Here is a 57,671-nt window from a genome sequence, read left to right as displayed (position 1 = left end):
AAGTGCTGAATATGAGTCCTCCAATGAGCTGACCAACCAGCTTTTTGCAAACATTACAAACTCTACAACAAGCAACTATATTTCCATTCCGACAGACTGCCCGCAGCGTGACGAGCGTATGGGATGGACGGGTGATGCACAGATTTATGCACTGTCTGGTTCTTATGTAGCAGACACCTACAACTTTATGCGTCAGTGGATGGATACCGTCCGTGCTGATTGTGGTGAAACAGGAATGTCTTCCCAGTATTGCCCTGCTTTTGTGAATTATGATCTGGAAGCAGATGACAAAATCCCACATAACGGACAGAGCTTCGGTATTACCTGGAACTGTCTGGTTGTAACTATTCCGTACAACTTGTATATGCAGACTGGAAAACTGGACATTGTAAAAGATAATATTGATAATATTTATGCGTATGTAGACCACCTTGCTTCCACACCGATGAGCTACAAGGATGAGAACGGGGACAAGCAGGAGGATGCACGTCTAACTGGTGAAACTGGTACACTTTGCGACCACCTTTCCAGAATCCCGACTGACGGTGTAATGCTTGGAAATGTGCTTTATATTAACTGTCTGGATCAGGCAGCAGTTCTTGCTGATGTTATGGGCGATACAGATAAGGCAGAAAGCTATCGTGAGACAGCTGCAACTGCAAGAGAAGCATGGAATGAGTTTTTCATTGATCCGGATACTGGAAAAACAAAGAATACCAAGGGTGAGATCCAGGATACACAGGCTTCCTATGCAACTCCTCTTCGTTTCCATGTGGTAAGCGAGGAGAATCTGGAAAAAGTTCTGGAGAACTACAATGCAACAATCGCAGAGGCTTCCGGTGAGGATAGCGATGGAATGCCGATCGTTCCTTATACTTTAACAACAGGCTTTAATGCAACTGGAAATCTGCTGAATGCACTTTCCGATTACGGTTTAAACGATACTGCTTACAAGCTGTTCGAATCCACAGACTATGCTTCCTGGCTCCATCCGGTAACTCAGGGGGCAACCAGTATCTGGGAGCGTTGGAACGGTTATACAAATGAGCTTGGATTTAACGGAAACAACAGCATGAACTCCTTTAACCATTATTCACTTGGTGCAGTTTACGAGTGGATGGTAGCTTACCAGCTTGGAATCAAGTCTGACGAGACACAGCCTGGTTATCAGCACTTTATCCTGCAGCCGACTGTAGGAGGTGATTTCACAGAGGCGAAGGGAAGTTATGATTCCGTTTACGGAACAATTAAGAGCGGCTGGACAGCGGCTGACGGTGTGATGACATCCTATGATGTAACAGTTCCGGCGAACACCTCCGCAACCTTGTACCTGCCAGTAACTGGCGAGATAACAGTATGCGATGGTGTAACAGTAACAGGTGCTGTAACACATAATGCAATTGAAACACAGCAGATGGAACTGGTGGCTGGAACTTATCATTTCGAAGTTGTGGATGGTAATGTGACTGTGACAGCTGCATAAAAATTTATGATGGAATGCTTTACTACAGAGTGTTGCATAGATAGCTTATCAAATCCTCCGTTTTATTATGAGTGAGTGATGAAAAGATCAGTACTGGGAGAGAATTTCTGAGAATCAGAAAATTGAAATTTCAGCTACTGGTCTTTTTTGTAAAAAACGTTGTACCAGAGCATGTTTGAAAAGGTTTTTCGCAAAGTGGGAACGTACAGATTGTGAGAATGATTTTCAAGCACACTTTGGTATCTGTCTTAAAACTTTTCCTTGCTAAATCGTAAAAGTCTGTTAGAATATGTATAAAATATAGGCAGATATGTCAGCAGATAGAATTTTTCAGACTGTTTGACTGATATGAGAAAGAACGCCCACAGGCGAGGTGACAGCTATGATTACACTGAACGATTATTTATATTCCGGAGATACGGTTTTAAAGATTTTACAGAAATATACAGAGGATCTGCGTAAGGAAGCGAAGAAGAACCATAATGAGGTTGATTTAGTGCACAGCAATTTTCTGCTCCAGATCACGGAGCTTTTGGAGCACAATGATTTCCTTACAGCCCAGTCCCAGAAAATTCGGGAATTTTATAAATATATGGCCCATGAATATCCATTTCTTGCCTTCACATTTAAAGGAAGGATCAAGTCTCTGATCCGTGCGGAAGAGAAATTTAATGGATATGTGGTGGAATATATTTACGATTATTACAGGGAAAAGGGGATTTATCCGTCAGTTGCAGAGCTGAAAAATAAGCTGAGCTGCTTCCGCGATTTTATTGCTTACAGGATCGTAGTTTGTATGCCAAGATGTCACTTGAAGCCTGGGGAAGACCAGGAGCAGGCGTCTATCCGCTATCTTTATGAGATTGCAAATGTGCTGCCAGGATTTCTGGAAGAGAGAGGTTTTACAGCAGAATCGGCTCAGGGAGTGAAATTGAGTACTTCTGATCAACTGAATGATGATGTGAAGCCTTATTACAGAGATTATATTTGCTGTACCAGTGAATACGGTTATCAGTCCTTACATATTACTTTCTACGATAACAGTTCCAGATCCTACATGGAGGTACAGCTCCGCACTCAGAAAATGGATGATACTGCGGAAATCGGACCTGCCAATCATCTTGGTTACGAGAAACGCCAGCAGGACGAGCGCGCCAGAAGAGATGTGATCCCGGAAGGGGAATGTGTTTACTTCGACGAGGCTTATGAGCGGGGAATGAAGCTGCTTTCCCTGGAATTAGCAGATCTTGATGTGAATATGTTTTCTGCGGTAAATAACAGCCTGATCAACGATGGCTGTGGGTTGTTCAGAGGAAGGCTGATTCTGCCCTATGAGCATTTGTCAAGGTTTCAGAATGATGTGATCGATTGACAATAGAAATGTAAGTGGAGAAATAAAAATGTTAAAGAAAAAAATGTTAATTGCGTTAGGAATGGCAGCAGTATTAAGTGTGGGCTGTGTAAGTGCAACTGTCTGGGCTGAGGAAAATGCAGAAAAGCAGACAGAAGAAGCAGAGAACAGTTCTGATCCCGAAGAAGAGGAAGATGTTGATTCAGAAGAGTTTGACAATCCGGAGATCGAAGAGGGATACACCACAGAATTAGAAGGCTGTACAAAGGTGGTTTCCTGGTGCAAAAATGGAGACAATAATATTTACGGACAGTTCTATTATCCGGAAGATTTTGACGAGACCAAAACTTATCCGGTAATTATTATGAGCCACGGAATTGGTTCCACCTCCCAGATGGTAGAGCGTGCAAAATGGCCGGAAAAAGCAGCTCAGGATGGATATGTGGTTTATACATTTGATTTTTGCGGAGGCTCCTTTAACGGAAATAGTGATGTAGATTTCATGGACATGACAGTGATGACAGAGAAAGAAGATTTAAGTGCTGTTATGGATTTTGTGAAAACAAAGGATTTTGTAGACCAGGATCACATTTTCCTTCTTGGACAGAGCCAGGGCGGTCTTGTAAGTGCCCTGACTGCAGCAGACAGAAAAGATGATGTGGCTGCTATGATCCTGGTTTATCCGGCACTTTGCATTGCGGATAATGCCCGGGAAATGTATGCTTCCGCGGATGATATTCCGGAAGACAGAGCTGAGATGCCGGTAGGAACTGTGGGTTCGGGGTATGTGAAAACAGTTTATGATCTGGATGTATATGATACCATCAGTGCGTATGAGGGGGATGTTATGATTATCCATGGAATCAATGACAGCCTGGTGCCATACAGCTACTCTGAAAAGGCAATTGAGAAAGCATATACAGGGGAAGGTTCCGTTCTGGTTCCAATTTATGGAAAGAAGGCTACCCATGGTTTCGAGATGAATTTTGAAGAGGGAAGAGATTACGCAGAGAGTGTTGGATTGGAATTTTTGGATGCGCATTTGAAAGAGTGACACATTGAAGACACTATAATCATGTACACAGAATTGTGTATTTACCCAAAGAAAAGTATATAAAGAATTAAAAAAAGGCATTGCAAGGAATTATATGGCGCCTGTAAACGATTTGATTTTGGAGTCAAACGTTAGGGAGAGGCTATATCCTGCAATGCCTTTTAAAATCCTTCAAATATTTATATGAAAACTGCTAACAGGTACGCTTATGCTTCTTATTTCTCCGGAAACATTTTCCCGAAGATAAAACGGATCAGCGGTCCACAGTACATCAGCTGCCAGAAGAAGGCAACCGGGAAGTTCATGAAAGTGGTCTGGAGCCATACGGCAACGAACTGGGAACCTGCATTTTTAAATAAGATTGTGGCAATTAAGCTCATGATCGGGCACATAATGCAGATGATCATAACAGAAATTGCAACTGTGATTGCGAAAGGTCTGTCTTTAGGTGTGACAATACGAAAAGCAAGCTTATGGGCAAGGTTATCAACAATAAAGAACTCCAGCACAAATGCAACCGGCCACATGATCTTCATTTCGCCGAAAGCCATGAGAAATACCTGGTTGCTCATTCCACCGATATTCAGGGAAATGTTGTAGCAGATCATGGCGTAGACCATAAGGAAGGCCATCATCAGAGTGAAAATAACATTTTGAAACTTAGTTTTTGGCATAAAATTGTTCTCCTTTTTCTAAAAATGGGTACAAAAAAGACACATGTGTTGTTCGTTATCAAGCGTACACTTGTGTCGTTTCCAATTTTATACCAGAGCTGATTTGTTATTAAATTGTTTACCGAATGATTATTATACCAGATAAATGAGAAAATGCAATAAGAAAAGTAATCCTGTTTTAAATACAGCAGAATCCTGCCTGCAAAATGTGCAACCAATCCTGCCATCACGGAATTACATTTACTGTTGTTGCAGATGGAAAACTGTTAAGCTATCTTCATGTTATGGATCTGTGTACTATTTTGGGAAATGCGCTGGATAATGCAATTGAGTATGAATTGCAGCCGAAAAATCCCGAGACAAGGATGATTCACGTAAAGATTTTCAGAAAGAAAAAGTTTATCTGCATTTTGGTAGAGAATTATTATGAGGGCTCCTGGAACAGAAAAGGAGAAAAAGGGTAAAAGCTTTCAGGCATCTTTTTTTGATTTCGTGCTATTTGCGATGGATTTCTTACACTTTACGTTTTTCGTGCGTATAAAAAATTCTCAATGTTATAATGAATCTACAATATAGAAAATAGGCAAAAACAATAAATGGAGGATGAAGGTATGAAAACAAAGCAGGCTGTAAATCCGTACCTGCCAAGCTGGGAATATGTGCCGGATGCAGAACCGCATATTGTGGACGGGCGTGTATACATATATGGTTCTCATGATCTTTTTAACGGCTTGAATTTCTGTCTGGGCGATTATGTATGCTGGTCAGCACCGGTGGACGATCTGGGCAACTGGCGTTATGAGGGTGTTATTTTCAAAAGAGAGCAGGATCCGGCAGCACCGAAGATCCGTCTTACAAATGGTCTGGCAGCACCGGATATGATCCAGGGACCGGACGGAAGATTTTATCTTTACTATTTCATGGGCGGTACAAAGATGATCTCTGTGGCTGTCTGTGACAAGCCGGCAGGCAAATATGAATTCTATGGTTATGTAAAATATGCAGACGGCACACCGATCGGTAAGAAGAATGAGCCGTTGCAGTTTGACCCGGGTATTTTCATGGACGACGACGGAAGACTGTATCTCTACAGTGGCTTCGCCCTTCAGGGAAATCCACTTCTGCTGGACGGTTCCAAGCCAACAGAGCATGGTTCCATGTGCTTCGAGTTGGATCCTGCAGATATGCTCACTGTAAAAATGGGACCGAAATACATCGGAATTGCCAGTGAGAAAGAAGCGCCGGGAACCTCCTACGAGGGACATCCGTTCCTGGAGGCAAGTTCCATGCGTAAATTCAATGGAACCTATTATTTCATCTACAGTTCCCTGAACAGCCATGAGCTTTGCTATGCAACCAGCGATAATCCTACCGGTGGATTTGAGTTTGGCGGTGTTCTGGTCAGCAACGGAGACATCGGCCTTCCGGGAATTACAGATGTGAAAAACGCAAGAAACTGCACTGGAAATACTCACGGAAGTCTGATCGAGATCAACGGAAACTATTACGTTTTCTATCACAGACACAGCAACCGTAAGCAGTCCTCCCGTCAGGCATGTGCTGAGCGGATCCGTTTCGAGAATGGCAAATTTTATCAGGCAGAGATGACCTCCTGCGGTCTGAACGACGGACCACTTAAGGGAAAAGGAAACTATCCTTCCTACATTGCCTGCAACATATATGGTAAAAAAGGAACCCGTTTCTTAAGCATGATCAAGCATCCAAAGTCTGGTCATCCATATCTGACTCAGGATGGAAAAGACCGTGAGCAGGGACCAGACCAGTATGTGGCAAATATGTGCGACGGAGCTGTTGCGGGCTTCAAGTATTTTGATCTGCGTGAGACTTCAAAGGTTCGCATTAACATTAAGGGAAAAGCAACTGGAGTTGTTTATGTGACTACAGAGGAAGGCGGCAAGCCAGTGGCAAAGATCCAGGTGAAGCCTTGCAAAGAGCAGCATGGCTTTGCAGCTGATTTAAGCGGACTTGGCGAGAAGGAAGCTCTGTATTTCAGCTACAAGGGAACTGGTGCGTTTGACTTTATGTCTTTTGACCTGAAGTAAAAACACCTTAAAAAGCAAGAAATACTTTATCTGCTAATAGCAGACAAAGTTTAAATAAAAGGGAAAAGAGTTTATCTTAAGAGTCAAATAAACCCAGGAGGCGAAACACTTGAACATTACTAATTTTGCAAAAAAAGTTGCAGAAAAGCCGGTTTTCAAAACCCGTATCAAATCCAGTGAGGTAAAGATCCCGGAGATGATCATCGGCTATTTTCTGGCTCCGTTTTGCGCCATGTTTGCCAACTCCATTTTTGGTGCTTATCTGAACCGTTATTATGTGGATGTACTTGGCTGGACAAAATTCGGGGCATTTGCCACACTTCTGCCTATGGTATCCGTGATCTTCGTAGTTCTCGGAAACCTGATGATTGGGCAGTGGATCGACAATACCAGAAGCACCCAGGGAAAAGCAAGGCCATACCTGATTCTTGCTGCTCCTATGCTGATCGTGGCGATCATTCTTATGTTTATGACACCAACCAGAGGCAACAATGCCATTCAGATGATCTGGATTGCAGTGTCCTATAACCTGTATTATGCACTTGCATATCCATGCTTTTACTGTGCACACAGCTCCATGGTTTCTCTTTCCACCAGAAATTCTGAGAGCCGTGGACTTCTTGCAACACTGTCAAACGCAGCCATGGTTGCTTCAGCAGGAGTTGGAGCCAGCATTCTGGTACCAATCCTTCTTCAGAGCTACCTGTTCGTGACAAAGGATGGCGGAATCGATGTGGATGCCAGCTATGCACATTGGAGAGTGATTTCCATCGTGCTTTGCCTGGTAAGTGCGTTTGGATGTCTGCTGGAGTACTATTTCACAAGAGAGCGTATTACAGAAGAGACCATCGACCTGAATGTGAAAGAAGAGAAGCTTCCGCTGAAAAAGCAGCTGGAGGGCTGTATCCACAACAAATACTGGTGGATCATCATTCTCTACTTCCTGATTTTCCAGTTTGGTCAGCTGATCAAAAACAGTTCCATGAGCTTCTATGTAAGATGGATGTTTGACAACGTAATTAATTCTGCCAATCCGGAGCAGACTTCCGGAACGCTGATGTCCACACTTGGTCTGGTTGGCGGAATTCCGACTGCAATCGGTATGGTGGTGGCCTGGCCCATCGCCCGTAAGCTGGGTAAAAAGAGAGCTGTTGTTTCCGGACTCTGCTTCTCCGTTGTAGGAGGTCTGGTATGCTTCGTAAATGTCAACAGCTTTGGACTGGTTGCTACCAGTATGGTTCTGAAGGGAATTGGAAGCATCCCGGCTATGTACGTAACTATGGCACTTCTTTCCGATGTACTGGATCATCTGGAAGCGAAAAATGGTTTTCGAAGTGACGGATTTACCATGTCTGTTTACAGCTCCATTATGGTAGGCCTTAGCGGACTTTGCATCGGTGTGCTGAACAGCCTTCTTACATTTGCAGGCTACAGCAACACAGGTATTGCCTGCAATCCGCAGACTCTGGAGATCATCGACAATGTGACAAATTACACAGGCCAGATCGTGTACCGCCAGATGGGCGGCGTGGAGCAGGTACTTGCATTTGCATTCCTTGCTGCGGACGTGATCACATATGCGATCGTTATCATTCTTATGAGCCGCCTGGATGTGGAAAAACACATCGAAGAGGACCAGAAAAAGATCAAAGAGAATCAGAAGAAAGCAGCAGAAGGAAAGTAAAAAAAGGCGACTGCCGTACGGGACTTTCATTGAAATTATAATTGTTTCAGAACCTGTTTCCTGTTATACTATTACTATCTTTAGTTCGTGTAAGTGCTTCCGGCCTTCTGGTGCAGCTGTCACTGCACTGGAGGGCTGTTTTTTGTATAGCGGCATTTTCATATAACAACGATCAACAGGACGGGTGAGAAACAACTATGATAAGAATTGCAATTGTGGAAGACGACCGGCACGACCGGGAGGCTTTGAAAAAATGCCTGAGCCGTTATGAGAAAGAGAATCAGGTGAAATTTTCTCTCACGGAATTTCAGGATGGGGAAGATATTGTGACGGATTACACTGCCAGCTATGATCTTATTATTCTGGACATTGAGATGGCTTTTCTAAACGGAATGAAGGCGGCGGAGAAAATCCGTGAACTGGATACAAACGTGATCATTATTTTTATTACCAACATGCCCCAGTACGCCATTCAGGGATACAAGGTGAATGCGCTGGATTATATTCTGAAGCCCATTTCCTATTTCTCATTTTCTGAGAGCATGGCAAGGGCCCTGACTAAGGTGAAGACACCGGAGAAAGAGTATATTACCATTGTCTTAAAAGGTGGGAAAAAGAAGCTGGATGTGGCGCGGATCTGCTATGTGGAGGTGCAGGATCACGTTCTGATCTATCATACACTGGACGGGGATTTTGAAACAAAGGGCACCATGCGTGATACAGACAATCAATTTGACCCGAAGAAATATTTTCGGTGCAACCGCTGTTATCTGGTAAATCTGGAATTCGTGGAGACCTACCAGGGCAGCGATATTATGGTAAATGGCGACACTATTCAGGTGAGCCGGAGCAGGCGCAAGCCGTTTTTGGATGCCCTGAATGAGTATATGAATGAGGTGGGAAAATGAGCGGCACAGTGGTGAATACTCCGGGGTATTATTACGCCATTTCTTACTGGCTGTCTGCGTCAGTGATGATTTTTGTGCAGGGGTGTGGAAAAATAGACCTATGGAAATATCTGTACAGTGTGCTTAGTTTTATCAGTATTTTTACAGTTATGTTTTTCACGGATGGAATAAAACAGATCTTTTTTATGCCTCTTATGATATGCGTTTTTGGGCTTATGCTATTGTATATGAAGATGGCAGGAGAGCTTCCATGGCGTGAAACCGGATTTTATTGTGCGAAAGCATTTATCAATGCGGAGTTTGCTGCTTCTTTGTGCTGGCAGATCCATTATTTTTATACAGGGGATTTCAGCGGCCTGATGAAGGGAACTTCAGAGCAAACTGCCTGGCGGCTCCTGCATATGGTAGTGATTTATGCAGGGATGTACATTTTGGTCTACCTGATCGAACGCTACCTGAAAAAGGATATTGAGGAATTACAGATTACCCGCAGAGAATTGCTGGTTGTGTATTTTGTAGTGATCGTTGTGTATTGCATCAGCAATGTAAGCTATGTGGATGTAAAAAGTATTTTCAGCGGCGGTACAGCCATGGACGTTTTTATCATCCGTACCCTGGCTGATCTTAGCGGAATGGCAGTGCTTTATGCCTATCACATTCAGGTAAAAGAAATCCAGATGAGATTCGAGAAGGACACCCTTCAGAATATTACAAATATGCAGTACCAGAACTACAAGCTTTCCAAGGAAAGCATTGATATTGTCAATCAGAAATATCACGACCTGAAGCACCAGATAAACCTTTTGAAAACCGGCGCAGACACGGAAAAGGCAGGGGAATATCTGGAGCAGATGGAACGGGAAATCAAGATTTACGAGACACAGAATAAAACGGGAAACAAGGTTCTGGACACGATTCTTACCAGTAAGAGCATGCATTGCCAGCGACATGGCATTGAATTGAAATTTATGGGTGAGGGACAGCTTTTGAATTTTATGGAAGATATGGACATTAGTGCCCTTTTTGGAAATATGCTGGATAATGCCATTGAGAGTGTGGTGAAGATCAAGGATCGCCAGAAGCGCCTGATTTCCATTCATGTGATACAGGAAAGGCAGTTTATCCGTATCCGTACTGAGAATTACTGTGAAGAGGACGTTCAGTTCCAGGATGGACTTCCCGTTACCACAAAGAAAGATAAAAGGTTCCATGGATATGGGACGAAGAGTATAAAAAAAATCGTGGAGAAGTATGGCGGATCGGTTATGGCTGGCAAGACAGATAACTGGTTTGAATTGAAGATACTGATTCCGATGAAAGGTTAATGGAGGAATAATAAATGCCATCATATAGTATTATTGATAATTTTGAAATCCACAAAAACAACCGTTTTCTGGAGATTGCAGAGTCTCTGAAACCGGAGCTTTATCATAAGGAAATAAAAGCGGCAAAAGAGATCATGGTGGGAAAAGACCGCCAGATGCGGACTGTGGTGGCAGAAGAGCACCCAATTGAAAACCTGTATGTAAAATCCTTAAAAAGAGATGACACCGTATTTGTAGATTTCGGGGATCACGCAGTGGGCTATGTGACTCTGGAACTGAGCAAAACCGGAAGTCACCAGGATGCGCCGGTTTATTTTTACCTGAAATTTGGTGAGCGCCTGGAAGAGATGACCGATAAGACCGCAGATTATGATGGCTGGCTCAGCCGTGGCTGGATCCAGGAAGAATATATCCATGTGGATGTGCTTCCGGCGAAGGTGAAGCTGCCAAGAAGATATTCCTTCCGTTACATGGAGCTTCGTGTGATCGATACTTCTGCCAAGTTTCAGCTGAAGATTGACGGAATTTCCTGCGACACCGTTTCCGCGGTTAATATGGATTCTGTAGAAACCATTGATTTTGGTGATCCTCTGCTGAACCAGATCGACCTGGTAAGCCGCAAAACGCTGAAAGAATGTATGCAGGATGTTTTTGAGGACGGACCGAAGCGTGACCGCAGAATGTGGCTTGGTGATCTGAGGCTTCAGGCCAGAGCCAATTATTACACCTTCAAGAATTATGACCTTGCGAAACGCTGTATGTACATTTTCGCAGGGCTGCTTTTTAACGAGGGAAAATTAAGCGCCTGTGTATTCACAGAGCCGGATATGGAACCGGATGACACTTACCTCCTGGACTATGCTCTATTTTTCACGTCAGTGCTTCTGGATTATTATGAGGCAACTGGTGATCTGGAAACCCTCAAGGATCTTTATGAGGTAGCGGTTGATCAGATCCGCATTGCCATGACACAGCTCAATGAAAAAAATGTTGTGGAGGATTTAGGGGATGCATTCTGGTGCTTCCTGGACTGGGGCGATGGCCTGAATAAGCAGGCTGGTGCCACTGCTGTGCTGATCTATTGCATCCGTTATGGAATCCGCCTTGCCAGGATTCTGGATAAGCAAGAGGATATCAAGTTGCTGGAAGAGAAGCAGGCCATGCTGAAACAGGCTGCTGTGAAAGAGTTCTGGGATGAAAACCTTGGAATGTTCGTAAGCGGTCCGGATCGTCAGGCTTCCTGGGCAACCCAGATCTGGATGATCCTTGCCCGCGTCTTTGACAAAGAGACCAACCGCAAGCTGATCCACCATGTTATGGAAGTAAATCCGCGAATCCGCATGGTAACTCCATACATGTATCACCATTATATTGATGCGCTCATCCGCTGTGATGAGAAAGAGCTTGCCTTAGAAGAAATGAAACGTTACTGGGGCGAGATGATCCACGACGGCGCTGACACCTTCTGGGAACTGTATAATCCGTACAACCGGGAGGAATCTCCCTACGGTTCCAGCATGGTCAACAGCTATTGTCACGCGTGGAGCTGCACACCGACGTACTTCCTTAGAAAATTTTATATGGGTGATGGGAAATAGAATTGAGAAAGAGGATCTTGCAGAAATGCAGGATCCTTTTGCACACCCCACTTTGCGGTATATTTTGTCCGGATTCGGTTGTCGCAGTTAGTATATGGAGAGGTTAGCATTAAAATAGCCCTGCCATTTATGAAGGCAGGGCTGAAATAATTATTTCTTCTTATTTTTCTTAGATTTCCTGCTCTCGTTCTGAGCAGTCTGAGCTTCCTCAGCAGATTTCTTAAAGCGTGCGAAAAATCCTTTTTTCTTTTTAACCGGAGCATCCAGGTTACCACGGATACCTTTCACACCTACTATGTAAAGTCCGCTTACTTCAGCCTTGATCTCCTTCTTTACAGGAATAAGGTCGAATACCTTCTCGTCTGCAATGAGAATGGAAATCTTCGGTCCAACCTTTGCCTTAACAATGGGCATCTTGGAACGGCGGAGAAGCTTCGGTGTCTGGTCAATGACCATCTGTGGGAGACCAGATTCCTTAAGTGGCATTCTCTTCTTATCAATAACGAGCATGGAAACGGTCTGTTTACTTGCCTCGATCTGTGCCTGCTGTTCTTCCTGTTTCTTCTGGGTCTTCTTGCCAAAAAAATACAAACCAATCAGTAATCCAATGAGGATTACGAGAATCACCAGAAGGACGATTGTTACTGGATGCATACTTATCCTCCTACATATAAAGTTTCTTAATAACGATTCAGCCTGCATGATTCCGCAAAGTGTGTAACGGGAAATGCACTGAACAGTTACGTTTCTTATTACATAAGTTACATTTTAACATCATTTTTTACAAAAGGCAATTACAATTAGAAAATATTAACACCAGATAATGCAAAGGAGAGGTAGTAATTAAAGGAAATTTCATGTATAATGAAATCTGCTGGTTACAAAATGGATAAGATTGTCTGATATGGTTAAAATGTTAATGTCAGAGAAGGTTTGCACAGGGTGTGAACAGCAGCATATGAGGGGAACTGACAGATAAGGAGTTATAGAATATGAAAAAATCTGATACAGAGCAGGATACCTCTGTTCTGGAAGAGAAAATAGTTCCCGAAAGACAGACAGACGAGGAACTTGATAAAGAACTACAGCAAATAGAAGAAGAGAACCGCCGGGAAGAGCAATATTATGAGGAACGCCGCCGTGAACGTCATGAGCGTAATCTGAAGAGAAAAAAGAGGCAGATACGAAATCGTAATCTGGCTCTTATTATTACTGCTTTGGTGATACTGGGAGGGGTTGGTTATTATTTCAGAGACCAGCTGGGACTGCAGGATAAAGCAGAGATGCTGGTGGCAAAGGCGAAGGAAGTAATTCCGGGAAATAGCACACAGAGTCAGGAGAATACGGGTTCGGCAGATGGCGAACCAGAGACAGAAGGAAAGACAACTGGAGAAACACCGGAGGCAGATGCAAATAGCACTGACGATTCCGAAAATCAGGAAAATGATGGAAGCGATACCGGTAAAGCTGGGCAGGAGGGAAACAGTACCGGGGAATCATCCGATACCCAGAACCAGCCGGAACAGGAGGTTACCCAGGCCGCTGCTGAGGATGTGAACAGAGTGATGCCTCAGGCCGCCGCAGCAGGAGCGGGTATTATCAGAAGACAGATCCGCCATGAGAAAAAGGTGCTGACCACCGCAAAAGAAAAAGCGGCCCAGTATGATTATGACGGCGCCATCAGCCTTCTTCAGAAAGACAATGCATACGTGCGAAACGTGCATTTTCAGAATGCAGTCCAGAAATTCCAGAAAACAAAGGATAAATGCGTAGCGTGGTCTCCGGAACAGGTGACACATATTTTTTATCATTCACTGATTGTGGACACCTCCAAGGCATTTGACGGAGACTATAAGACGGATGGTTATAACCAGGTTATGACCACCATGACAGAATTTAATAAGATCACCCAGATCATGTATGACAAAGGGTACGTAATGGTAAATCTCTACGATCTTGCCGGACTGGATGAGGATGGCAGGATGAAGGCGAAACAGATTTATCTGCCTAAGGGAAAAACGCCTTTTGTACTTTCCCAGGATGATGTGTGCTATTACCATTCCCAGGATGGTGACGGCATTGCCACCAGACTGGTGGTAGATGACGAGGGCAAGGTCCGGAATGAGTATGTGCAGGACGATGGAAGTACTGTTGTGGGAGACTATGACGTGGTACCGCTTATTGACCGCTTTGTGGAAGAACATCCCGATTTTGCCTACCATGGACATAAGGGAATTGTGGCACTTACCGGCTATAATGGAATTCTTGGATACCGTACAGATATCAGTTACCAGACAAGACCCGATGATCTGAATGACGACAAAAAGGCATGGCTGGATGCCCATCCGGATTTTGACCTGGATACGGAGCGTGCCGGGGCGAAGAAGGTTGCGGATGCCATGAAAGCAGAAGGATGGACTTTTGCAAGCCATACATGGGGACATAAGAATATGTCTACGGTTTCTATGGAGCGTCTGCAGACTGATACTGAGAATTTCAAAGAAAATGTGGATCCGCTTATTGGCGGAACAGATATTATTATATTTGCTTTTGGAGCAGATATAAATGGAGGCGGAGAATATACCGGGGATGAGAAGTTTAATTACCTGAAATCTCAGGGATACGACTATTACTGCAACGTGGATTCCAACAAATACTTTGTGCAGATCACAGACGAGTATTTCCGGATGGGACGAAGAAATGTAGATGGATACCGCATGTATTACAATCCGGAGCTGCTTTCCGATCTGTTTGATGCAAGTGAGGTGTTTGATTCTTCCAGACCGACGCCGGTACCTCCGATGAATGGCGGCTGATAAATAGCTGCTGGTCACGGAGTGAACAGTAACCGATAAATAGAAAGATTAAACAGAATTCCGACAGCAGGCTTTCTTTTTGGAAGAAAATGTGATAATTTTATATAAGAGTAACCGAAGGGAGTATGAAATGAAAAGAAAAGCATATTTAGCAGCTTTGGTAATGTGTATGGCACTTGCCGTAAATGGCTGTGGAAACGATAAAGAAACTGAGAATACAGCTGCGCAGGAGCAGACAGAAACTACAACCGATACAACAGACACAGCAGATTCCCAGACGCAGGCAGAACCCTACACCGATTCTACCGGTGCTACACGCCTTGTTTCTGTGGATAATGTGGAGAAATATATTACCATTGCAGACTATAAGGGGATAACTCTTGATAATTCTGTACAGGAAGTTACAGATGATGATGTAGACAACCGTGTTGCCGAGAATCTGAAGGATAATTCCGTAGAAGTGACGGATGAAAGCGCTACTGTACAGGATGGGGATACCGTTACCATCAATTTCGTAGGAACCAAGGATGGCGAGGCATTTGAGGGCGGAACCGGAAATAATTATGATCTTGTGATCGGAAGCGGAACCATGATCCCTGGATTTGAAGAGGGAATTGTTGGCATGAAGAAGGGAGAGACCAAGGACGTACCGGTTACTTTCCCGGAGAGCTACCGCAGCACAGAGCTGGCTGGCCAGGACGCTGTTTTCCAGATCACAGTGCAGAGCTTTAAGAGACCGCCGGAACTGACCGACGACTGGGTAGCAGCGAATACAGACTATACCACAACAGATGACTATAAAGCTTCTGTCCGCACACAGCTTGAGCAGGAAGCACAGGATCAGGCACAGAGCAGTCTGCGCAGTACAGCATGGACTACCATCTTTACCAATTCTGAGGTTGTGGAATATCCGGAGAAGGATGTGGAAGAGGCTGCGAAGACTTTCCGGAGCCAGGCCGAAGCTTATGCAAAGCAGGGAAACATGGAGCTTAAGGATTTTGTAGAATCCCAGGGCGTTTCCATGGACGATTTTGAAGCACAGTGCCAGCAGTATGCACAGGCCAAGGTAAAACAGGACCTGATCATCCAGGGAATTATGGATGCTGAGGGAATGACCCTCGAAGATGAGGAAAGCCTTGCAATCCAGAACCAGCTGGTTGAGCAGTATGCGTCAGGAGATCTGGCTGCGCTGATCGATACCTACGGACAGGTAGCTGTTGACGAAAGCATTGGACTTATGAGAGTTCAGGATTTCATTATCGCAAATGCAAATTATGATCAGACTGCAGCAGATGGAGAGGCGGCCGCTGAAGCATCCGTAGATGCTGCAGACGGAGAGACTGCTGAGGAAGTATCCGCAGATACAGCAGACGGTCAGGCTGCAGATGAGGCAGAAACTGCAGACACAGCAGAGAATACTGATAATACGGATGCAGCGGCTGACAGCGCATCAGAAGCGGATGCCAGCGCAGATGCACAGGACACAGATTCAGAAAATTAATCCCGGGAGAGGAACTTAAATCATGATTATCAGAAATGGAGAAGTATTTCAGGAAGACGGAAGCTTCAAAGTCCAGGACCTGTATGTGAAAGATCATAAGATCGTGGCTTCTGAGGATGAAATAACAGATAAAACAGTGATAGATGCAGTTGGTCTTAAGGTGATTCCAGGACTGGTTGATGTCCACAGCCATGGGGCCTTTGGACACGATTTTTCAGATGCAGATCCGGAAGGACTTAAGATCATTCTGAAATATGAGAAAGCACATGGAATTACATCTTACTGCCCTACTTCCATGACATTGCCGGCAGAAGAACTGAAAGAGATTTTTTCCACTATTAAGACTGTGGGTGTTATGGAAGATGGTGCCACGGTGCGTGGAATCAATATGGAGGGACCGTTCCTGGATCCGAAGAAAAAGGGCGCCCATGTAGAAGGATATATCCGCAGACCGGATGCAGCTTTTTTCCGGGAACTGAATGCCTATTCCGGAAATATGGTGAAGCTGGTAACTCTGGCTCCAAATATGGATGGGGCTATGGAGTTTATCGATGAAGTACATAATGAGGTCTGCATTTCACTGGGACATACAGCTGCTGATTATGAGACGGCTTGTGAGGCTATGCGAAGAGGGGCACATCATGTCACTCATCTTTATAATGCAATGCAGCCGCTGGCGCACAGAGAGCCGGGACTTATTGGAGCCGCATCCGATGATGAAGCATGTATGGTGGAGATGATCTGCGACGGTATCCATATCCACCCGTCTGTGATCCGCGCCACATTCAGAATGTTTGGACCAGAGCGGATTGTGCTGATCAGCGATTCCATGATGGCGACAGGAATGGAGAATGGAACTTATCAGCTGGGCGGACAGGAAGTAACCATGAAAGACTGTAAGGCCACTTTAAAGGACGGTACCATTGCCGGTTCTGCAACGAACCTGTATGACTGCATGCGCAAAGTGGTATCCTTTGGCGTGCCGCTTAAGGAAGCTATCTGGGCTGCTACACGAAATCCTGCGAAAAGCATTGGAATTTACGATGAAGTCGGTTCTCTTTCCGTTGGAAAAGAAGCCGATATCCTTCTGGTAACAGATGAGCTGGAATTGAAGAAGGTATTATAAGATTTGGGTAACAATAGGTATAACTGTGAAAGTGGTGGACAGTTACACTACGGATAAAGAGGTAAGATAAATGGATAGAAGGGTATTGCGCGAAAGAATGCGCAGGAAGCAGCGCCAGATCAGGAGACGTAAGATTATCAAGCTGGTAACTTACGTAGTGGCAATGGTGCTGGCTGTGATTTTTGTAATAAGGGGCGTGATTTTCCCAATTGTAAGCCGTATTGGAGGGAAAAGCACTGGAAGTTCCCAGCAGGTGCAGGCGGATGCCGAAGGAGAGGATACGTCAGATAGCGGAACGGATTCTACAGAGGCGCAGCGCCAGCCGTTGAAGGGGCAGAGTGATGTTACAAAGGTGGCCTCCCTGACACCAGGCTGGCATGAGGATGATAATGGCCGCTGGTATCAGAATGCGGATGGTACATATTATACAAATGGTTTTGCAGAAATTGACGGAGTGGAATATGCTTTTGACTCAAACGGATATATGCAGACCGGATGGGTTACAAAGGGTGTCAATGACTACTACTTTAATGATGACGGTTCTTATAATCCAGAAAAGAAACGTCCTTTGATCGCACTTACCTTTGATGACGGGCCGGGTCAGTACACAGACAAACTGCTGGATTGTCTGGAAGAGAACAACGCCCACGCAACCTTCTTCATGCTGGGCATGAATGTTCAGAACTACCAGAGTGAAGTAAAACGTATGCTGGATATTGGATGCGAGATTGGAAACCATTCATGGGATCATAAAAATATGTTTGAACTGAGTCTTGATGATGTAGCTAAACAGTTCAATGATGCGGACCAGGCTCTTATTGATGCCTGTGGACAGGCTTCTACTGTAGTGCGTGCACCATATGGAAACTGCGATGATGATATTATTTCAACTGTTGGAAAACCATTTATCATGTGGTCTATTGACAGTCTTGACTGGAGCTACATGGATGCAGATCTGGACTACAACGGAATTATGAATGACAGCGGACTGCAGGATGGTGCTGTGATCCTGATGCATGATATTCATGAGCCATCTGTGGAGGCAGCCATTCGCCTGATTCCGGATCTGATCGCACAGGGCTATAAACTGGTAACCATCAGTGAGATGGCACAAGCCAAGAATGTTACACTGCAGCCTGCAAGATATGCAGAGTTCTGGCAGAGTGCCCTGGATGAGGGACTGGTACCTGGATATGCTGGAAACAGTTCTTCTGAGGATGCTTCTTCTGAAGACAGCTCTGGAAGCGGCAGTTCGGATGATAGTTCAGAAGATTTCAGCGACGGTTCCGGAGATGGAAGCGATGAAAGTGACGGAAGCGACGGATACACGGACGGCAGTGAAGATGGAGATGAGGATTTCAGCTCTGATTCAGGCGAATAAAGTTTGCGCATCAACTGCTGCTTCCTGAGCACTGCGCAAGAAGCAGCGGCTCTGTTATACATTGCAAAGCTGGTCATTTTGAGAGAATTGAACAGTAATATGAAATACGCTTGTACTTAAGAGAAACATGCAAAGTACAGGCGTATTTTTTTACAGGAAAAATTGGTTTAACTGTATGTTTTTTATAAATAATAGACAATTTTGTGGTGACATGGACAGAAAGAATATGCTATAATGTGCATAAGAAATTGAAAGTTTAGGGAGGTAACTTTCGGATGGGAGAGAAATTACAGTTTACAGAGCTTGACCAGTATCTGTTTGGTCAGGGAACCCATTATGATGTTTACAGGAAGCTTGGTGCGCACCCGATGAAACGAGGGAAAAAAGAAGGCGTTTATTTTGCAGTATGGGCACCTAATGCACAGGCTGTTTCTGTAATTGGAGAGTTTAACGACTGGGACGAGCAGGTATCCCCAATGAAAAAGGTAGGCCCTATTGGTGTATTTGAGGTGTTTGTCCCTGGAGCGAAGATTGGACAGCTGTATAAGTTTTTCATTATAGGAATGCATGGGGAGCACATTTATAAGGCAGATCCTTATGCAAATGAGGCAGAATTAAGACCGGGAACCGCTTCCAGGATCACGGATATCGGAGCGTATAAATGGAAAGATGCCACCTGGATGAAGAACCGCCAGAAGTTTGACGAGAACAAGGATGCCATGGCAATTTATGAAGTCCATCCTGGTTCCTGGATGAAGCATCCAGCTACTGAGGAGGATGAGAAGGGCTTTTATAATTACAGGGAGCTTGCGGTGAAATTGGCCCGGTATGTAAAGGATATGGGATACACCCATGTAGAATTGATGGGAATTGCAGAGCATCCATTTGACGGATCCTGGGGATATCAGGTGACTGGTTATTATGCACCAACCTCCCGTTATGGAACCCCTCAGGATTTTAAATACATGGTAGATTATCTTCACAGACAGAAGATTGGCGTGATCCTGGACTGGGTGCCGGCTCATTTTCCAAAAGACGCTCATGGGCTTGTGAATTTTGACGGAACCGCAGTTTATGAGCATGCAGATCCAAGACAGGGGGAGCATCCGGACTGGGGCACGAAGATTTATAATTACGGCAGACCAGAGGTAAAGAACTTCCTGATCGCAAATGCCCTGTTCTGGATTGAAGAGTGCCATGTGGACGGTCTTCGTGTTGACGCGGTTGCATCCATGTTGTACCTGGATTACGGCAAGAATGATGGCCAGTGGGTTGCCAATAAATATGGTGGAAACCAGAACCTGGAGGCAATCGAGTTTTTCAAGCATCTGAATACGGTAGTCCTTGGAAGAAACCATGGAACCGTGATGATCGCAGAGGAATCTACTGCATGGCCGAAGGTAACCGGCAAGACAGAGGATGACGGCCTTGGATTTTCCCTGAAGTGGAATATGGGCTGGATGAATGATTTCCTGGAGTACATGAAGCTGGATCCTTATTTCCGTAAATTTAATCACAATAAGATGACATTTTCCATGACCTATGCGTACAGCGAGAAGTATATACTGGTGATTTCCCATGATGAGGTTGTTCATCTGAAGAAGTCCATGCTGGAAAAAATGCCTGGAGAGCCAGATGATAAGTTCAAGAATCTGAAGGCTGCTTATACCTTTATGTTCTGTCACCCGGGCAAGAAGCTTCTGTTCATGGGACAGGAATTCGGCCAGCTTCGGGAGTGGAGCGAGGAGAGAGAACTTGACTGGTTCCTTCTTGGTGAAGAGAAGCACTGTGATCTGAAGGATTTTGTGCAGGCACTTCTGAAAATGTACCGCAAATATCCTGCGCTCTATGCAATGGACACAAATCCGTCCGGTTTTGAATGGATCAATGCGGATGACGGGGACAGAAGTATTTATAGTTTCGTAAGGAAGTCACCGACTGGAAGAAACAATCTTCTGGTGGTATGCAACTTCACACCGGTAGACCGTCCGGATTACCGTGTGGGAGTTCCGAAAAAGAAACAGTATACTCTGGTCCTGGATGAGAATGGACAGACGGAGAAGAAGGTATTTAAGGCAGAAGCCAGTGAGTGCGATAATCGTCCGTTTTCCTTTGCATATCCGCTTCCAGGATATGGAGTGGCTGTGTTCAAGTATTAAAAATGACTAAAGAATTGGGAAAAACAGGGTTTGGTTTGTGACTGTTGGGGATTTTTCCCAGAAGGTCAAAAATTTGTTGCTATTTGGAAAAAGTTGCGATATAATGAGCCCGAACGAAAAGAAATGGAAAAGTTGTGCATGTTGAAAGGAGAATATTGACATGAAAGTATCTAATATTAAAGACATTCAGAAATTTTTTGATGTAGTAGACAGCTGCACTGGTAAAGTAGAGCTTGTAACTGGTGAAGGTGACAGACTGAACCTGAAATCTAAATTATCACAGTATGTATCTCTTGCAAACATCTTCTCTAACGGTGAGATCCCGGAGCTTGAGATCGTTGCATATGAGAAAGAAGACATTGATAAGCTTATGCATTTCATGATCAACGGCTGATCTGCATAAATCTGTGAAATTAGGATAAATATATTAGGGGATGTGACGTAGTCATGTCCCCTTTTCTGGCAGGTATAGCAAAGGTGTTACGTTGATCCTGGGAGACAGGATGGTCGTTGCTATACAGACAGGAATGAATAACCAGGGGGTATCGGTGCTTCCTGGTCATAGCTTTTTGTGCGAAAATCCCGGCACCAGAGCTGGACGTGCCCCAAGGTATTACGAAGCATGAAAGAAATTGTAATATTTTGGGGGACGAATCTGCTTTGGCGCCCTGTATCATAGAAAGGGGAAATACAAAATGGTAAAGATTGACATTATTTCCGGTTTCCTTGGAGCCGGTAAAACAACTCTTATTAAGAAACTTCTGAAAGAGGCCTTTGAAGGCGAGCAGGTAGTGCTGATCGAGAACGAGTTCGGTGAGATCGGTATTGACGGCGGATTCCTGAAAGACGCTGGAATCGAGATCCGTGAGATGAACTCCGGATGTATCTGCTGCTCCCTGGTTGGAGATTTCGGTGCTTCCCTGAAGGAAGTAGTAGAGAAATATCATCCGGACCGTATCCTGATCGAGCCATCAGGTGTTGGCAAGCTTTCTGATGTTATCAAGGCTGTACAGGGTGTGGAAGAGGATGTTGACATTCAGCTGAACAGCTACACCACAGTTGTGGATGCGAAGAAATGCAAAATGTATATGAGAAACTTCGGCGAGTTCTTTGATAATCAGGTACAGTATGCAGGGGCCATCATTATGAGCCGTACCGATATTGTAGATGAGAAGAAAGCAATGGAGTCCATGGAGCTGCTTCGTTCTATTAATGAGAAAGCTGCGATTATCACAACTCCTATTGAGAAGCTGGACGGAAAGAAGATCCTGGAGGTTATGGAGCATCCGGTATCTCTGGCAGATGAGCTGCTGAAAGAGGAGCATGAGCATCATCATCACCATGATGATGAGTGCGGCTGTGGACATGACCACGAACATGAGCACCATCATCACCACGACCATGACGACGAGTGTGGCTGCGGACATGATCACGACCATGAGCATCATCACGACCATGACGACGAGTGCGGCTGTGGACATCATCATGATCATCACCATCATCATGCAGACGAAGTATTCACCAGCTGGGGACGTGAGACCATTAAGAAGTTCACAAGAGAGGGACTGGAGAAGATGTTGGAGAGCCTTTCCACTTCTGAAGAGTATGGCGTGATCCTTCGTGCTAAAGGAATGCTTCCGGCAGAGGACGGAACCTGGATCTACTTTGATATGGTTCCAGAGGAAACTGAGATCCGTGAAGGTTCACCAGAGTACACCGGACGTCTTTGCGTAATCGGTTCCAAACTGAAAGAAGACAAGCTGGCTGAATTGTTCGGCGTAGTATAAAAATACAGGGAGGTTTCTGTAAATGGACGAAATTACAGTACCGATTTATCTCATATCCGGCTTTCTGGAAAGCGGTAAGACCTCTTTCCTCAGCTTCACCCTGCAGCAGGATTATTTCCGCACAGAGGGGAAGACTCTTCTCATTCTCTGCGAAGAGGGCGAGGAGGAGTACGACGAGGAAGCTCTTGCGAAAGACAATGTGGTAATTGAGGTTATCGAGAAGGAAGAAGATTTTACACCGGAGCGTCTCCAGGCGCTGGATATTATTCACCAGCCGGAGCGTGTGGTTATGGAATACAATGGAATGTGGCTGGTAAGCAAATTTGAAGAGATGAAGGTTCCAGCAGGCTGGGGCATTGAACAGCACATCACCTGTGTGGATGCAGGCACATTCCAGGTTTATATGCAGAACATGAAATCTATTTTCATGGACATGGTCCGCAATGCGGATATGGTTGTATTTAACCGCTGCAAGAAAGAGTATCCTCTTGCAAACTTCCGCAGAAGCATTAAGGTTGTAAATCCAAGCGCAGAGGTTATTTTCGAGGACGAAGAGGGCGAGATGACCGATATTTTCGCAGATCAGATGCCATTTGATCTGGACACTGATATCGTGGATATTCCGCCGGAAGATTACGGAATCTGGTTCGTAGATGCTATGGATCACCCGGATCGCTATGTTGGGAAAACACTCCGTTTCAAGGCCCGTGCAAGACGCCCAAGAGGAATGGGAAGCAAGTTCTTTATTCCAGGACGTACTGCTATGACCTGCTGTGCAGATGACACTACTTTCCTTGGCTACATCTGCAAGAGTGCTTATGCACCCAAGCTGAAACCAGGTGAGTGGGTTGAGGTGACGGCCAAGGTTGCCTTTGAGAACCGTTCTGAGTACCAGGGAGAGGGAATCGTTCTCTATGCAGAGAATGTAAGCCCATGCGAGCCGCTGGCGGATGAGATGGTATATTTTAATTAATAAGGAAAATAAGAGTATGTATTTAGTTGTTGGACTGGGAAACCCCGGGAAGCAGTATGAGGCGACCCGCCACAATATGGGTTTTGACACGGTCGACGTGCTTGTGGAGCGTCATAATATTCCGCAGGGCGGCGTAAAATTTAATGCCATGTACGGCTCCGGTTTTATTGGCGGGGAAAAGGTGATCTTCATGAAGCCTTTGTCCTTTATGAACTTAAGCGGCGGTCCGGTGCAGGAGATGGCAGCTTATTTTAAAATCGATCCGGAGAGCCAGCTGATCATTATCCAGGATGATATTGACCTGGAGCCGGGACAGCTTCGTATCCGGAAGCAGGGCAGTGCTGGTGGCCACAATGGGCTGAAGGACATTATTGGCAGACTTGGCACCCAGAAATTTATGCGTGTAAAGGTTGGCGTAGGTGCCAAACCAAAGGGATGGGATCTTGCAGACCATGTACTTGGCAGGTTTTCGACCGCAGACCGCAAACTGGTGGATGAGGCAATCGAGCTTGCCGCAGACGCAGTAGAAAAAATCATAACCGATGGTCCGGATGCAGCCATGAATGAATACAACCGAAAAAGGGTTACAGAGTAATAAAGGAAGTCCAGCAACAAGCTGGGCTTCTTTTGCCCCAAAATCGATAAAGGAGGAAAGCCATGCTTTCATTTACCCAGCCCCTTAAGGGGATGGCAGAATTTGAAGAAATAGAGAAAAGCCTTGAGAAAAATCAGGGCATTGTGCAGATCACAGGCTGTCTGGAATCCCAGAAGGCACATCTGATCCATGGGCTTTCCGGCAAAGCCCCCATGCGCCTTGTGATCGCAGGTGATGAGCGCCAGGCCAAGGAAATCTGTGAGGACCTGCGCTTCTATGATAAGAATACCATGTTTTACCCGGCGAAGGATCTGCTGTTTTTCCAGGCGGATATTCAGGGGAATTTGCTGATCCGCCAGAGAATGTGCGTGGTAAAGGCACTTCTGGAGCAGGAAGATCTTACCGTTGTCACCAGCATTGACGGCTGTATGGATTATCTGATGCCGCTGGAAGAGATTCAGAAAAAGGTGCTCCATTTTTATTCTGACAGCGTGATCAACATGGATGTACTGAAAAATACCCTGGTCCAGCTTGGATATGAGCGGGTAGGACAGGTGGAAATGCCGGGGCAGTTCTCTGTGCGCGGCGGCATTGTGGATATTTACTGTCTTACAGAGGAGAATCCGTGGCGAATCGAGCTGTGGGGAGATGAGGTGGATTCCATCCGCAGCTTTGACGCAGAGAGCCAGCGTTCTCTGGAGAATCTGGATGAGATCGCCATTTATCCGGCTGTAGAGTGGGCGGATGGCAAGAAGATGGTCTCTTTTGCGGACTATTTTCCAAGAGAAAAAATGCTGCTGTTTCTGGATGAGCCAAACCGGATCCTGGAGAACGGACTTGGGGTGGAACAGGAGTATCAGCAGAGCCGTATGCACAGAGAGGAAAAGGGAGCACAGGATCTTCCGGTGCAGTGGCTTTGTGAATTTTCCAAAGTCCAGAAGGAATTGAATAAATGCCGGGCGGTGTCTTTGTCGGCGCTGGAGCCACGTGGCGTGGAGTGGAATTTTGCCCAGGAGAAATACAATCTGACTGTTCAGAGTGTGACTTCCTATAACAGCAGCTTCCAGCTTCTGGTGGAGGATCTGAAGAAATATAAGAAAAAGGGTTATCAGATCATTCTGCTTTCCGGATCCAGAACCAGAGCAGAGCGTCTGGCCAAGGATCTTCAGGAAAATGATCTGAATGCCTTTTACGGCTCTGATTATGACCGGGTGATAAATCCAGGAGAGATCATGGTTCTCTATGGACACGCCCGGAAGGGGTTTGAGTATCCGCTGATCAAATTTGCGGTGATCACTGAGTCCGATATTTTCGGTCAGGAGCAGAAAAAAAAGAAAAAGAAGAAGGTTTACAACGGCAAGCGGATTCAGGATTTTGCGGAGCTTTCCATTGGAGATTATGTGGTTCATGAGAAGCATGGACTGGGAATTTACCGTGGGATTGAGAAGGTGGAAGTTGACAAGGTTGTAAAGGATTACATCAAGATCGAGTATCGGGACGGAAGTAACCTGTACATTCTGGCAACCCAGCTGGATCTTTTGCAGAAATACTCTGGCGCAGATACGGCCAGGGCACCGAAGCTGAATAAGCTTGGCACCCAGGAGTGGAACCGAACCAAGTCCAAGGTAAAGGGAGCAGTCAAGAATATTGCAAAAGAATTGGTAGAACTTTATGCGGTTCGCCAGGAAAAAGAGGGTTATGTGTGCGGCCCGGATACAGTATGGCAGAGGGAATTTGAGGAAATGTTCCCTTATGAAGAAACGGAAGACCAGCTGAATGCCATTGAGGATACCAAGCGGGACATGGAGAGCACCAAGATCATGGACCGCCTGGTGTGTGGAGATGTTGGATATGGCAAGACAGAGGTTGCCCTGCGCGCTGCTTTCAAAGAGGTGCAGGAGAGCAGACAGGTGGTGTATCTGGCGCCAACTACCATTCTGGCCCAGCAGGTTTACAATACTTTTGTCCAGAGAATGAAGGAATTTCCGGTGCGGGTAGATCTGCTCTGCCGTTTCCGCACTCCTGCCCAGCAGAAAAAGACGCTCCAGGATCTGAAAAAAGGACAGGTGGACATTGTGATCGGCACCCACAGAGTGCTTTCCAAGGATGTGGAGTATAAGAACCTGGGACTTTTGATCGTGGACGAGGAGCAGCGTTTCGGCGTTACCCATAAGGAAAAGATCAAGCAGCTGAAAAAGGACATTGATGTTCTCACATTGACAGCCACGCCGATTCCCCGAACCCTTCACATGAGCATGATCGGAATCCGTGATATGAGCGTGCTGGAGGAGCCGCCTATGGACCGTATGCCGATCCAGACTTACGTCATGGAGTATGACGAGGAGACCGTCCGGGAGGCCATTGGAAGAGAACTGCGAAGAGGCGGTCAGGTTTATTATGTTTATAACCGGGTGACGGACATTGATGAGGTTGCTCTTCGGATTTCCAAGCTGGTACCAGATGCCAGGGTGGATTTTGCCCATGGACAGATGAGCGAGCGGGAACTGGAACGGGTTATGTACGATTTTATCAATGGAGATATCGACGTGCTGGTTTCTACCACCATCATTGAGACCGGGCTGGATATTTCCAATGTGAATACCATGATCATCCACGATTCCGATAAATATGGACTTTCCCAGCTTTATCAGCTGAGGGGAAGAATTGGACGTTCCAACAGGACTGCCTATGCGTTTCTGATGTACCGCAGAAACACCATGCTACGGGAGGTGGCGGAGAAGAGGCTTTCTGCGATCCGGGAGTTCACAGATCTGGGAAGCGGCTTCAAGATCGCCATGCGTGATCTGGAGCTCCGCGGTGCAGGAAATCTGCTGGGAGCACAGCAGCATGGACATATGAACGCAGTGGGCTATGACCTTTACTGTAAAATGCTTAGTGAGGCGGTGAAAGAGGCAAAAGGTATTCATACAATGGAGGATTTCGAGACCACCATTGATCTGAACATGGATGCCTTTATTCCTGATACGTATATCAGCAATGAGTTCCAGAAGCTGGATATTTACAAGCGTATTGCGGGAATTGAGTCCCAGCAGGAATATGATGATATGCTGGAAGAGCTGATCGACCGGTTTGGGGAGCCGCCGAAAGCAGTGCTGAACCTGCTTGCCATTGCAAGGCTGAAAGCGCTGGCCCACCAGGGATATATTACGGAGATCAAGCAGCTGCAGCGGGAGATCCGGATCACTCTTTATGAGAATGCACATTTGAACCCGGAGGGAATTCCGCCGCTGGTTGCCAGGTACCGCAGACAGCTGCAATTCAAGCCGGATAAAGAGCCGAAATTCCTGTTTGCCCCGGTGGGGGATATTGTGCAGGCGCTGACGGTGTTTGCAAAAGAGTTGATGGGGCTGGTGGAAGAATAACGAAAATTGTGTGAAATCCGCCAGATTTTCCCCTTTCTACTTGCCCTCATGGGAAAAAAGTTTTATACTCTTATTAGCGTGCTCGTAATAGAAGATTGTGATGGAAGTATACAATGATTTTACCGGCACATCAGTGAAAGGGTAATTGGTGATCAATATGAAGAAAATCGTGAAGAACACAACCGTAGCAGCGCTGGCTGGTGTAATGGCAATTGGAATGCTTTCTGGCTGCGGAAGTAAGACTATAGATGGAGAGAAGACTGTAGCAACTGTAAATGGTACAGACATTCCTATGGGCGTGGTAAGCCTGTATGCCCGTGAGTCACAGGCCCAGACCGTCGCTATGTACAAGAGTTTCATGGGAAGTGCTGGAAATATCTGGAGCCAGGTGGTAGATGAAGATGCCGGTACCACATATGGTGAGCAGGCTGTAGGACAGTTCCTGGAGCAGGTTGAACTGATGTACATCATGAAGGAGAAGGCAGCAGATTATGGTGTTGAGGTTACTTCTGATGATGAGACTGCCATTGCAGATGCAGCAGCACAGTTTATGCAGGATAATGACGAGGATACCCTGAAGGAGCTGGCAGTTTCTGAAGACCAGGTGAAGACACTTCTGGAGCTTGAGACCTACCGCCAGAGAATTTACGATCCGATCCGCAATGAGGTAGAGGTTGACATAACTGATGAGGAGGCGCAGCAGTCTTCTTTCAGTTATGTGAGCATTTCTATCAGCGGGGATGATCTTTCCGATGACGACATTGCTACCCGCAAGGAGCAGGCACAGGAGATCCTGGATAAGATGAAAGAAGATCCGGCTGCAGACATGGGCGAGACAGCCAAGGCGGTAGATGATACCTACAGCGGACTGACTGGAACTATTTTCACAAACGATAGCGATGATGAGGATATTTCCAATTCCTATGATGATGCGGTTGTAGAGGCTCTTAGAACTCTGAAAGACGGCGAGGTTTATGGTGAGCTGGTTGAGACTGACACAAACGTATATGTTCTCCGCATGGATAAGGTAAACGATGAGGATGCAACTGCTTCCAAGAAAGAGTCCCTTGAGAATACCAAGCGCACCACCTACTATTCCGAGACCACCCAGAAGTGGCTGGATGATGCAGAGATTACTGTAAATGATAAAGTTCTTTCTACTTTGACAATTACAGATGAGCACAGCTTTACTATTAAGGATACTTCCGCAGATACAGCAGCAGATACCAGCACAGATACTGAGGCTGCTGACACAAGTGAAGATTCAGAAGCCGCAGCTTCCGAGGATGCTGAGGCAGCAGATGCAAGTGAAGAAACTGATACAGCGGAATCAGATACAGAGAATACCACTGAGGAAGACAGCGCAGAAGATACTGCTTCTGGTGAGTCTGACAGCACGGACGAGGCAACTTCCGAGGAAGAGACAACCGAGAATAACTAAGTTATTTACGGAATGAGAATTTAATAAGGAAATTTATATAAAAGGCCTGCCTGGTGAATTCAGGCAGGCCTTTTATAAAGAGGAAAACGTAACTGTGAACCACGTTCATAAAAAACACCTCGCGGAATAGCTATCTGGAAACTTTAATTGGCGAGGAAGTTTACATAAAAAATATCTAGCGGAGAAAAAAGGAGGAGAGAGCTTATGCGAAAGAGAACTCTGATTGCAGGAATGCTTCTTGGAATGGTTTTGTGTGCCACTACCGTAAATGCCGAAACCGTTTTTGACGAAAAAGAGATCGAGATTCCGAGACTTCAGAAGGAATATACCATTGCCGTGGTAAATGACCAGCATATTATTGTGGAAGATGGAGATTATGCAAAAGAAAAAGAAGAGGAAGTGGACAGCCGTTACGGGCTCTTTTGCAATGAAGAGGGAGTCCACTCTTCTGATGCCTGGCAGGGAATTGTGGAGGACGTAAATAATCTGCAGCCGGATGGTGTAGTCCTGGATGGAGATATGATCGACTTTTTTTCCCAGGCGAATCTGGACTGTCTCATGGGGGGGCTGAAGGAGATTGAGGCACCTGCCATGTATCTTCGTGCGGATCACGATCTGGCGTCCTGGTACAGTGATAATCTCACCTCCAAGGAAATCAACAAAAAGGAAAAAGCTGCCTGGGAAATGGACAGCGTGATGGTACAGGATTACGATGAATTTCTGGTGGTGGGAATCAATAACAATACCAATCAGATTTCCAAGAAGGGCTTAAAGAAAATAAAAGAGGTGTGGCAGCAGGGCAAGCCTGTCATTCTTGTCATGCATGTGCCGCTGCAGTCCCAGCTCAGTGATGATCTGGACAAAGCATCCAAAGAGGTCTGGCAGGACAGAGCGCTGATCTGGGGAAATAAGGATTGTTATTATGAGCCGAATGAGAGAACACAGGAATTTCTGGACATGGTTTTCGCGGAGGATAGCCCGGTGGTGGCTGTGATCGGGGCGCATCTGCATTTCGCGCATGAGGATCAGTTAAATGACAAGATCGTGCAGTATGTGTTTGATGCCAGTTATAAAGGAACTGTTGGTGTAATTAAGGTGAATGCGGCAGAATAATAGAAAATGAAAGAAATCTTTGGTACATTTCAAAGAGGTAATCATTGTTCCCAAAAACACTTTGCAAAATACTACCTGTGGATAGTAAAAAGAAGTGACCGGACAGATGTGCGATACTGGGGAAATCACTATAAAGGAAGAATAGCATGAAAAAGATACTTCTCATTGCAACAGGAGGCACCATCGCCTCCAAATATACGGCAGAGGGCCTGGCACCGCAGATTTCCGCAGAAGAGCTGCTGGAATACATCCCGGAGGCAAGGGGATTCTGTACCATTGATACGGTACAGCCTTTTGCACTGGACAGCACAAATGTGTGCGCAGGCCACTGGCTGAAGCTTGCCAGACTGATCGAATCTAAATATGAATTTTACGACGGATTTGTGCTTTGCCACGGAACCGATACCATGGCGTATACAGCTGCGGCTTTGTCCTATCTGATCCAGAATAACCGCAGACCGATTGTGATTACAGGGGCGCAGAAGCCCATTGATCTGGCAATCACAGACGCCCGTTCCAACCTGCTGGATAGTCTGCGTTTCGCGTCGCATGACCGGTCACATGGGATTTCTATTGTGTTTGGCGGAAAGGTGATTGCAGGAACCAGGGCGAAGAAGGAGTTTTCCAAAAGCTACAATGCTTTTTCCAGCATTAATTACCCGGATATTGCGTCCATTCATGATAATAAGATTATTTTTTATATTGATGACAAGGATCAGTCTACCAAGCCGCTTGTGTTTTATCATGAGATGAACCAGAAGATTTTTCTGCTGAAGCTGATCCCTGGAATTGACGGGAAAGTGCTGGACGCCCTTTTCCCGACTTATGACGGACTGATTATCGAGTCCTTCGGCGTGGGCGGGCTGCCACATTATGAGAATGATGATTTTATGGAAGCCATCGGACATTGGATCAAGGCGGGCAAGCCGGTGTGCATGGCTACCCAGGTTACCCATGAGGGAAGCGACATGGAGGTTTACCAGGTGGGAAAGATCATTAAGGAGCGTTTTCCAGTGCTGGAGTCTTATGATATGACACTGGAGGCGTCTGTGACGAAAATGATGTGGGCACTGGGACAGACCCGGGATATGGAGAAATTTAGGAAGTTGTTTTATACGACAATTAACCATGATCTGCTTTTCCTGTAAAAAACGTTGAAATATTGTGGACAAGTAAGCTAAAATATAAAAGCTGGTTACGGTTCATTTTGGGACTAGCAATTATGAAACAAAAAATGCGCTACATTGGAGGACATAACTAGATGAACAAAAAAGAAATTTCCGAAATCAAAAAGCAGTTTACCCCAGCCAATTGCAACATTACCCGTATTTGCGGCTGCTACGTAGACGGCGATAAGAATAAAAAAACAGAGTTAAAAGAAGCCTTTCTTTCTCTCTCGGAGGAAGAGATGTTCAAGTATTTTGATATTTTCAAGAAAACACTTTCCGGTACATTAGGAAAGAACCTGATGAATATGGAATTCCCGTTAGACGAGGAAAGAGAGGGTGGCAAGCACGAATTTCTGATGAAGCTTCGTGCCAGCAAATTGAAAGATGATGCCCTGATTGAGAGCTTTTATGACAAAATTATCGAAAATTACGATTATCCGGAAAATTACTACATAATCCTGGTACATGCTGTGTACGATATTCCGGGAAGAACCTCAGATGGAATTGATATGGATGACGCTTCGGCAGAAATCTACGAGCACATTCTTTGCAGCATCTGTCCGGTGAAGCTGTCCAAGGCGGGACTTTGTTACAATGCGGAAGCGAACCTGATCCAGGACCGCATCCGTGACTGGATCGTGGAAATGCCAGAGAACGGCTTCCTTTTCCCGTTGTTCAATGACCGAAGCACAGATATCCACGGTTTGCTCTACTATTCCAAGAATGCAGAGCAGCTTCACGATATTTTTGTGGACGAGGTGTTCGGCTGTACCGCTCCACTTTCCGCTGGCGGACAGCGTGATTCTTTCAATATGTTGGTAGAGGAAACCCTGGGGGATGACTGCCAGTATGACACAGTCATTGGAATCCATGAGAAACTGAACGAGATGATCGAAGCCCAGAAGGATTCTCCAGACCCGGTAGTTCTTACCAAGTCCGAGGTGAAGCGCCTTTTTGAGGATTGCGGCGTAGAGGATGAAAAGCTGGAAACCTTCGATAACCAGTATGAGGTGGTTGCTGGCGAAAAAGCCACTATGGTAGCCTCCAACATCACCAACACCCGCAAATTCGAGATCAAAACTCCGGACGTGGTGATCCACGTAGAGCCAGAAAAAGTAGAACTGGTGGAAACCCGGATCATTGATGGCCGCAAATGCCTGGTGATCCCCATGGAAGATGTGGAGATCAACGGAATCCGCGTGCGCATGGGCGGCGAGAACAGCGAGGAATCCATATGACTCTGGCACAACTTCGTTACGCGATTATGGTGGCAAATTCCAATTCCATGAATGAAGCTGCCCGGAATCTTTTTATATCACAGCCAAGTTTATCTTCCGCAATCAGGGAACTGGAAGAGGAAATCGGGGTAGAGCTTTTCCGCAGGACAAACCGTGGAATTTCCGTAACCCCCGAGGGCGAGGAGTTCCTGGGCTACGCCCGTCAGGTGGTGGAGCAGTATGAACTGATCGAATCCAAATACGTCTCCAAGGAGCGCACGAAAAAGAAATTCAGCGTCTCCATGCAGCACTACACCTTTGCGGTAAACGCCTTCGTGGAAATGGTCAAACAGTTCGGAATGGACGAATATGAATTTGCCGTCCATGAGACACGCACCTACGACATTATCACCGATGTAAAAGATTTCAAAAGCGAGATCGGCATCCTTTACCTGAATGACTTTAACCATAAAGTACTGGAGAAGCTTTTCCATGAGTTTAACCTGGAATTTCACCCAATCCTGGAGTGCAGCATCTACGTCTACATGTGGAAAGGACACCCCCTTGCCGACCGTGAACTGATCACCCTGGAAGACCTCCGGGAATACCCCTGTCTCTCCTTCGAGCAAGGCACCTATAACTCCTTCTACTTTGCAGAAGAGGTTCTGAGCACCTACGAGTACAAACGTCTCATCAAAGCCAACGACCGCGCCACCCTCCTGAACCTGATGGTGGGTCTCAACGGCTACACCCTCTGCTCAGGCATCATCTGCGAAGAGCTGAACGGTTCCGACTACTGCGCCGTCAAACTCGACTCCGACGAGGTGATGACCATTGGTTACCTCGCCCGTAAAGGCACTACGATCAGTAAATTAGGGCAGAAGTACCTGGAGGAAATAGCTAAATACAAGGACAAGGCATTACGCTAGTAACCAATACACAGCCAGTGGGGAGCGATAAATTTAAGCGAGCCATTTAAGGAACGTTGCGACGGCGAGTGTGATTTATCCCTCCCCCGCGGGCGTCCTTTATCCTGCTATAGTCTCACCCTATAACTAGCCCAAACTTTTAAGAATTAACACTTTTTCTCCAAAAGTGTTATAGTAACCATATCGACGATGAAACACCACTTAAAGGAAAGAGGAAAGACATGTCTTCAATAGTAATCCAAGATGTGAGCAAAACCTTCGAAACCAAAGACGGTTCCGTACAAGCCCTGAACCACGTAAGCCTCTCCATTGAATCCGGAGATATTTACGGAATCATCGGAATGTCCGGTGCAGGAAAAAGTACCTTGGTACGCTGTATGAACTTTCTGGAAGTACCATCCGAAGGAAACGTATTAATAGACGGAAAACCCCTTAGCGAATTTTCCCCAAAAGAACTCCGCAAGGAGCGGGAAAAAATAGGAATGATCTTCCAGCACTTCAACCTGCTCATGCAGAAAAACGTACTGGAAAACGTCTGCTTCCCACTGTATATTCAGGGAAAAAAGAAATCCGAAGCAAGAGCAAAAGCCCTGGAACTTCTGGAAATCGTAGGACTGGCAGATAGAGCGAAGGCTTATCCAGCACAGCTCTCCGGTGGACAGAAACAAAGAGTGGCAATCGCCAGAGCCCTGGCCTCCGACCCGCAGATCTTACTCTGTGATGAAGCCACAAGCGCCCTGGATCCCCAGACCACATCCTCCATACTAGAACTTTTGCAGAACATCAATCAGAAATTTGGAATCACCATCGTGATCATCACCCACCAGATGTCAGTTGTCCGTGAGATCTGTACTCACGTAGCAATCATGAAAGACGGTGAAGTAAAAGAACAAGGTCTGGTAGAAGATATCTTCAACCATCCGAAATCACAGGTAGCCAAAGAACTGATCAGCAGAGACTCTGGAAGCGACATGGAAAGCAAGAAACTTACCCAGCCTGAAATCCAGAACGGCGAAATTGTTCGAATTGTATTTTCTGAGAACTCCGCATTCGAGCCAGTGATTGCAAACCTTATATTAACCTTCCACGAACCGGTAAACATTCTGAAAGCCGACACAAAAAACGTAGGCGGTGTAGCCAAAGGAGAAATGATCCTCCAGTTTATGAGCGGCAGCACCAATGTACCGGAAATGAAGAAATTCCTTATGGAACGTGGACTTGAGATAGGGGAGGCGAACTGATTATGTGGACGAAACAAGTAACCGATATGATAATCGCAGGTGTAGGGGAAACATTATACATGACCCTGTTTTCCACCTTCTTCGGATATGTATTCGGAATGCCCCTTGGTATTCTCCTGAAAGTATCTGACAAAGAAGGCCTGCGGCCCAATGCAGTACTATATAAGATCCTGGATGTGATCGCTAATATTTTCCGAAGCATCCCGTTCCTGATCCTGTTGATCCTGCTCATTCCATTCACCAGATTTCTGGTAGGAAAAAGCTATGGAACCACAGCCACCATCGTACCCCTTACCATTGCGGCAATCCCTTTTATCGGACGAATGGTAGAGTCTTCCCTGAATGAGGTAGATCCGGGCGTTATCGAGGCTGCAAGATCCATGGGAGCAAGCAATCTTCAGATTGTATTTAAGGTAATGCTGGTAGAAGCAAGAACATCCCTGATCTCAGGAGCCACCATTGTAACTGGAACCATTCTTGGTTATTCCGCAATGGCAGGAACCGTAGGAGGCGGCGGACTTGGAGATATTGCAGTCCGTTACGGATACAACCGCTGGCAGACAGACATTATGCTGGTAACGGTCATTCTTCTAGTAGTACTGGTACAGATTTTCCAGACGATTGGTATGCTGATCGCCAACAAGCTGGACAAACGAAAATAGGTCACAGACCGCATGAAAAACCTTATCTGTGAACAATAACGAAAATTGATAATTGGCAGGAGCTTCCAATCAGCTTCTGTTCATTATAAAAATGAACATAATGTAGAAACAAAATATATTTAAAAAAACGAGGAGGAACTTTATTATGAAAAAATTAATCGCAGCAGCACTTACAGGAGCATTAGTACTTGGAACCGTTGGAACATCCGTTGTTTTCGCAGCAGATGATGACAAAACCATCACAGTAGCAGCATCCGAGACACCACATTCTGAAATCCTTGAGGCAGCAAAACCAATTCTTGAGGAAGAGGGCTACGACCTTGAGGTAACAGTCTTTGATGATTATGTACAGCCAAACGAAGTAGTCGAGAGCGGTGATTTCGACGCAAACTACTTCCAGCACATTCCATATCTGAACAGCTTCAACGAGGAGAAAGGAACCCACCTTGTAAACGCAGGCGGAATCCACTACGAGCCATTTGGAATTTATCCTGGAACAAAATCCAGCCTTGATGACATCGCAGACGGCGACACGATCGCAGTACCGAATGATACTACAAACGAGGCAAGAGCACTTCTTCTTCTCCAGGACAACGGAATTATCAAACTGAAAGACGGTGTTGGTCTTGAGGCAACTGTAAACGACATTGAGGAGAATCCATACAACGTAGAAATTGTTGAGCTTGCTGCTGAGCAGGTAGCGCGTGTTGCAGAAGAGACTTCTTACATTGTCCTTAACGGAAACTATGCACTTCAGGCGGGTTACTCTGTATCTAAAGATGCACTTGCATATGAAACCTCTGATTCTGAGGCTGCAAAAACATATGTAAACGTAATCGCAGTAAAAGAAGGAAACGAGAACAGCGACAAGATCAAAGCTCTTGTGGACGTATTAAAATCTGACGAGATTAAAGATTTCATCAACGAGAAATATGACGGAGCCGTTATCCCATTCGAGGACAGCGACGACGCACAGGCTGAGGACGCAGACGCAGCAGACGCTGACGAGAGCGCAGATGCAGAAGCTGACACAGCAGACGAGGCAGCTGAGGAGACTGACGCTGAATAATCAAAAAACCATAAGAAATTTAAAAATGTGAAATAGGAGAAGCACTATAAAGTGGATCCATGCAGCGGATTCCTTTATAGTGCTTTTTATATAATTTGTAATAGAAAAGTAACCCTGGTGAAACGAAATTAAATTATAATATATTTAGTTATGCGCAAAAGAAGGAGAACGTGTGAATGAATAAATTTGGCAAGAAAATAAATTGGGTACTGGGGGTGCTTTTTGCAGGGTACTGGGCATATACGCTACTGTCTGTAATCTGTTTAAATAGAAATGTGGCTTACAAAAAGCGCACATACGAATACAGCAATTTCGTACCAACTTTGCTGGCTGTTATAATTTTGGCAGTTATATTCTGGGCAGCTGGCAAAAAAGTAATCAGTAGAATTGAGAAGATAGAAAAGAAAAAATTCTATTTGCTTTTGATTGTAATGGATATATTGGTGTTTGGCGTGCAGATGTATCTCATGACTTACCTTTCAAAGCCAATCCGTTATGATTTTCAAAGAGTTCGGGAAACTGCGATTAAATTGGCTGAGGAACATACGTTTATAAATCAGGCATACTTTAACTATTACCGGATGAACCGTAACATTTTGTTCGTTTTTGCAATGTTAGTAAAGATTTTTAAAGACTGGCAGCCAGTTATCGTAATAGGACTGTTACTGGTAAACCTTTCTGTGTTTTTTTCGGCACAAATATGTTATAAATTGACCGGAAAGAAGAGCATTGCATTTGCCGTTTATTTGATTGGCGTGTTTATGTTTGATTTTGCATATCGTTCATTTGTTCCTTATACAGATAATTATGGTGTATTCTTTTTGACTGCTTTTCTATTTGTTTTTATAAATTGGAGAGACAAAATTGGATGGAATATTATTTCAGTCATTCTTTTAGCAATTGGCTGTTATATTAAAATTACAGTAGCTATTCTGGTAATTGCAGGCGGAATTGTTATACTATGTCTGCAAATTAAAGATAAGAAAAAGTTTATAAAACAAGCTGCTATTTTGTGCCTGGTATTTGTTTGCACATTTGGCGGTATTATGAAAATGCAAAATAGCTATTTTGAAAAAATGGATTTGTAGATGATCCATCAATTCAAAGAGGACTATGGCATTATTTTATGATGGGGCAGAAAGATGCTTACCTTGGGGCTGTAAATGTAAAAGATATCCGATATACAGATAGTTTTGCTACCGTAAAAGAACGAAATGCCGCAAATCGGGAAAAAGGAATAAAAAGAATTAAGAATCGTGGGCTGGTAGGAAATCTTTTCTTTTATACGTACAAGAACTTCCAAAATTATAATGATGGATGTTTTTCACCAGTTCAAAGCGTGACAAAAGGTGAGGAAAAGTACGGGAACTCGTTGGTCGAAAAAATTTTTATAAAAAAGAAAGCGTATAATCGCTATTATGCTTTAATGGAACAGACACTATGGCTTTTGGTATTAAGTTGTATTATGTTTGCTGGAATAAAGACGAAAAATAACAGTAAAACAATGCTGTATTTAAAATTAGTAATTTTAGGTGTATCTGCATATACAATGATTTTTGAAAGCCGACCGAAATATCTGTTTATGTTTATTCCGGTTTATCTGATTTTGGCCGGATTAGGGCTAAATGAATTGAATAATAAGAGGAAATGGATTAGAAAAATCAGTTGAAAAAAATCGCATAATTTGCTATTATAGAAACGAATTTTTTCAGGTATCGAGGTGAGGCCAAGTGAAAAAAACTGAATGTGCAAGTCGTTTCGTCTGCCTGTTTTTCAGCGTGGCGATTGCTGTTTTATGCGTATTTTTTGCAGGCATGGAAGCAAAGAATATGATGCATGTTTACGATCTGAAACCGGCCTCCGCTTCTTTGATCTCACCAGAGCTTTCCAGAAGCACCCAGACAAGTGCAGAAGAACTGACAGGACTTCGGCAGGTGTCTGTAAGGCTGGAGGCGGACCAGCGCCTTCGCCACAGGTCAGGCGTGGAGATTCTGGTGCTCATCATGCTGGCAGTTCTGCTGGCCAATACCGTATTTTATAAAGCTCAAAAGCGCCTGCTGACCAGAAATGACACGGATGGCAGGCGGTTTATTATCTGTTACATCCATCATCAGGACGGACAGAAACACTAAAGATCATATATCGTTGTTTAAATATTGCGAAATGCTGTAATTGTTTGCAGTACTGGCAATTATTTTCCATGTAAACAAACGGATATGATTGGAGGTATGACACTATATGTTACTTAATATTTTTATAGGAGTAATGATTGTTGCAGCCATTGCGGTCGGTCTTTGGATGGCATGGTTTGACAGTCATGGAGGAAAGAAATGATAGCACAGATTTTTGCAGTAGTAATTTTCCTGGCGATGTTCATTCTGATCATCACAGAAGTCTGGGAAAGACATATTGTTACGCTGGGATGTGCGCTTCTTACACTGATTCTGGTATTTGGAATCTGTATGCACAGTCCCTCAGCCATTATTGAAACACTGAACATACATAGTATTTTTTCACCGGGATTCTGGCACACCGCTGGTGAAGCAAGCGAAGCTTCCGCCGGAATCAACTGGGAAACGATTGTGTTCATCGCTGGTATGATGATCATGGTAGAAGGTATGGCAAACTCCGGATTTTTCCGCTGGTTATGCATGAAGATCGCGAAACTGGTAAAATACCAGATCATCCCAATTTTCATCACATTTATGCTCCTGTCCTTTGTACTGGCTATGTTTATTGACAGTATTACCGTAATCCTGTTCCTGGCAGCCGTTACCGTAGAGCTGTCACAGCTGTTGAAATTTAACCCGGTACCTATGATCCTTGCAGAGATTTTCTGCGCCAACCTTGGCGGATCAGCTACCATGTGCGGAGACCCGCCGAACATCATCATCGGAACATCCCTTGGATTTTCCTTCGCTGATTTTGTGACAAACACAGGTCTCATCGCAGTGATCGCCCTGGTACTGGTTGTGATCTATTTCTACTTTATTTTCCGCAAAGAGCTCACTGAGAATGCGGGAAAAATTGATCCGTCCACTTTACCGGATCCGGAAGAAGCAATTGTAAGCAAGAAGGGCTTCACCATCAGCTGCGTGATCTTCCTTTGCGCGGTTGTTCTTCTGGTAACACATTCCCAGACCGGACTTACTGTATCCTGTATCGGTGTGTTTATCGCAGCAGTGACACTGATCACTTCTGGAAAAGATGCTTTGGATCTTCTGAAAAAGGTTGACTACAAGACACTGCTGTTCTTCGTAGGACTTTTCGTAGTCGTAGGCGGTCTGGAGAAGACTGGAATCCTTACCATCCTGGCTGGATTTATTGGCAAAGTCAGCGGCGGCAACCTGAAGGTAATGATCGCCATCATTATCTGGGTATCTGCTATCGCAAGTGCATTTATTGACAATATCCCATTTGCAGCTACCATGATCCCGGTTATCGACAGTCTGGCAGCCGCACAGGGAATTGATATTTCCATTCTGGCATGGGCTCTTGCAATGGGTACTGATATTGGCGGAAGCGCAACTCCAATCGGAGCTTCTGCAAACGTAGTTGGTATCGCAACTGCAGCTAAGAGCGGTCACATGATCAAATGGGGAAAATACTGCAAGGCTATGGCACCTGCCACGATCCTGGTTGTCCTTGTTTCCATGCTGATGATCTATGCAAGATATTTATAATGCCATTTAGAAGGGAGCGGATACCATGAAACCACAAAAACAGGTGATCATTTCCATCGGACGAGAGTTCGGAAGCGCAGGACATGAGATCGCAGAGCGAATCGCCAAGCGCTATGGATTTTCCTTGTACGATCACAATCTTTTAAGAGAGGTGGCTGACAGACACAATGTAAAGACAGAAGAGCTTGAAATCTTCGATGAGATGAAGCATAACAAGCTGCTTTATCGTACCGTTAAGGGAATGAGTAGTTCCCCGTCAGATAATGTTGCCCTGATGCAGTTTAATTTCCTTCGTGAAAAAGCTGAGAAAGGCGAGTCTTTCGTCGTTGTAGGACGCTGCTCTGAGACAATCCTGAAGGACTATGACGGACTGGTTTCCATCTTCATTCTTGGAGATATGGAGCACAAGGTTGCCCGTGTAGCCCGTCTCTACGGCAAGACCGATAAGGAAGCCGAGCGCTTTATCAAAGAGAAAGACAGAAAGAGAAAGAAATATCACGACAGCCATTGTAATTCCAAATGGTCAGATTCCCACACCTATGACCTGAGCCTGAACAGCAGTACTCTGGGCGTGGAGGGAAGCGTTGAATTTTTGTCATCTTATATTGACAAAAGGATAGCAAGAATGAAATAATGTACTATGAAAGTCCCGGACGGCAGCTGCGAAGCAGCTGACTTTCATATATAAAAATGTCTGCGGAGCAGACATGTCCGATTAATGACAAAGGTTCTGCCAGGACGCATGCGAGTGTCATGGCGGAACCTTTGTGGCTTTTATCCAGGAGGAAAATTTATGTTCACTGATGACGAAAAAGACTACATCATGCGTATGATCAAAGAGATCGCCCGTGTCCTTGCCAGTGTCATGCTTGGGAAAAAATATGTCCAGGTGGAATTGCCGGTAGAATCTAAATACCAGATTTCCGGCGACAAGCTTCACCATATGAAAACCATGGTGGACAGAGGCGAGATCAACGAGGCAGAGAATGAACTCCTTGACCGGATCGATTACGCTGACAAGGAAGACCTGGCAGAAGCCATGTTTTTCTACGAATATGCGGCGTCCAAAGGGGATGAATTTCTGGAAGCGCACAACTATTCCCTGGAGGAAATAAGGGATGGGATTCAGCAGCTGGCAGAAGATGCAGGATATGGAAATATTATAAATATGCTTGATATCAGGTAAAATCTCTTGTAATATATGAAATACTGCGATTTTACAGTGAAATCGCAAGTTTGTTTTAAATAATGAGGAGAACAACATGTTTCTTGAAAAAAACAGAGACAGAATAGAAAAAGACTTTGAAGATTTTTCAAGGGAACTGCCCCAGAAGGCGGAAGAAATAAAGAAGAGAATGGAAGCACTAAATCCGGATATTGTGATCGGGATGAAATATCTGTACAGCAATATGCCCTACAGCGATGTGGGAAACTATACCTTTGACACTTATCTGGATTATGTGCAGCAGGGAATCTACCTCTGGGAAAATTCCCCTTATGTAAAGAATTATCCGGAGCTTTATTTCCTGAATTACGTGCTTTTTCACAGGACAAATGATGAAGAGATCAAGCCATGCCGTACCTATTTCTGGGAAAAAATAAAGGATAAGATCCAGGGTAAGAACATGGTGGAAGCTGCACTGGAGATCAATCACTGGTGTGCGGGAGAAGTGATGTACCAGGGAACGGATATGCGTACCGGTTCCGCACTGGAAATTTACAGAAGCGGTGTTGGCCACTGCGGTGAGGAAGCCGTCTTTGTAGTAAATGTAATGCGAAGCGCCGGAATCCCAGCAAGACCGGTGTATGTGCCAAGATGGTCCCACTGTGATGACAACCACGCCTGGGTAGAGGTCTGGTGCGATGGCGACTGGCATTATCTGGGAGCCTGTGAGCCAGAAGCCGTTCTGGACAAGGGCTGGTTTACCAATGCAGCCTCCAGGGCAATGATGATCGGTTCCAGATGGTACGACTGTGCTATGCCAGACGAAGAAGTGATCGGAAAAGACGGAATGAACCGGATCATCAATCTTCTTGGCAAATATGCAAAAACCAGATGGATCACGATTACTGTGGAAGATCTGGATGGAACCCCGGCAGCTGGGGCAAAAGTACGGGCTGAGGTAATGAACTATGGGGAATTTTCCCCGATCGCAATAATGGAAACAGACGAAAATGGCTGTATTTCCTTTGAAACCGGTTTTGGAAGCCTGCTGATCTGTGCCGTTTATGATGGTGCTTACGGGGAAAAGGTGATCGACACAAGAGAGGACGACCATTTTATCTGTACTCTTGGTGAGGAATATGAGGATGAGCTTTGGGTGGATTTTGAAATGAATGCACCGGAGGATACTGGCAGAACAAGCTGGAATATCACAAAAGAACAGGAAGAAGAGAATAACCGCCGGATCGCCGCTGAGGCAGAACACTGCCGCCGTAAGATCGAGAAATTCCAGCCGCTGTGGAAGCGCTGCCTTTTCGGACATACCATGGAGAAAGTGGAGCCTATGATGGCTGTTTTGTCCGAGAAAGACAGAAGAGATGCTTTTCCGGAAGTGTTGGAGGGCCATTATCAGGAGGCCTCTGTTTATCGCGAATTTAATCCAGATGAGATTTACATTCCATATGTATGGAATCCCCGTGTGGAAAATGAGGTCCTTACCAAGTGGAGAAAGAAGATCCTGGGCTATTTTGATAAGGAGCAGAGGGATGCTTTCGAAGCAGATCCAAAGAGCATCTGGACCTGGATCGAAGAGAACATTTCGGTCCGCAATGACAAAGAGCGCCTGACTGCCTACACCACTCCTGGGGCAGCACTGGAGCTTGGAATTGCAGGAGAGAAATCCCACAAGGTGCTTTTCGTGGCAATCGCCAGAACCCTGGGAATCCCATCCCGCCTGAATCCTGCGGACGGAGCCATTGAATACTGGGATGGAATGAAGTTTGTAGCAGTATTGGAAGAGAGCCGGAAGGAATCCCATCTTACCGTTTTCGCCGGGGAAAAAGAGGACTGGAATTATTTCCAGAACTGGACCATTGCGGTTACAGACGGAAGAGGATACCTTACCCTGGATTTCAGTGACCGCAAGTGGGAAGATGGGAAAATGGAACTGGATATCATGCCGGGAGATTACCGGATCCTGACTGGAAACCGTCTGCCAAACGGAAACATTCTGGGAAAAAGATACGATTTTCATATTGAAAAAGATGAGACGAAGAAAGTAGAGCTGGAGCTCCGGGAGTACAGTCTGGAGGAAATGTTCAACCGCCATTCCATTCCGGATTCCAGGCTGACCGATCAGGCTGGAAATCAGGTGCTGGTATCCAAATTGACGGGAAGAAGGAGCGGAGACGCTGCCAAATGTGAGAATGGTATGGATGAACGCAGCATCCTCTTCTGGCTGGAAGAGGGCCGCGAGCCTACCGAGCACATTCTCAATGAAATGATGGATTTAAAAGAAAAATATGAAAAAATCCAAAAACAGGTTATATTTATCCTTCGTGGCGAAGAGTCTTTAAAGAATGCTACACTGGCGAAATGTCTGGAACTGTTCCCTGAAATTCAGGTGTACTTCCACGATTTCGGCAAGGACAAAGAAATGACTGCACGCCGCATGTACGTAGATTCCGAGAAGCTGCCGCTTATGGTCATTACCGAAGGCCCTTGCCAGGGCATTTTTGCAGCAGCTGGATACTCTGTGGGAATGGCGGATATGCTGATGAGGATTTTTGAGGCATGAACCGGGACCAGATTAAATATGCAGCCATGTTTACCATGCTATTAAACCATATTGCAAACATTTTCCTGGAACCAGGCACGCTTCTTTTCGAGGTGATGGTGGATGTGGGTTACTTTACCGCTATCACCATGTGCTACTTCCTGGTAGAAGGCTACGGCTATACCCACTCCAAAGAGAAATACGGCAAACGGCTTCTGCTGTTTGCCCTGATCTCCGAAATCCCCTTCTGCCTTGCATTTACAGAAGAAGGAACCATCAGTTTCGTAAACATGAACATGCTGTTCACCCTTTTTCTGTGCTTTCTGATTCTCTATGCAATGGAAAAGATCACTTCAGGCACCCGGCAGACACTCTGCATCTGGGGCTTGATATTTGCCTCCGCCTACAGCGACTGGGCCCTCCTTGCCCCCATCTTCACTTACTGGTTCGCAAGCTGCGGCTTCCGGGACACACAGGGGAAAATGCTGCCAGCCGGCAGCGAGAATACAGATCAGAAAAGCCATCTGGCCGGCAGTCAGAATCCTGACCGGAAAAAACTTTTATGGAAAGTTTTCGGAAAGGCAATGCTGTTCTTTGGTCTGTTAAACCTTGTAGAAAACATAGAGCAGACCACTCCTGCCAGGGCTGTCATCCAGTCCCTCGGCGCCACCGCCGGAATCCTGCTCTCCGCCCTTTGCATCATCTATCTCTACAACGGAAAGCGCTCCGAAAACCACCGAACCTTCTCCAAGTGGTTCTTCTACATTTTCTATCCGGCGCATTTGCTAATATTAGGTATATTGAGAATTGCCATGTAGCGCGTTCAAAAACCTTGTACAATAAAACCGACTATGCTAAAATAAAGAAAGATTTCAGGGGCAAAGCAGTTTGCCCCTTGTTTTACATTTAAAGAAAGGACACTCCCTATGTTTCACATAATCCCGGACAACTTTTTTGTCCCCCTGTCCTCCCCCAACCGGATCGTATACTGGGAATGCATCAGCCGTCTTTTTTCCATCATGGAACACCAGCTCTCCTTCGGTGTAGAAAGAGAAGTGCTGGTAGACGAACTGGAATTCTATTTTGAACAGGAAAATGCAGCCCAGCTGGTGGAAGAAGAATTTCAGGCAAACGACAGCCGAAGCCGGGCAAACGGCATCCTGCGACGCCTGGAATACTACGGCTGGATCGAAGTAGAAACCGACAAAAGCTACGTACAGCGTGTAAACTTCAAAGAATACGCGGTCAAAATAATCAAAACCCTCCTGGACATCGCAGACGGCAAACAGATCGAATACCAGGGCTACATTTACACCATTTACAGCCTGGTAAAAGGCACCATGGACAAGCCAGGTATCGTGCTCATGCAGATCTGGGAAAACACCGACTACCTGATCACAGGCCTGAAAAACCTGAACTCCAACATCAAACACTACATCGATGATCTCACCCGGCACAGCACAGTTGCCCAGATCATGGACGCCCTGTTTAACGACTACATCACCAACATTGTGGACAAAGCCTACCACCGCCTGCTGACCTCCGACAATGTTTCCAAGTTCCGTCCGGAAATTACGGAACGCCTGGAAGAAAGAAGCCACAACGAAGAGTTTCTGGAAAAAGCATCTGCGGAAATCGCCGCCATCCGTGAGGTATCCCTGGAAGACGCACGGGAGCTGACTTATCGCTACCTTCACGAAATTATTGAGGCCTTCCGTAATATGGACGATATCCTCCAGGAAATCAACCAGAAAAACACCCAGTACCAGCGCGCTGCCATAGGCCGCGCCAAGTTTCTCCTGGCAGGAAATGAGGATGTGCGTGGACAGCTAAAAGAAATCCTCATGGGGATCAATGAAGAGATCAACCGGGAAAACATGGACCTGGGCGGCATTTACCGCATCGATTTTCTGGATGATCTGGTGCGGATTTACCAGTGCTCCATTCTGGAACAAAGCTCCCTGTACCTGGCAGTAGAGGGAAAGAAAGAATTTACCCCTGCCAGCCTGGATGAAGAATCACCGGACGAAGAGCTTCGCCGGGAAAAAATGCGGAAAATGGCAGAAAAGATCCAACGGGTGATCAGCGTGGAAAAAATCCAGACCTACGTGGATCGCCACCTGGAAGGAAAAGAAGAACTGGAAGCCAGCCAGCTTCCCCTTAATAATGAAGACGATTTTATCAAACTGATCTATGTGCGCCTTTACGGCCAGCGCAAGAACATGGGATATACAATAGAGACACTGGAAGAACGGGAAGTAAATGGCTACCGTTTCAAAGATTTTCGGATACGGAGGAAAGAAAATGGAATATCTGGAAGGAATGCTGCAAAAAGAAAAGGATAATTTCGGCAGAGTGTGCAACCGCCTTCTGGGAACCTGTTTTTTGTGCAAAGGAAACCAGAATACCAAGGCAGACTATTATTTTGTGCTGAAATACCGGAAAGAATTTAAAGAATATTTGGGCGTTCTTGGCTACCGCCTTGAAATAAATGAGGAATATGGAGTGATCCAGCTGACAAGTCCAAGAGGAATCAACCGGATGAACCTGAAGCTTTACGACTCTATTATCCTGCTGATCCTGAGGATCCTTTACGACGAAAAGAAGCGTGAACTCTCCGCAATAGAAGAGGTTATTGTGAACCTGGGCGACATTCAGGACAAGTTTATCAGCCTGAAGATCCGCGACAAGATCATAGACAAAACCACCATGCGAAACGCCCTGAGCCTGTTCCGCAGATACCAGATCGTGGAGCTTCTGGACCGGGATATGGGGGATGAAGAATCCCGTGTTCTGATCTACGATTCCATCCTGATGGCGGTACGTGCAGAAGAAATTAAGGCAGCTTATGAGAAGCTGGAGACATACAGAAAGGGAAAGAACGAAAGCGATGAAGAAACTGACGAGGATGAAGCTGATTAACTGGCACAGGTTTAATAACTGTACCATAGAGTTTGGAGATTCCACTCTTTTATCCGGTGAAAACGGCGCTGGAAAATCCACTCTTCTGGACGCGATCCAGTTTGTGATCATTTGTTCCACCGGCTATTTTAACAAGGCAGCTCACGAGAACGGCAAGCGAAAGCTGACTGGTTATATACGCTGCAAAACCGGAAAAGAAAACCAGCCTTACGAGCGTACCGGCGAGATCAGCGCTCATGTTGCCCTGGAATTTTATGAGGAAAGCAAGGATAAATATTTTATTATTGGTGCGGTTGTGGACTCTGCTTCTGAGGGACAGGAGACCACAGTCCGCTATCTGATGGAGAATACCAGGATCTCAGATGACCTTTTCCTGTATGGAAACCAGGTGAAATCCATTGCGGAATTCCGTGGCTCCAACATTGATATCCGCCAGTGGTGCAAGACCAATGTGGAAGCCCGTAAAATGGTCACAGCAAGGCTTGGAAGAATCGAAGATAAGTTCTTCCGTCTGATTCCAAAGGCCCTTGCATTTAAGCCCATTGACGACATTAAGGACTTTGTTTACTCCTATGTTCTGGACGAAAAAGAGGTCAATATTGACGTACTCCGGGAGAACGTACGCACCTATCAGGATATGGAACGTACCCTTGAGAATGTGAAAAAGAGAATGAAAAAGCTGGAGCATATCCAGGCTCTTTACCAGCGTGTACAGGAGCATATGGAGAAAGACCGGATGTACGGATATTTCCTGAAGCGCAGCGAACTAGACCTGGTAGAAAGCCAGATCAAAAGCAATGAGGCTGCGAAAAAGAGCGAGGAAATCCGTCTTTCCCAGGCGAAAACCCAGTTGGAAATGCTTGAAAAAGAGCGCGGGGAAAAGCAGGAAATCGCAACAAATATCCGGGTGGAATTGCGTCATAATCAGGAATTTGTAGCGCTGGAGGAAGAGAAAAAAGAGCTGGAAAGACTTCAGGACAAACGCCAGAGTGCTATGGCTGAGGAGGCCGAACTGAAGAAAAGTGTGGCCAAGGCGGCAAGGGATTGTGAGAGTTTATGGAAGGCTATGGGAACAGGGAGCACTTCTGGATATTCGGCCGCAGCTCCTATGGGAACAAATCAGCCTACAAATACAGAAAATGGAACCAGCGAGGATTTTGTTTCCTGTATCCGCGAATACCGAAAACAGCTTCAAACCCTGGATGGTGATGTGAATATAGCTGAAATAAAGAGCCTTACCGATGAGGTGATCCACTTCAAACAAAAACGCTATGGAGAGCTTCAGGAGGAGCAGGCGCAGCTGAAGATCCAGCTGAACCAGAACCATACCGAACGGGAAAAATTAAGCAAAAAGATCAATAAACTGAAGCGTAAAAAGCTGACTTATCCATCTGGGGTAGAGCTTCTTTTGGACTCTGTACAGGAAGAGTTTGCCGCTCTTGGAAGAGAAATCCAGCCTGGAGTACTCTGCGAAATGCTGGAGATCCAGGATGAAGAATGGCGAAATGCAGTGGAAGGCTATCTGAATACACAGCGTTTCTACGTGCTTGTGGAACCAGAGAATTTCGACATTGCACTTGGTATTTACGACCGCTTAAGAAGAGAGAAAAAGGTCTATGGAGTGGGTCTGATCAACACAAAAGATCTGGAAAAATACAATACCGCGCCTGCTGGGACTTTGGCAGAGGCAGTCACCTCCCAGAACAAATATGCCCGCCAGTACAGCAATATGATCCTTGGAAAAGTGCAGATGTGTGAGCGCTACGAGGATTTGAAAAAGTATTCTATTTCCATTACAACGGGTTGTATGCGTTACCAGAACCGTGTGGCAAGTGCCATCAAACCGGAGGTGTTCCGGGTTCCGTTTATTGGCAAAAATGCTTTTACCGTACAGCTGGTACAGGCTGAGGAGGAACTCCAGAAGCTAAGTGAAACAATGGAAAACCAGGAGAAGCAGCTGGCTGGAATGAAAGAGATCCTGGGGCTTCTTTCTACCGAATGTGATGTGGATATTAAGTATCGCCTGGATGTGATCAGTACCCTTCGTATGGTAAATAGATCCATTGAAAAATGCCAGGAAAATATTCGAAAACTAAAAGAAAACTCCACCTTGATCCAGAAGCAGGTTCAGCTGGAAGAACTGGAAAAGGTGCTTAGAGGCCTGGATTCCACCATCAATTCTGACAGAGAAAAAATCGGAGGAATGCGCACCCGGATCCAGGATCTGCTTGCCAGAAAACAGACACTTCTGGAAAAACAGGTTTCAGGAAAAAGCGAGGTAACTGCTCTTGGTGCAGCGGCAAAAGACCATTTAAATACCTGGAACCAGGAATATGAGAAAGCAATGGGCGGAAAAACCATTGAGCAGTTCCAGAGTGAATATTTTTATAAGCAGCCCTCTAATAAGAGAAAATACAACAGTGACAGATGCCAGAATGCCAAGGATAATATGGTAAATGCCATGGTGGAATATAAGACGGAGCATGATTTTGGTGCAGCTGCCAGTCTGGATGGGTTCCCGGAATTTGAGGCTGTGTATGAACGGCTGAAAAACTCTGAACTTCTCGATTACGAAGAGAAAGTGCAGTCCGCCCGTGAAGCAGCTGAAACAGAGTTTCATGAGCAGTTCCTGGCAAAACTACAAGAGAATATGAAGCTTGCCCAGGGTGAATTTAAGGAACTGAACAAGGCGTTAAAGGGCATTGATTTCAGCAGTGAACGTTATGAATTCCAGTTTATGCCAAGCAAAAAATACCGCAATTATTATGAGATGATCATGGATGATTTCAATGTAACACAGGGCGAATCCCTGTTTTCCGGAATTTTCCATGAGGCCCATAAGGACGTGATCGAGGAGCTGTTTGAGCAGCTTTCGGTAAGCAGAGACAACAGTGCGCAGGCTCTTGACGAGTTTACGGATTACCGTACCTACATGGATTATGACATTAAGATTATACACAATGACGGTACCTATTCTTACTACTCCAAGGTATGCGAGGAGAAGAGCGGCGGCGAGACACAGACTCCGTTTTATGTGACAGTGGCAGCCTCTTTTGTGCAGCTTTACAGCAACAATATCGGGGGCGAGGCAGCAGGCCTGGTGTTGTTTGATGAGGCCTTTAACAACATGGATGATGAAAGGATCGGCGGCGTTCTGGAGTTCCTGAGACGTCTTCCCCTTCAGCTGATCATTGCTGCTCCGCCGGATAAGATCCAGTATATTGGACCTTCCATGGATGAGATCATGCTGGTAATGACCGACCAGAAGCGGAGCTATGTGGAGGAATATCACAATGCAGTATGACCAGCTGCTGTTAAAAAATCTGCTGGATTCTTATGAAAAAAGCTTACTTTCTTCCGGGAAAAATAAAGTCCGGATCCACGTTTCCATGACTTTTTCCAGGAGAAATCTGCCGGAATATTTTGATGAAAGCTCTATGGTTTATGAGCAGATCCATGTGGCGGCAGAGGATATGGAACGGCGTGGTTTTCTGAAAATCCAGTGGAAAAACCGAAAGCCAGGGACGATCATTGAGAATGTGATCCTGAAGGAAGAGGCCGTGGAAGAGGTGTATCAGTATCTCCACCGGACGCCGAAGGCGGTTAATGAAGAGCTGACCAGAGCGGTTTTGCGGGAATACGACCAGAAATTGAACAAAACTGAAGAACAGACCGTAATCAGAGCGTTTTTGAGATATATTCTTGAACGTTTTCAGGATGGAAAATCGGTGAAAGAGTATATCGATATTTCAGAACCGGCTCAGACAAGGGAACTTCTTGATACCCTGTGTGCAATCGAGCAGAATGAAAAGCCTGTATATATCCGTGAATTTTCCATCGATCACCTAGGGGATTCCAAGAAATTTGAGAACATGCTTGGTCTGATCGGGAAAATTTTGCGCAGATTTGGTTCTGGGTACGAGGAAATGGATGTGTATGAAATTCTGTCAGAATATCAGATTTATCATACGCCCAATTATGTGTATTTGAAAGGCTGCGGCTGCCTGGTACAGAACATGCAGAAGACAGATTCGGATAGGATATTTCTGGAAAATGAACTGGACGCAGAATCCCATAATCCATGCGGTGACGGCTCTCAAAACAGACTGCAAAATACTTCCGGATTCCAGATTGATCTTGCAGCTTTGCAGCAGGGAATTGGAATTTCAGGAGAGGACATTAATACGCTGGCGCTGACCGGTATTTCCAATGTGAAAAGGATAATCACCATAGAAAACCTAACCACATTTTACCGTTGGAGTGAACCAGAGAGCATTCTGATCTATCTTGGCGGCTACCACAACCAGGTGCGGCGCAGGCTTTTACAGATGATTTATAAGCAGCTTCCACAGGCAGAATATTTTCATTTCGGAGACATTGATGTGGGCGGATTTGAAATCTACCTGGATCTTTGCAGGAAAACAAATATCCCATTTCAGTTGTACCACATGGGAATCCCGGAGCTTAAAAAGTACGAAAAGTACAGCAAAAAACTGACGGAAAATGACAATAAGCGCCTGGATAAAATGCTGGAAAAATTGCAGGAAAATCCTGAAATTAACAGTTGCGCACAGATAGCTGAGGTATTAAAATATATGAAAATAACACAGCTGAAGCTGGAACAGGAATGCCAGCATGTCTGAGAAGAATGCTTCTGGTGAGTAGAGTTCACAACAGCCTTCTGTGAGCACAGCTGCAAAAAAGGAGGTACCGCATATGACAACATTGGAAATTCTGGACCGTCTGCAAGGTGATGCACTGAAAGATGGTGAACTTCGAAGAAAGCTTTTGGCAACCCGTTTGGAAAAGGATCCTCTCACTGTTTTTTGCAGATTATGCAGGGAACTTGGCTATGAATTGTATGAAATGGACCTGGTATCCGCCGGAGAAGATTTCTATGCCACCATGCGCCGCAGCACCAATGGCGGCGGAGAAAACTCCCCGAAGCTGGAGGGGGAAGATGACTTCTATGAGCTTCTTATGGCAAGCCTGGAGGCAGCAGAAAAAGCTGAATAGAATTGGAAACAGTTGATATTAACTATGAGTGTTTGGCGTTAAGCCGAAAGTATTGCGCGAAACATTATGTAAACTAAAACGGCAACAGTTGAAAAAATAGAGGGAAATGTCTGTTATGGGCTGGAAAATAGGGAGTATATATGGCAGAGTTAACTAGGCTGCAGAAGCAGTTATTCGAATTACAGGATATAAAATACCGCGATTTCCACAGCAAATTAATGCCTGAAACAGATAAGGAAACAGTCATTGGAATCCGGGTTCCGATCCTTCGAAAGTTCGCAAAAGAGTTTGCGAAAACTTCCGAAGCGGAGTCCTTTTTGCGACAGCTTCCTCATCAGTTTTATGAGGAAAATAACCTCCACATGATGTTGATCACCGGGATAAAAGACTATCCGAAATGTATGGAAGAAGTACAAAGGTTCCTTCCCTATATCGACAACTGGGCGACCTGTGATTTCCCAGAACCAAAGTGCTTCCGCAAGAACAAAGAGGCAGTATTAGCGGAGGTTCGAAAGTGGCTCGTCTCAAGTGAAACCTACACCATCCGCTACGGAATCGGCATGCTTATGCGTCTGTTTCTGGACGAGGATTTTTCCCCGGAATATCTTAAAATGGTGGCTGGCGTGCAGTCTCAGGAATATTATGTAAACATGATGATTGCCTGGTATTTTGCCACCGCACTGGCCAAGCAGTGGGACGCTGCAGTTCCCTATATTGAGCAGCACAGACTGTCAGACTGGGTACACAGAAAGACAATCCAGAAAGCCGTAGAAAGCTACCGGATCACGCCTGAACAGAAGGAATATCTGAAGAGTTTTAGACAGAAATAGGATTTGGCAGGGGTAGAACTTGAAAATCATACCTTACTGTAATCTGGTGCTTATTGCAGTATATTTTGTAAAAACATTTTTAAATATGGTAAGAAAATGCCAGAATGAAAAGCTTTATCGTGAGGATAGAGCGCTTTTCATTCTGGCATTTTGTAATTTATTTGTCCCAGCTAAGCAATTGCATATAGAACCCTGGATCTGTTGGAAACTGGTAGAGTTAATGGTTATTTCTTGTGGAATACAATCGCTCTGTCATACACAATTTCGTAATAGGAAGCTCCAACATTGGTCTCGTCCATATATGCGCGGAACGCCAGCAGAAGCGTATCTCCATTGTCTACACCATAGAATTTTCCCTTCTCATTTCCAGTAGAATATTCAATCAAAGCAGTGTAATCATCCATCTGTGTACGTGCCATTTTATACACATAATAATCATCTGCATCTCCACAATTATCCTCAAGATAAGAGTCTGCACTGCCTGGGAAAAGGGAGTCATACACACTGCACACGCCGTTGAGCATAGGGCGGGCATAGAGGACTGCATTGGAGTATAATGCTTTTTCTGTCTGCGTGTGATTTACACCATAAACAACAATAAAATCATCATCAGAATTTAAGGTAAAATCCTTTGTCATCACATAAGCTGTATCACGGTTGTCACCCAGGGCATTGCGGTCATTCAGGTAAGCGGTAAGCCCTTCCGGAACCGCAATATCAGTGCTTAATTCTTCATAGTCGTACTCATCTTCATACTGGGAAATGATCGTTTTCCGGATGCTATCCAGATGCTGGCTGCCATTTTTTAATTTGGAAATTTCATGTTCGCCAGTGCCGCGGGCAGTGAGAACTGCATTCTCATAAGGTGCTGCTTCGATCTCTTCTTTGGGAGTAACACGATAAACAACGGAATTTGCAGTCAGATTTTCTGTGTAGTCAGTATAAGCGTCCTGGTCTGACGGCTGAGAAATTCGGCCAAGGAAACTGAAGGTATCAGCACCTTTTTGAAGTCCCATATTATAGGTATCAGCAGGAATTGGCATAACATTTATCATGCTTTCATCATAGCCTGCAGCAGTCAGCTGAGCAGTTACTTTGTCAGTTACAGACTGGTTGGAACTGATCACGATCACCGCTTCTGAGCCATATGCACTGTCACCATTATGCTTGATATTTACCATATTTACAGAGTCTCCAATGGATCCGAAAATGGGATGATACAGACCTGTTTCCTCATTTCCTGCGCTGAAAAAAGCTTTCTCATTGGTATAATCTTTTCCCGTTTTTTGCTCTGTAAACATAATATAATTGATGAAAGAATAGTATTTGCATTCAGGCGGAAGCTGTGTGATCAGCACGATCGCCTCGTCCTGTTTCAGTTTGTACTGCCATCCGCCAGGGGCAAAATAGGGATTGGCGGGAGCATTTTCTATATCCGGATCGTCGTATAATGTGGAAGGATCGTCTGGCCAGTTGTAGTCAGGATTTCCCTTGGCATTGTCCTGCTCCGGTGCTGCAGGAAGGTTGAAAACCATATAAGAAGAGCCTGCATTATTTCCAAAACAGCTGAGAAGACGGCCGGCGGAAGCTTCTTTTATAGTATCCAATTCATAGAAAGAACCCTGCTGTACGTAGAAGCCATCCTCTTCTAAAAGTTGCTGGAGCTGGGCTGCATTTTCGTCCTGACTGTCAGAAGCAGCTTGCTCGTTACTAACGTTATCAGTAGAAGCGGAGTTTGAAATTTCTCCTGTCTGTTCGTCTGCTTTTACTGAAAAAGAACTGGAAAACATCCAGCCTGCCAACATTGTTGCTGCAAAAATTCCTGCTGCAAACGTATAAAAAAACTGCTTTTTCTTCATGTACAAATCCTCCTTCGTAAGTAGTGTGTCATATAATTATTTTACCATAAAGTGAGTGATTTTTATGCTTTCAGGGAATGAAATGCAAGCATAAGGAATGAAATGCAGGCATAAAGAATGAAGTGTGCAGAAATAGAAAAAGCATTACTGCTAACCTTGCGCGTGAAAATATTTTGCGAAAGATTATCTTTGTGCAGTAATGCTTTTTAGAGTATCTATTATCTTTTTAAGATTTTGGTAAAATATTTAAAGAAAAATCAGGGGTTAGCGGAAGCTCTTCAGCCAGTTCACCAGAGAATCATGCCAAATGTTGTCGTAAACAGTTTTCTTCATCTGGTCGGTTACTGGACCGTTGTTTGCCATTTTTGCAAGGATTCCAGCCTGGAGTTCTTCAACGGTCATGTCATCTGGGGACTTGGACCAGTCTACAGTGACTTCAGCTTTTTCAGAAGCAGAAGTGTCTGCGGCAGCAACGGTATTAGCTGCTGTATCATCAACTGCTTTTTCGGAAGAACTTACTGTGGTGTCAGAGCTATTTACGGTAGTTGTTGCAACTGTTTCAATTATACTGTCAGCTTTTGCAGTATTTTCCTGTGTCTGGGAAGAGGGTGCAACGTTCTGTTCTGCGACAGTGGCAGCAGCTTCTTCTTTTGCCTGATCTGCTTTATCTGCCTCAGATGCTTTATCGGCAGTTTCAGGCATTTTTGCATTCATTTCTACCGGTTTGTACTCTGGCATATCTCCCGCCGGAACCCAGATATTGCCGCTGTTTCCAGCAACTGTCACATGAATGCGTCCATTTTCTACAGAAACTTTTTCCCCAGTCAGGGTACCTACATATTCAGCTGCATTTCCGGCAGTCAGATCCATAGAAGCGGCATTGTCATCATTATTTACGGTGACGATCACGCGAACTCCATCCAGATCACGGGCAAAAGCGTACTGGCGGTTGGTGAGCATAAGCTCTGCATAGCTTCCATAATTAAGTGCCGGTGTATTCTGGCGTACTTTTCCAAGAGCGGCAACAAGAGCTGTGCAAGGATTTTTCTCCACTGCGTCAGCATAATCAGCAAGATTCAGGGCTGGTCTTAAGCTGTCATCTGAGGTTCTCTCCTTGCGTCCCTCAATCCCAAACTCAGAACCATAATAAATGCTGGGAACACCCGGAAGAGTGTAAAGAAGCACATGAACCGGGGCAAAATGCGCCTTATTGGAAATCTTGGTATAAATACGCTCCACGTCATGGTTGTCCACAAAATTATAAAGGTCAAGATCACCCATGTTCTGCAGGTATTTTACTGTATGTGCGATTTCGAAATAGTTGTGGTCATTGTGTCCGCTGTAAAGCGCTTTGTGAAGGGCATAGTTTGTAACACTGTGAAGCGTGCTTCCATTTACCCAGCGGCTGTAATCGCCGTGGATTACCTCGCCCATCAGCCAGAAATCCGGCTTCACTTCCTCAGCTGTGCGGCGGAGCTGTTTCATAAAATCGAAGTCCAGAACGTCGGCTGCATCCAGACGGATACCATCTACGTCAAATTCAGAAACCCAGAAACGGATTACGTCGCAGATATAGTTCTGCACGTCCGGATTGCGCTGGTTTAATTTAACCAGAAGATTATATCCGCCCCAGTTTTCATAGGAAAAACCATCGTTGTATTCTGTGTTTCCTGAGAAGTTTACGTTACAATACCAGTTTACATAAGGTGAATTCTGGCGCTTTTCCTGAATATCTTTGAATGCGAAAAAGTCACGTCCAGTGTGGTTGAATACACCATCAAGAATGACTTTGATTCCTTTCTCGTGGCAGACTGCAACAAAGTTCTTCAGATCCTCGTTGTCCCCCAGACGGGAGTCAAGCTTCCTATAATCAGTAGTTTCATAACCATGTCCCACACTTTCAAATAAAGGACCAATATATAAAGCTGTGCATCCGATCTCCTTAATATGGTCGATCCATGGAAGAAGCGTATTCAACCTGTGAACCGGCTCCTCATATTCATTCTGCTTCGGCGCACCAGTCAAACCCAATGGATAAATGTGATAAAAAACTGCCTCGTTATACCAACTCATGTCTAACACCTCTGTTGTTTGAAATTAATTTGTACGTTTAACGTCTTCTATAATAGCAGATTTTGGGAGCTTATTCCATATAAAAACGTTCATATTATAAAAACGCCTTCGCATACATTGTAAAAACAGCGTCTTCGGAGGCGTTTCTTTGAAAGAGTATATTGAAGAGCGGGCGGTTGAGATTGGAAATTATATTATTGAAACAAAAGCAACGGTGAGGCAGACTGCGAAGAAGTTTGGAATATCCAAGTCCACAGTGCACAAGGACGTTACAACGCGGCTGGCAAGTTTGAATCCGGTATTGGCAAGTCAGGCCAGGGCAGTGTTGGAGGTAAACAAATCGGAACGGCATATCCGGGGTGGTCTGGCTACCAGGGAGAAGTATTTGCACCAACATATGCTGGAAAACGACCTGCACAAAAAAATATAAAAGTTTTTGTAAAAAGTGCTTGACTTCTACTTGCGGCAGTGGTAATATAAACAAGCTGTCGCAAGGAATTGCTTCTGAAATACTGAAAAATAAATTGGTTTTCAGAAAATTCAAATTAACTGTTGATAATCGACTGAACTTGTGGTAAAGTAATCAAGTCGCTTGAACAGAACGACAGAAACAAACAACTTTAGATACGGTCTGAAAGATCTCAAAAACTTTTGAAAAAAGTTCTTGACAAGATCTGGAAGATATGATAAAGTAAACAAGCTGTCGCAAAGAGCTGACAGCGAAACAACCTTGATAACTAAACAGTGAAACACATACGATTCTCGAAAATTTCTTTTACAATTATCATTCAAAGAGAATGAACTTTAAAAACAGTAATGACGAGAGATAACTAAGCTAGTTGGTTGTCTTGAGTACATCAAACACTT

At 45.1% G+C, this 57,671-nt stretch carries 47 protein-coding genes (1 of these 47 running past the window's edge); 42 read left to right on the top strand and 5 right to left on the bottom strand.

Annotation, left to right across the window (positions count from 1 at the left end):
- From ACTQ50_RS04095 to ACTQ50_RS04085, 3 genes are all read left to right on the top strand, one after another.
- Positions 1–1,483, top strand: the 3' end of a protein-coding gene (locus ACTQ50_RS04095; RefSeq protein ID WP_441483083.1) for a family 78 glycoside hydrolase catalytic domain. The gene continues 2,099 nt to the left of window position 1, outside the view; 1,483 of the gene's 3,582 nt are visible here — the last part of the coding sequence; its start codon lies beyond the left edge, outside the window; its stop codon occupies positions 1,481–1,483.
- A 382-nt stretch (positions 1,484–1,865) separates the two neighbouring features.
- Positions 1,866–2,855 (top strand): guanosine polyphosphate pyrophosphohydrolase, encoded by a 990-nt coding sequence (locus ACTQ50_RS04090; protein WP_441483082.1) that lies wholly within the window; start codon positions 1,866–1,868, stop codon positions 2,853–2,855.
- A 28-nt stretch (positions 2,856–2,883) separates the two neighbouring features.
- On the top strand, positions 2,884–3,888 hold the full coding sequence (locus tag ACTQ50_RS04085; protein ID WP_441483081.1) for an alpha/beta hydrolase family protein: 1,005 nt from the start codon (positions 2,884–2,886) through the stop codon (positions 3,886–3,888).
- A 215-nt stretch (positions 3,889–4,103) separates the two neighbouring features.
- Here the strand turns inward: ACTQ50_RS04085 and ACTQ50_RS04080 are convergent, their stop codons facing one another.
- A complete protein-coding gene (locus tag ACTQ50_RS04080; RefSeq protein WP_441483080.1) occupies positions 4,104–4,562 on the bottom strand; it encodes a DUF2798 domain-containing protein in 459 nt (152 codons plus the stop codon).
- A gap of 206 nt (positions 4,563–4,768) precedes the next feature.
- On the opposite strand from ACTQ50_RS04080, the gene ACTQ50_RS04075 reads away from it, so the two are divergent.
- From ACTQ50_RS04075 to ACTQ50_RS04050, 6 genes are all read left to right on the top strand, one after another.
- A complete protein-coding gene (locus ACTQ50_RS04075; protein WP_441483079.1) occupies positions 4,769–5,026 on the top strand; it encodes a GHKL domain-containing protein in 258 nt (85 codons plus the stop codon).
- Positions 5,027–5,173: 147 nt separating this feature from the next.
- Complete coding sequence (locus tag ACTQ50_RS04070; RefSeq protein ID WP_441483078.1) at positions 5,174–6,625, top strand: family 43 glycosylhydrolase; 1,452 nt, start codon at positions 5,174–5,176, stop codon at positions 6,623–6,625.
- A gap of 109 nt (positions 6,626–6,734) precedes the next feature.
- A complete protein-coding gene (locus ACTQ50_RS04065; RefSeq protein ID WP_226820343.1) occupies positions 6,735–8,309 on the top strand; it encodes an MFS transporter in 1,575 nt (524 codons plus the stop codon).
- Positions 8,310–8,506: 197 nt separating this feature from the next.
- Positions 8,507–9,217 carry a LytR/AlgR family response regulator transcription factor gene (locus ACTQ50_RS04060; protein WP_226820345.1) on the top strand — a complete coding sequence of 237 codons (711 nt, stop codon included), beginning with the start codon at positions 8,507–8,509 and terminating at the stop codon, positions 9,215–9,217.
- Positions 9,214–10,542, top strand: coding sequence for an ATP-binding protein (locus ACTQ50_RS04055; protein WP_441483077.1), 1,329 nt, complete (start codon positions 9,214–9,216; stop codon positions 10,540–10,542). The genes ACTQ50_RS04060 and ACTQ50_RS04055 overlap by 4 nt, the downstream gene beginning before the upstream one ends.
- A 14-nt stretch (positions 10,543–10,556) precedes the next feature.
- Positions 10,557–12,140 (top strand): alpha-L-rhamnosidase-related protein, encoded by a 1,584-nt coding sequence (locus tag ACTQ50_RS04050; protein WP_441483076.1) that lies wholly within the window; start codon positions 10,557–10,559, stop codon positions 12,138–12,140.
- On the opposite strand, the gene ACTQ50_RS04045 is transcribed toward ACTQ50_RS04050, so the two are convergent.
- Complete coding sequence (locus ACTQ50_RS04045) at positions 12,119–12,250, bottom strand: DUF6783 domain-containing protein (protein WP_441483075.1); 132 nt, start codon at positions 12,248–12,250, stop codon at positions 12,119–12,121. The genes ACTQ50_RS04050 and ACTQ50_RS04045 overlap by 22 nt on opposite strands.
- Before the next feature lie 40 nt (positions 12,251–12,290).
- Positions 12,291–12,794, bottom strand: a complete 504-nt coding sequence (locus tag ACTQ50_RS04040) for a hypothetical protein (RefSeq protein ID WP_226820351.1) — start codon at positions 12,792–12,794, stop codon at positions 12,291–12,293.
- Positions 12,795–13,132: 338 nt separating this feature from the next.
- Between ACTQ50_RS04040 and ACTQ50_RS04035 the strand changes: the two genes are divergently transcribed.
- From ACTQ50_RS04035 to ACTQ50_RS03880, 32 genes are all read left to right on the top strand, one after another.
- Complete coding sequence (locus ACTQ50_RS04035; protein ID WP_441483074.1) at positions 13,133–14,956, top strand: polysaccharide deacetylase family protein; 1,824 nt, start codon at positions 13,133–13,135, stop codon at positions 14,954–14,956.
- Between the two features lie 130 nt (positions 14,957–15,086).
- On the top strand, positions 15,087–16,457 hold the full coding sequence (tig, locus tag ACTQ50_RS04030; protein ID WP_441483073.1) for a trigger factor: 1,371 nt from the start codon (positions 15,087–15,089) through the stop codon (positions 16,455–16,457).
- Positions 16,458–16,479: 22 nt separating this feature from the next.
- Positions 16,480–17,583, top strand: a complete 1,104-nt coding sequence (nagA, locus tag ACTQ50_RS04025; RefSeq protein WP_441483072.1) for an N-acetylglucosamine-6-phosphate deacetylase — start codon at positions 16,480–16,482, stop codon at positions 17,581–17,583.
- Positions 17,584–17,653: 70 nt separating this feature from the next.
- Complete coding sequence (locus tag ACTQ50_RS04020) at positions 17,654–18,964, top strand: polysaccharide deacetylase family protein (RefSeq protein ID WP_441483071.1); 1,311 nt, start codon at positions 17,654–17,656, stop codon at positions 18,962–18,964.
- Between the two features lie 275 nt (positions 18,965–19,239).
- Complete coding sequence (glgB, locus tag ACTQ50_RS04015) at positions 19,240–21,123, top strand: 1,4-alpha-glucan branching protein GlgB (protein ID WP_441483070.1); 1,884 nt, start codon at positions 19,240–19,242, stop codon at positions 21,121–21,123.
- Positions 21,124–21,283: 160 nt separating this feature from the next.
- Positions 21,284–21,517, top strand: coding sequence for a polya polymerase (locus ACTQ50_RS04010; protein WP_226820362.1), 234 nt, complete (start codon positions 21,284–21,286; stop codon positions 21,515–21,517).
- A 301-nt stretch (positions 21,518–21,818) separates the two neighbouring features.
- Positions 21,819–22,910, top strand: a complete 1,092-nt coding sequence (locus tag ACTQ50_RS04005; RefSeq protein WP_441483069.1) for a CobW family GTP-binding protein — start codon at positions 21,819–21,821, stop codon at positions 22,908–22,910.
- A 22-nt stretch (positions 22,911–22,932) separates the two neighbouring features.
- A complete protein-coding gene (locus ACTQ50_RS04000; protein ID WP_441483068.1) occupies positions 22,933–23,883 on the top strand; it encodes a TIGR03943 family putative permease subunit in 951 nt (316 codons plus the stop codon).
- Between the two features lie 16 nt (positions 23,884–23,899).
- Complete coding sequence (pth, locus tag ACTQ50_RS03995; protein ID WP_441483067.1) at positions 23,900–24,478, top strand: aminoacyl-tRNA hydrolase; 579 nt, start codon at positions 23,900–23,902, stop codon at positions 24,476–24,478.
- 62 nt (positions 24,479–24,540) lie between these two features.
- Positions 24,541–27,861, top strand: a complete 3,321-nt coding sequence (mfd, locus tag ACTQ50_RS03990; RefSeq protein WP_441483066.1) for a transcription-repair coupling factor — start codon at positions 24,541–24,543, stop codon at positions 27,859–27,861.
- A gap of 157 nt (positions 27,862–28,018) precedes the next feature.
- On the top strand, positions 28,019–29,302 hold the full coding sequence (locus ACTQ50_RS03985) for an FKBP-type peptidylprolyl isomerase (protein WP_441483065.1): 1,284 nt from the start codon (positions 28,019–28,021) through the stop codon (positions 29,300–29,302).
- A gap of 204 nt (positions 29,303–29,506) precedes the next feature.
- On the top strand, positions 29,507–30,415 hold the full coding sequence (locus tag ACTQ50_RS03980) for a metallophosphoesterase (RefSeq protein WP_441483064.1): 909 nt from the start codon (positions 29,507–29,509) through the stop codon (positions 30,413–30,415).
- Positions 30,416–30,561: 146 nt separating this feature from the next.
- Complete coding sequence (locus ACTQ50_RS03975; RefSeq protein ID WP_441483063.1) at positions 30,562–31,563, top strand: asparaginase; 1,002 nt, start codon at positions 30,562–30,564, stop codon at positions 31,561–31,563.
- A gap of 113 nt (positions 31,564–31,676) precedes the next feature.
- Entirely contained in the window at positions 31,677–32,822 is a 1,146-nt protein-coding gene (locus tag ACTQ50_RS03970) for a DUF4317 domain-containing protein (protein WP_441483062.1), read from the top strand.
- Positions 32,819–33,730: a LysR family transcriptional regulator gene (locus ACTQ50_RS03965; protein ID WP_226820376.1), complete on the top strand. Its 912-nt coding sequence runs from the start codon at positions 32,819–32,821 to the stop codon at positions 33,728–33,730. The genes ACTQ50_RS03970 and ACTQ50_RS03965 overlap by 4 nt, the downstream gene beginning before the upstream one ends.
- Positions 33,731–33,951: 221 nt before the next feature.
- Entirely contained in the window at positions 33,952–34,971 is a 1,020-nt protein-coding gene (locus ACTQ50_RS03960; protein WP_441483061.1) for a methionine ABC transporter ATP-binding protein, read from the top strand.
- Positions 34,972–34,973: 2 nt separating this feature from the next.
- Complete coding sequence (locus tag ACTQ50_RS03955; protein WP_294674601.1) at positions 34,974–35,633, top strand: methionine ABC transporter permease; 660 nt, start codon at positions 34,974–34,976, stop codon at positions 35,631–35,633.
- 145 nt (positions 35,634–35,778) lie between these two features.
- A complete protein-coding gene (locus tag ACTQ50_RS03950; RefSeq protein ID WP_226820379.1) occupies positions 35,779–36,702 on the top strand; it encodes a MetQ/NlpA family ABC transporter substrate-binding protein in 924 nt (307 codons plus the stop codon).
- A 176-nt stretch (positions 36,703–36,878) separates the two neighbouring features.
- On the top strand, positions 36,879–37,790 hold the full coding sequence (locus ACTQ50_RS03945) for a hypothetical protein (protein WP_441483060.1): 912 nt from the start codon (positions 36,879–36,881) through the stop codon (positions 37,788–37,790).
- Positions 37,791–37,828: 38 nt separating this feature from the next.
- The gene (locus ACTQ50_RS03940) at positions 37,829–38,371 is read left to right on the top strand and encodes a hypothetical protein (protein WP_441483059.1); all 543 of its coding nucleotides are present in this window, start codon (positions 37,829–37,831) and stop codon (positions 38,369–38,371) included.
- 61 nt (positions 38,372–38,432) lie between these two features.
- Positions 38,433–38,834 carry a hypothetical protein gene (locus ACTQ50_RS03935; RefSeq protein ID WP_441483058.1) on the top strand — a complete coding sequence of 134 codons (402 nt, stop codon included), beginning with the start codon at positions 38,433–38,435 and terminating at the stop codon, positions 38,832–38,834.
- A gap of 198 nt (positions 38,835–39,032) precedes the next feature.
- The gene (locus ACTQ50_RS03930; protein WP_441483057.1) at positions 39,033–40,385 is read left to right on the top strand and encodes an SLC13 family permease; all 1,353 of its coding nucleotides are present in this window, start codon (positions 39,033–39,035) and stop codon (positions 40,383–40,385) included.
- A 25-nt stretch (positions 40,386–40,410) separates the two neighbouring features.
- Positions 40,411–41,019: an AAA family ATPase gene (locus ACTQ50_RS03925; RefSeq protein ID WP_441483056.1), complete on the top strand. Its 609-nt coding sequence runs from the start codon at positions 40,411–40,413 to the stop codon at positions 41,017–41,019.
- A gap of 159 nt (positions 41,020–41,178) precedes the next feature.
- The gene (locus tag ACTQ50_RS03920; protein ID WP_441483055.1) at positions 41,179–41,571 is read left to right on the top strand and encodes a DUF6483 family protein; all 393 of its coding nucleotides are present in this window, start codon (positions 41,179–41,181) and stop codon (positions 41,569–41,571) included.
- A 76-nt stretch (positions 41,572–41,647) separates the two neighbouring features.
- Entirely contained in the window at positions 41,648–44,125 is a 2,478-nt protein-coding gene (locus ACTQ50_RS03915; protein ID WP_441483054.1) for a transglutaminase domain-containing protein, read from the top strand.
- Entirely contained in the window at positions 44,122–44,922 is an 801-nt protein-coding gene (locus ACTQ50_RS03910) for a TraX family protein (RefSeq protein ID WP_441483053.1), read from the top strand. Before ACTQ50_RS03915 ends, ACTQ50_RS03910 begins: the two co-directional genes overlap by 4 nt.
- Positions 44,923–45,030: 108 nt before the next feature.
- Positions 45,031–46,449, top strand: a complete 1,419-nt coding sequence (locus ACTQ50_RS03905; RefSeq protein ID WP_441483052.1) for a Wadjet anti-phage system protein JetA family protein — start codon at positions 45,031–45,033, stop codon at positions 46,447–46,449.
- Positions 46,409–47,026 (top strand): DUF4194 domain-containing protein, encoded by a 618-nt coding sequence (locus ACTQ50_RS03900; protein WP_441483051.1) that lies wholly within the window; start codon positions 46,409–46,411, stop codon positions 47,024–47,026. The genes ACTQ50_RS03905 and ACTQ50_RS03900 overlap by 41 nt, the downstream gene beginning before the upstream one ends.
- Positions 46,995–50,330 (top strand): ATP-binding protein, encoded by a 3,336-nt coding sequence (locus tag ACTQ50_RS03895; RefSeq protein ID WP_441483050.1) that lies wholly within the window; start codon positions 46,995–46,997, stop codon positions 50,328–50,330. The genes ACTQ50_RS03900 and ACTQ50_RS03895 overlap by 32 nt, the downstream gene beginning before the upstream one ends.
- On the top strand, positions 50,320–51,669 hold the full coding sequence (locus ACTQ50_RS03890) for a Wadjet anti-phage system protein JetD domain-containing protein (RefSeq protein WP_441483049.1): 1,350 nt from the start codon (positions 50,320–50,322) through the stop codon (positions 51,667–51,669). Before ACTQ50_RS03895 ends, ACTQ50_RS03890 begins: the two co-directional genes overlap by 11 nt.
- A 73-nt stretch (positions 51,670–51,742) precedes the next feature.
- Positions 51,743–52,042: a hypothetical protein gene (locus tag ACTQ50_RS03885; RefSeq protein ID WP_118583740.1), complete on the top strand. Its 300-nt coding sequence runs from the start codon at positions 51,743–51,745 to the stop codon at positions 52,040–52,042.
- 140 nt (positions 52,043–52,182) lie between these two features.
- On the top strand, positions 52,183–52,872 hold the full coding sequence (locus ACTQ50_RS03880) for a DNA alkylation repair protein (protein ID WP_441483048.1): 690 nt from the start codon (positions 52,183–52,185) through the stop codon (positions 52,870–52,872).
- Positions 52,873–53,096: 224 nt separating this feature from the next.
- Here ACTQ50_RS03880 and ACTQ50_RS03875 read toward each other — a convergent pair whose 3' ends face one another.
- Together ACTQ50_RS03875 and ACTQ50_RS03870 are read right to left on the bottom strand one after the other, a co-directional pair.
- A complete protein-coding gene (locus ACTQ50_RS03875; RefSeq protein ID WP_441483047.1) occupies positions 53,097–54,731 on the bottom strand; it encodes a hypothetical protein in 1,635 nt (544 codons plus the stop codon).
- 264 nt (positions 54,732–54,995) lie between these two features.
- Entirely contained in the window at positions 54,996–56,804 is a 1,809-nt protein-coding gene (locus tag ACTQ50_RS03870) for an alpha-amylase family glycosyl hydrolase (RefSeq protein ID WP_441483046.1), read from the bottom strand.
- 148 nt (positions 56,805–56,952) lie between these two features.
- Between ACTQ50_RS03870 and spoIIID the strand changes: the two genes are divergently transcribed.
- A complete protein-coding gene (spoIIID, locus tag ACTQ50_RS03865) occupies positions 56,953–57,234 on the top strand; it encodes a sporulation transcriptional regulator SpoIIID (protein ID WP_441483045.1) in 282 nt (93 codons plus the stop codon).
- Positions 57,235–57,671 lie beyond the last annotated feature (437 nt).

Source organism: Blautia sp. Sow4_E7 (assembly GCF_052116245.1).
Classification (GTDB): Bacteria; Bacillota; Clostridia; order Lachnospirales; family Lachnospiraceae; genus Blautia_A.
This window is presented reverse-complemented; position numbering and strand designations above follow the sequence as displayed.

Bases quoted from the DNA above. Each gene is read 5' to 3' on its own strand.
- ACTQ50_RS03880 (WP_441483048.1), top strand. From the start codon at position 52,183: ATGGCAGAGTTAACTAGGCTGCAGAAGCAGTTATTCGAATTACAGGAT.
- ACTQ50_RS03875 (WP_441483047.1), bottom strand. From the start codon at position 54,731: ATGAAGAAAAAGCAGTTTTTTTATACGTTTGCAGCAGGAATTTTTGCA.
- ACTQ50_RS04085 (WP_441483081.1), top strand. From the start codon at position 2,884: ATGTTAAAGAAAAAAATGTTAATTGCGTTAGGAATGGCAGCAGTATTA.
- ACTQ50_RS03870 (WP_441483046.1), bottom strand. From the start codon at position 56,804: ATGAGTTGGTATAACGAGGCAGTTTTTTATCACATTTATCCATTGGGT.
- ACTQ50_RS03965 (WP_226820376.1), top strand. From the start codon at position 32,819: ATGACTCTGGCACAACTTCGTTACGCGATTATGGTGGCAAATTCCAAT.
- ACTQ50_RS03930 (WP_441483057.1), top strand. From the start codon at position 39,033: ATGATAGCACAGATTTTTGCAGTAGTAATTTTCCTGGCGATGTTCATT.
- ACTQ50_RS04080 (WP_441483080.1), bottom strand. From the start codon at position 4,562: ATGCCAAAAACTAAGTTTCAAAATGTTATTTTCACTCTGATGATGGCC.
- ACTQ50_RS03960 (WP_441483061.1), top strand. From the start codon at position 33,952: ATGTCTTCAATAGTAATCCAAGATGTGAGCAAAACCTTCGAAACCAAA.
- ACTQ50_RS04040 (WP_226820351.1), bottom strand. From the start codon at position 12,794: ATGCATCCAGTAACAATCGTCCTTCTGGTGATTCTCGTAATCCTCATT.
- ACTQ50_RS03920 (WP_441483055.1), top strand. From the start codon at position 41,179: ATGTTCACTGATGACGAAAAAGACTACATCATGCGTATGATCAAAGAG.
- ACTQ50_RS04050 (WP_441483076.1), top strand. From the start codon at position 10,557: ATGCCATCATATAGTATTATTGATAATTTTGAAATCCACAAAAACAAC.
- ACTQ50_RS03985 (WP_441483065.1), top strand. From the start codon at position 28,019: ATGAAGAAAATCGTGAAGAACACAACCGTAGCAGCGCTGGCTGGTGTA.
- ACTQ50_RS03885 (WP_118583740.1), top strand. From the start codon at position 51,743: ATGACAACATTGGAAATTCTGGACCGTCTGCAAGGTGATGCACTGAAA.
- ACTQ50_RS04020 (WP_441483071.1), top strand. From the start codon at position 17,654: ATGGATAGAAGGGTATTGCGCGAAAGAATGCGCAGGAAGCAGCGCCAG.
- ACTQ50_RS03975 (WP_441483063.1), top strand. From the start codon at position 30,562: ATGAAAAAGATACTTCTCATTGCAACAGGAGGCACCATCGCCTCCAAA.
- nagA (WP_441483072.1), top strand. From the start codon at position 16,480: ATGATTATCAGAAATGGAGAAGTATTTCAGGAAGACGGAAGCTTCAAA.
- ACTQ50_RS04045 (WP_441483075.1), bottom strand. From the start codon at position 12,250: ATGCTAACCTCTCCATATACTAACTGCGACAACCGAATCCGGACAAAA.
- ACTQ50_RS03890 (WP_441483049.1), top strand. From the start codon at position 50,320: ATGCAGTATGACCAGCTGCTGTTAAAAAATCTGCTGGATTCTTATGAA.
- ACTQ50_RS03905 (WP_441483052.1), top strand. From the start codon at position 45,031: ATGTTTCACATAATCCCGGACAACTTTTTTGTCCCCCTGTCCTCCCCC.
- ACTQ50_RS04075 (WP_441483079.1), top strand. From the start codon at position 4,769: ATGTGCAACCAATCCTGCCATCACGGAATTACATTTACTGTTGTTGCA.
- mfd (WP_441483066.1), top strand. From the start codon at position 24,541: ATGCTTTCATTTACCCAGCCCCTTAAGGGGATGGCAGAATTTGAAGAA.
- ACTQ50_RS04035 (WP_441483074.1), top strand. From the start codon at position 13,133: ATGAAAAAATCTGATACAGAGCAGGATACCTCTGTTCTGGAAGAGAAA.
- ACTQ50_RS04090 (WP_441483082.1), top strand. From the start codon at position 1,866: ATGATTACACTGAACGATTATTTATATTCCGGAGATACGGTTTTAAAG.
- ACTQ50_RS03945 (WP_441483060.1), top strand. From the start codon at position 36,879: ATGAATAAATTTGGCAAGAAAATAAATTGGGTACTGGGGGTGCTTTTT.
- ACTQ50_RS03900 (WP_441483051.1), top strand. From the start codon at position 46,409: ATGGAATATCTGGAAGGAATGCTGCAAAAAGAAAAGGATAATTTCGGC.
- ACTQ50_RS03925 (WP_441483056.1), top strand. From the start codon at position 40,411: ATGAAACCACAAAAACAGGTGATCATTTCCATCGGACGAGAGTTCGGA.
- ACTQ50_RS03915 (WP_441483054.1), top strand. From the start codon at position 41,648: ATGTTTCTTGAAAAAAACAGAGACAGAATAGAAAAAGACTTTGAAGAT.
- glgB (WP_441483070.1), top strand. From the start codon at position 19,240: ATGGGAGAGAAATTACAGTTTACAGAGCTTGACCAGTATCTGTTTGGT.
- ACTQ50_RS04055 (WP_441483077.1), top strand. From the start codon at position 9,214: ATGAGCGGCACAGTGGTGAATACTCCGGGGTATTATTACGCCATTTCT.
- ACTQ50_RS04070 (WP_441483078.1), top strand. From the start codon at position 5,174: ATGAAAACAAAGCAGGCTGTAAATCCGTACCTGCCAAGCTGGGAATAT.
- ACTQ50_RS04010 (WP_226820362.1), top strand. From the start codon at position 21,284: ATGAAAGTATCTAATATTAAAGACATTCAGAAATTTTTTGATGTAGTA.
- ACTQ50_RS04005 (WP_441483069.1), top strand. From the start codon at position 21,819: ATGGTAAAGATTGACATTATTTCCGGTTTCCTTGGAGCCGGTAAAACA.
- pth (WP_441483067.1), top strand. From the start codon at position 23,900: ATGTATTTAGTTGTTGGACTGGGAAACCCCGGGAAGCAGTATGAGGCG.
- ACTQ50_RS03950 (WP_226820379.1), top strand. From the start codon at position 35,779: ATGAAAAAATTAATCGCAGCAGCACTTACAGGAGCATTAGTACTTGGA.
- ACTQ50_RS04000 (WP_441483068.1), top strand. From the start codon at position 22,933: ATGGACGAAATTACAGTACCGATTTATCTCATATCCGGCTTTCTGGAA.
- ACTQ50_RS04060 (WP_226820345.1), top strand. From the start codon at position 8,507: ATGATAAGAATTGCAATTGTGGAAGACGACCGGCACGACCGGGAGGCT.
- ACTQ50_RS03940 (WP_441483059.1), top strand. From the start codon at position 37,829: ATGATGGGGCAGAAAGATGCTTACCTTGGGGCTGTAAATGTAAAAGAT.
- ACTQ50_RS03895 (WP_441483050.1), top strand. From the start codon at position 46,995: ATGAAGAAACTGACGAGGATGAAGCTGATTAACTGGCACAGGTTTAAT.
- tig (WP_441483073.1), top strand. From the start codon at position 15,087: ATGAAAAGAAAAGCATATTTAGCAGCTTTGGTAATGTGTATGGCACTT.
- ACTQ50_RS03910 (WP_441483053.1), top strand. From the start codon at position 44,122: ATGAACCGGGACCAGATTAAATATGCAGCCATGTTTACCATGCTATTA.
- ACTQ50_RS03955 (WP_294674601.1), top strand. From the start codon at position 34,974: ATGTGGACGAAACAAGTAACCGATATGATAATCGCAGGTGTAGGGGAA.
- ACTQ50_RS03980 (WP_441483064.1), top strand. From the start codon at position 29,507: ATGCGAAAGAGAACTCTGATTGCAGGAATGCTTCTTGGAATGGTTTTG.
- ACTQ50_RS03970 (WP_441483062.1), top strand. From the start codon at position 31,677: ATGAACAAAAAAGAAATTTCCGAAATCAAAAAGCAGTTTACCCCAGCC.